The organism is Streptomyces sp. NPDC055815, assembly GCF_053616475.1.
Window position 1 is genome coordinate 1 of sequence record NZ_JBSHDU010000054.1, and the last position, 56837, is coordinate 56837.

46 protein-coding genes are annotated in these 56837 nt (G+C 72.7%); 20 read left to right on the plus strand and 26 right to left on the minus strand.

Going from position 1 to position 56837, the window contains the following annotated elements; translation table 11 throughout:
* Nucleotides 1-195: 195 nt before the first annotated feature.
* Both ACWGN5_RS28830 and ACWGN5_RS28835 read right to left on the minus strand, forming a co-directional pair.
* Nucleotides 196-1446 (minus strand): zf-HC2 domain-containing protein, encoded by a 1251-nt coding sequence (locus ACWGN5_RS28830; protein ID WP_453520430.1) that lies wholly within the window; start codon nucleotides 1444-1446, stop codon nucleotides 196-198.
* Nucleotides 1443-2024, minus strand: a complete 582-nt coding sequence (locus ACWGN5_RS28835; protein ID WP_351185086.1) for a sigma-70 family RNA polymerase sigma factor — start codon at nucleotides 2022-2024, stop codon at nucleotides 1443-1445. Before ACWGN5_RS28835 ends, ACWGN5_RS28830 begins: the two co-directional genes overlap by 4 nt.
* Nucleotides 2025-2183: 159 nt before the next feature.
* Between ACWGN5_RS28835 and ACWGN5_RS28840 the strand changes: the two genes are divergently transcribed.
* A complete protein-coding gene (locus ACWGN5_RS28840; RefSeq protein ID WP_453520433.1) occupies nucleotides 2184-2573 on the plus strand; it encodes an STAS domain-containing protein in 390 nt (129 codons plus the stop codon).
* Here ACWGN5_RS28840 and ACWGN5_RS28845 read toward each other — a convergent pair.
* Nucleotides 2542-4053 carry a class I adenylate-forming enzyme family protein gene (locus tag ACWGN5_RS28845; RefSeq protein WP_453520435.1) on the minus strand — a complete coding sequence of 504 codons (1512 nt, stop codon included), beginning with the start codon at nucleotides 4051-4053 and terminating at the stop codon, nucleotides 2542-2544. The genes ACWGN5_RS28840 and ACWGN5_RS28845 overlap by 32 nt on opposite strands.
* A 245-nt stretch (nucleotides 4054-4298) precedes the next feature.
* Between ACWGN5_RS28845 and ACWGN5_RS28850 the strand changes: the two genes are divergently transcribed.
* From ACWGN5_RS28850 to ACWGN5_RS28865, 4 genes are all read left to right on the plus strand, one after another.
* Nucleotides 4299-5489 (plus strand): amidohydrolase family protein, encoded by a 1191-nt coding sequence (locus tag ACWGN5_RS28850; RefSeq protein WP_453520438.1) that lies wholly within the window; start codon nucleotides 4299-4301, stop codon nucleotides 5487-5489.
* Complete coding sequence (locus ACWGN5_RS28855; RefSeq protein ID WP_453520441.1) at nucleotides 5489-6625, plus strand: acyl-CoA dehydrogenase; 1137 nt, start codon at nucleotides 5489-5491, stop codon at nucleotides 6623-6625. The genes ACWGN5_RS28850 and ACWGN5_RS28855 overlap by 1 nt, the downstream gene beginning before the upstream one ends.
* 7 nt (nucleotides 6626-6632) lie before the next feature.
* On the plus strand, nucleotides 6633-7562 hold the full coding sequence (locus ACWGN5_RS28860; RefSeq protein ID WP_453520443.1) for an acyl-CoA dehydrogenase family protein: 930 nt from the start codon (nucleotides 6633-6635) through the stop codon (nucleotides 7560-7562).
* A gap of 352 nt (nucleotides 7563-7914) precedes the next feature.
* Entirely contained in the window at nucleotides 7915-8358 is a 444-nt protein-coding gene (locus ACWGN5_RS28865) for an ATP-binding protein (RefSeq protein ID WP_453520445.1), read from the plus strand.
* A 188-nt stretch (nucleotides 8359-8546) separates the two neighbouring features.
* On the opposite strand, the gene ACWGN5_RS28870 is transcribed toward ACWGN5_RS28865, so the two are convergent.
* A complete protein-coding gene (locus ACWGN5_RS28870; RefSeq protein ID WP_453520447.1) occupies nucleotides 8547-9473 on the minus strand; it encodes a cyclase family protein in 927 nt (308 codons plus the stop codon).
* Between the two features lie 101 nt (nucleotides 9474-9574).
* Between ACWGN5_RS28870 and ACWGN5_RS28875 the strand changes: the two genes are divergently transcribed.
* From ACWGN5_RS28875 to ACWGN5_RS28885, 3 genes are all read left to right on the plus strand, one after another.
* Nucleotides 9575-10507, plus strand: coding sequence for an SDR family NAD(P)-dependent oxidoreductase (locus ACWGN5_RS28875; protein WP_453520450.1), 933 nt, complete (start codon nucleotides 9575-9577; stop codon nucleotides 10505-10507).
* The gene (locus ACWGN5_RS28880; RefSeq protein WP_453520452.1) at nucleotides 10504-11559 is read left to right on the plus strand and encodes a Zn-dependent alcohol dehydrogenase; all 1056 of its coding nucleotides are present in this window, start codon (nucleotides 10504-10506) and stop codon (nucleotides 11557-11559) included. The genes ACWGN5_RS28875 and ACWGN5_RS28880 overlap by 4 nt, the downstream gene beginning before the upstream one ends.
* A 543-nt stretch (nucleotides 11560-12102) precedes the next feature.
* The gene (locus ACWGN5_RS28885; RefSeq protein WP_453520454.1) at nucleotides 12103-13323 is read left to right on the plus strand and encodes an MFS transporter; all 1221 of its coding nucleotides are present in this window, start codon (nucleotides 12103-12105) and stop codon (nucleotides 13321-13323) included.
* Here ACWGN5_RS28885 and ACWGN5_RS28890 read toward each other — a convergent pair.
* On the minus strand, nucleotides 13275-14270 hold the full coding sequence (locus tag ACWGN5_RS28890; RefSeq protein WP_453520457.1) for a GlxA family transcriptional regulator: 996 nt from the start codon (nucleotides 14268-14270) through the stop codon (nucleotides 13275-13277). The genes ACWGN5_RS28885 and ACWGN5_RS28890 overlap by 49 nt on opposite strands.
* Nucleotides 14271-14328: 58 nt before the next feature.
* Between ACWGN5_RS28890 and ACWGN5_RS28895 the strand changes: the two genes are divergently transcribed.
* The 3 genes from ACWGN5_RS28895 to ACWGN5_RS28905 all read left to right on the plus strand — a co-directional run bounded on the left by ACWGN5_RS28895 (nucleotide 14329) and on the right by ACWGN5_RS28905 (nucleotide 17577).
* Nucleotides 14329-15660 carry an MFS transporter gene (locus tag ACWGN5_RS28895; protein ID WP_453520459.1) on the plus strand — a complete coding sequence of 444 codons (1332 nt, stop codon included), beginning with the start codon at nucleotides 14329-14331 and terminating at the stop codon, nucleotides 15658-15660.
* 79 nt (nucleotides 15661-15739) lie between these two features.
* A complete protein-coding gene (locus tag ACWGN5_RS28900; protein WP_453520461.1) occupies nucleotides 15740-17044 on the plus strand; it encodes an MFS transporter in 1305 nt (434 codons plus the stop codon).
* 59 nt (nucleotides 17045-17103) lie between these two features.
* Entirely contained in the window at nucleotides 17104-17577 is a 474-nt protein-coding gene (locus tag ACWGN5_RS28905; protein WP_453520463.1) for a hypothetical protein, read from the plus strand.
* An 18-nt stretch (nucleotides 17578-17595) separates the two neighbouring features.
* Here the strand turns inward: ACWGN5_RS28905 and ACWGN5_RS28910 are convergent, their stop codons facing one another.
* On the minus strand, nucleotides 17596-18621 hold the full coding sequence (locus ACWGN5_RS28910; protein ID WP_453520466.1) for a hypothetical protein: 1026 nt from the start codon (nucleotides 18619-18621) through the stop codon (nucleotides 17596-17598).
* 63 nt (nucleotides 18622-18684) lie between these two features.
* On the opposite strand from ACWGN5_RS28910, the gene ACWGN5_RS28915 reads away from it, so the two are divergent.
* Nucleotides 18685-19392: a TetR/AcrR family transcriptional regulator gene (locus tag ACWGN5_RS28915; protein WP_453520468.1), complete on the plus strand. Its 708-nt coding sequence runs from the start codon at nucleotides 18685-18687 to the stop codon at nucleotides 19390-19392.
* 36 nt (nucleotides 19393-19428) lie between these two features.
* Here ACWGN5_RS28915 and ACWGN5_RS28920 read toward each other — a convergent pair whose 3' ends face one another.
* From ACWGN5_RS28920 to ACWGN5_RS28945, 6 genes are all read right to left on the minus strand, one after another.
* Nucleotides 19429-20037 (minus strand): flavin reductase family protein, encoded by a 609-nt coding sequence (locus tag ACWGN5_RS28920; protein WP_453520469.1) that lies wholly within the window; start codon nucleotides 20035-20037, stop codon nucleotides 19429-19431.
* A 57-nt stretch (nucleotides 20038-20094) separates the two neighbouring features.
* Nucleotides 20095-23658 (minus strand): hypothetical protein, encoded by a 3564-nt coding sequence (locus ACWGN5_RS28925; protein WP_453520470.1) that lies wholly within the window; start codon nucleotides 23656-23658, stop codon nucleotides 20095-20097.
* A 183-nt stretch (nucleotides 23659-23841) separates the two neighbouring features.
* Nucleotides 23842-24561, minus strand: coding sequence for an enoyl-CoA hydratase/isomerase family protein (locus ACWGN5_RS28930; protein WP_453520528.1), 720 nt, complete (start codon nucleotides 24559-24561; stop codon nucleotides 23842-23844).
* 75 nt (nucleotides 24562-24636) lie between these two features.
* A complete protein-coding gene (locus ACWGN5_RS28935) occupies nucleotides 24637-26859 on the minus strand; it encodes an acetate--CoA ligase family protein (RefSeq protein ID WP_453520471.1) in 2223 nt (740 codons plus the stop codon).
* A 159-nt stretch (nucleotides 26860-27018) separates the two neighbouring features.
* A complete protein-coding gene (locus tag ACWGN5_RS28940; RefSeq protein WP_453520474.1) occupies nucleotides 27019-29166 on the minus strand; it encodes an FG-GAP-like repeat-containing protein in 2148 nt (715 codons plus the stop codon).
* Between the two features lie 80 nt (nucleotides 29167-29246).
* Nucleotides 29247-29783 (minus strand): hypothetical protein, encoded by a 537-nt coding sequence (locus ACWGN5_RS28945; protein ID WP_453520476.1) that lies wholly within the window; start codon nucleotides 29781-29783, stop codon nucleotides 29247-29249.
* Between the two features lie 417 nt (nucleotides 29784-30200).
* On the opposite strand from ACWGN5_RS28945, the gene ACWGN5_RS28950 reads away from it, so the two are divergent.
* Entirely contained in the window at nucleotides 30201-33608 is a 3408-nt protein-coding gene (locus tag ACWGN5_RS28950; protein ID WP_453520479.1) for an ALF repeat-containing protein, read from the plus strand.
* A 52-nt stretch (nucleotides 33609-33660) separates the two neighbouring features.
* Here the strand turns inward: ACWGN5_RS28950 and ACWGN5_RS28955 are convergent, their stop codons facing one another.
* Complete coding sequence (locus ACWGN5_RS28955; RefSeq protein ID WP_453520481.1) at nucleotides 33661-34815, minus strand: flavin-containing monooxygenase; 1155 nt, start codon at nucleotides 34813-34815, stop codon at nucleotides 33661-33663.
* Nucleotides 34816-34997: 182 nt separating this feature from the next.
* Between ACWGN5_RS28955 and ACWGN5_RS28960 the strand changes: the two genes are divergently transcribed.
* Complete coding sequence (locus ACWGN5_RS28960) at nucleotides 34998-35447, plus strand: DoxX family membrane protein (protein ID WP_453520483.1); 450 nt, start codon at nucleotides 34998-35000, stop codon at nucleotides 35445-35447.
* Nucleotides 35447-35848 (plus strand): Zn-ribbon domain-containing OB-fold protein, encoded by a 402-nt coding sequence (locus tag ACWGN5_RS28965; RefSeq protein WP_453520485.1) that lies wholly within the window; start codon nucleotides 35447-35449, stop codon nucleotides 35846-35848. The genes ACWGN5_RS28960 and ACWGN5_RS28965 overlap by 1 nt, the downstream gene beginning before the upstream one ends.
* Here the strand turns inward: ACWGN5_RS28965 and ACWGN5_RS28970 are convergent.
* The 4 genes from ACWGN5_RS28970 to ACWGN5_RS28985 all read right to left on the minus strand — a co-directional run bounded on the left by ACWGN5_RS28970 (nucleotide 35845) and on the right by ACWGN5_RS28985 (nucleotide 43169).
* Nucleotides 35845-37833 (minus strand): protein kinase domain-containing protein, encoded by a 1989-nt coding sequence (locus tag ACWGN5_RS28970; protein WP_453520488.1) that lies wholly within the window; start codon nucleotides 37831-37833, stop codon nucleotides 35845-35847. The two genes, ACWGN5_RS28965 and ACWGN5_RS28970, sit on opposite strands and share 4 nt — an antisense overlap.
* Before the next feature lie 138 nt (nucleotides 37834-37971).
* Complete coding sequence (locus tag ACWGN5_RS28975; protein ID WP_453520490.1) at nucleotides 37972-40260, minus strand: FG-GAP repeat domain-containing protein; 2289 nt, start codon at nucleotides 40258-40260, stop codon at nucleotides 37972-37974.
* A gap of 70 nt (nucleotides 40261-40330) precedes the next feature.
* Nucleotides 40331-42484 carry an FG-GAP repeat domain-containing protein gene (locus ACWGN5_RS28980; RefSeq protein ID WP_453520493.1) on the minus strand — a complete coding sequence of 718 codons (2154 nt, stop codon included), beginning with the start codon at nucleotides 42482-42484 and terminating at the stop codon, nucleotides 40331-40333.
* Nucleotides 42485-42605: 121 nt separating this feature from the next.
* Nucleotides 42606-43169: a nitroreductase family protein gene (locus ACWGN5_RS28985; protein ID WP_453520496.1), complete on the minus strand. Its 564-nt coding sequence runs from the start codon at nucleotides 43167-43169 to the stop codon at nucleotides 42606-42608.
* Between the two features lie 225 nt (nucleotides 43170-43394).
* Here ACWGN5_RS28985 and ACWGN5_RS28990 point away from each other — a divergent pair, with 225 nt between their 5' ends.
* Entirely contained in the window at nucleotides 43395-44345 is a 951-nt protein-coding gene (locus tag ACWGN5_RS28990) for an SDR family NAD(P)-dependent oxidoreductase (protein WP_453520498.1), read from the plus strand.
* Between the two features lie 66 nt (nucleotides 44346-44411).
* On the opposite strand, the gene ACWGN5_RS28995 is transcribed toward ACWGN5_RS28990, so the two are convergent.
* Nucleotides 44412-45476, minus strand: coding sequence for an LUD domain-containing protein (locus ACWGN5_RS28995; protein WP_453520501.1), 1065 nt, complete (start codon nucleotides 45474-45476; stop codon nucleotides 44412-44414).
* Between the two features lie 150 nt (nucleotides 45477-45626).
* On the opposite strand from ACWGN5_RS28995, the gene sigJ reads away from it, so the two are divergent.
* On the plus strand, nucleotides 45627-46511 hold the full coding sequence (gene sigJ / locus ACWGN5_RS29000) for an RNA polymerase sigma factor SigJ (RefSeq protein WP_453520503.1): 885 nt from the start codon (nucleotides 45627-45629) through the stop codon (nucleotides 46509-46511).
* Here the strand turns inward: sigJ and ACWGN5_RS29005 are convergent.
* The 3 genes from ACWGN5_RS29005 to ACWGN5_RS29015 are packed head-to-tail and all read right to left on the minus strand — an operon-like array spanning nucleotide 46504 to nucleotide 48229.
* Nucleotides 46504-47127 (minus strand): HAD family hydrolase, encoded by a 624-nt coding sequence (locus tag ACWGN5_RS29005; protein ID WP_453520505.1) that lies wholly within the window; start codon nucleotides 47125-47127, stop codon nucleotides 46504-46506. The two genes, sigJ and ACWGN5_RS29005, sit on opposite strands and share 8 nt — an antisense overlap.
* Nucleotides 47124-47369, minus strand: a complete 246-nt coding sequence (locus ACWGN5_RS29010) for a DUF397 domain-containing protein (protein WP_453520507.1) — start codon at nucleotides 47367-47369, stop codon at nucleotides 47124-47126. The genes ACWGN5_RS29005 and ACWGN5_RS29010 overlap by 4 nt, the downstream gene beginning before the upstream one ends.
* Nucleotides 47366-48229 (minus strand): helix-turn-helix domain-containing protein, encoded by an 864-nt coding sequence (locus tag ACWGN5_RS29015; protein WP_453520510.1) that lies wholly within the window; start codon nucleotides 48227-48229, stop codon nucleotides 47366-47368. Before ACWGN5_RS29015 ends, ACWGN5_RS29010 begins: the two co-directional genes overlap by 4 nt.
* Before the next feature lie 91 nt (nucleotides 48230-48320).
* Between ACWGN5_RS29015 and ACWGN5_RS29020 the strand changes: the two genes are divergently transcribed.
* Nucleotides 48321-48731 carry an ATP-binding protein gene (locus ACWGN5_RS29020; RefSeq protein WP_453520512.1) on the plus strand — a complete coding sequence of 137 codons (411 nt, stop codon included), beginning with the start codon at nucleotides 48321-48323 and terminating at the stop codon, nucleotides 48729-48731.
* Between the two features lie 7 nt (nucleotides 48732-48738).
* Here the strand turns inward: ACWGN5_RS29020 and ACWGN5_RS29025 are convergent, their stop codons facing one another.
* From ACWGN5_RS29025 to ACWGN5_RS29040, 4 genes are all read right to left on the minus strand, one after another.
* Nucleotides 48739-51012, minus strand: coding sequence for an FG-GAP repeat domain-containing protein (locus tag ACWGN5_RS29025; RefSeq protein WP_453520515.1), 2274 nt, complete (start codon nucleotides 51010-51012; stop codon nucleotides 48739-48741).
* Between the two features lie 92 nt (nucleotides 51013-51104).
* Entirely contained in the window at nucleotides 51105-53342 is a 2238-nt protein-coding gene (locus tag ACWGN5_RS29030; protein WP_453520518.1) for an FG-GAP repeat domain-containing protein, read from the minus strand.
* 121 nt (nucleotides 53343-53463) lie between these two features.
* Nucleotides 53464-53973 carry a mycothiol transferase gene (locus ACWGN5_RS29035; RefSeq protein WP_453520519.1) on the minus strand — a complete coding sequence of 170 codons (510 nt, stop codon included), beginning with the start codon at nucleotides 53971-53973 and terminating at the stop codon, nucleotides 53464-53466.
* A 36-nt stretch (nucleotides 53974-54009) separates the two neighbouring features.
* Nucleotides 54010-54408, minus strand: coding sequence for a DnaJ family domain-containing protein (locus ACWGN5_RS29040; RefSeq protein WP_453520521.1), 399 nt, complete (start codon nucleotides 54406-54408; stop codon nucleotides 54010-54012).
* 131 nt (nucleotides 54409-54539) lie between these two features.
* Here ACWGN5_RS29040 and ACWGN5_RS29045 point away from each other — a divergent pair, with 131 nt between their 5' ends.
* Nucleotides 54540-55376 carry a M23 family metallopeptidase gene (locus tag ACWGN5_RS29045; RefSeq protein WP_453520524.1) on the plus strand — a complete coding sequence of 279 codons (837 nt, stop codon included), beginning with the start codon at nucleotides 54540-54542 and terminating at the stop codon, nucleotides 55374-55376.
* An 88-nt stretch (nucleotides 55377-55464) separates the two neighbouring features.
* Here ACWGN5_RS29045 and ACWGN5_RS29050 read toward each other — a convergent pair whose 3' ends face one another.
* Nucleotides 55465-55668 (minus strand): cold-shock protein, encoded by a 204-nt coding sequence (locus tag ACWGN5_RS29050; RefSeq protein WP_030208785.1) that lies wholly within the window; start codon nucleotides 55666-55668, stop codon nucleotides 55465-55467.
* A 261-nt stretch (nucleotides 55669-55929) separates the two neighbouring features.
* Between ACWGN5_RS29050 and ACWGN5_RS29055 the strand changes: the two genes are divergently transcribed.
* Nucleotides 55930-56793, plus strand: a complete 864-nt coding sequence (locus tag ACWGN5_RS29055) for a menaquinone biosynthetic enzyme MqnA/MqnD family protein (RefSeq protein WP_453520526.1) — start codon at nucleotides 55930-55932, stop codon at nucleotides 56791-56793.
* Nucleotides 56794-56837: the final 44 nt, after the last annotated feature.

The following is a 56837-nucleotide window of genomic DNA, read 5'->3' on the forward strand; positions in this document are numbered from 1 at the left end:
CTCCGCGTTCCGCGCCTGGACCCGCACCACGACCGCGCTGCACCCTGGGGTGCGGGTTCCGGCTCAGGAGCCTCTGGCGCCGGCAAGGGCGCCGTCCCGTGTGCCCACCCGTCCCGCCCCAGCGGGACGATTGCCCACACGGGGGTGGGCCGGGGCACCGCCCAGCCCCGGCGCGGGCCCACAACGGGGGTGGCCCTACAGGCGGCTCAAGGAGGCTGCTGCTGAGAGGACGTCGCGGATCGCCTCCCGGTCCCCGTCCTGCCCCGCCGCCGCCTCCTCCGGCGTGATGTGCCCCGCCACCAACTGGCAGAACTCCACCCCGTCCATCGCCACCTGCGCCACCGCCCGCTCCGGGGAGCCGAGGGCCGCCGGGGAGTCCAGGGAGATGTACCAGTGGCCGCCGCCCGCGCCCTCCACCTCCAGGTGGAGCGAGCGGCCGGGTGCGCCCGCCGCGACGAGTTCCTTGGCGGGGCCGGCCAGGCCCGTGCGGCGGCGGTTCGCGAGGGCCGCCGGGAGCTGCCGGGCCGCGAGGTCGATCATGCCGTGCAGGTGCGCCCCGCTGGGCGGCGCGTACGGGTAGGCGACGGCCGTCGCGATGTCGTCCGCGTGCAGCCAGCACTCGAAGGCCCGCTCCAGGAGCGAGTCACGGAGGGGGAGGGCGAAGTCCTTGTAGGTGACGGTGAGGTCCGCCACGCCCCGGCCGGCGAAGGAGACGGTGCGGATCAGGTGGTGCGACTGGTCCCGCCACGGTCCCCGCACGGACCGGTTCGGCGGCCGGTCGAGCGCCGACCAGAACGCCTCCGTCCGTTCGGTGGGGGACAGCTCCGGGATCCCGGCGCCGAGCGGGTCGTCGAGGCCGAGGGCGGCCGACACGAGGCCGTCCACCGCCAGGAGGTGCCCGATGACCGCCGCGACGGTCGCCTTGCGCCGCACCACGTGGTCCTCCTCGTACCACTTGAGCCGTACCGGCGCGTGCCACTCGGACTCGCCGATGTCCCGGAGGAGCGCGTCGAGCCGGGCGGTCTCCGCGTCGTAGGGCGTGACCCAGTCGGGGACGGGGATGCGGGCGGGGCGGCGGCCCAGGCAGTTCTCCAGGACCCGGGAGCGGAGCAGCGGGTCGAGGTCGAGGTCGCGGTCCTCGTGGAGGAGCGCGACGGCGTCGCGGAGCCGGAGGGCCTCGTCGGCGCAGGGCGCGCATCCGGTGAGGTGGTTCTCGACGGCCTTGGTCTCGCCGGCGGAGCACGCCGAGAGCGCCCAGGCCCCGAGCAGGGACTTGAGCACGTTGTGGCTGAGGTCCGGTACCTCGGGCTCCTCCACGTCCACGTCCGGTTCCTCCACCTCCGGCAGCGGTGCCGTCAGGTCCGCGTGGTCGTCGGCGGACCGGCGCGGTCCCGGTATCCAGGGGGCGCGTGCGACGTCGTCGGCGTCGCCGTTCGCCCCGGTCACGGCGTCCGTCCGTAGCCGGGCGGCGAGGACCCTTCGAGCGGCCGGGTGTTCGCGGAGGAGAGCAGCTGGAGGCCGAGGCGGAGGCGCCGGCGGGCCTCGTCCTCGGTGACGCCGAGGTCGGCGGCGGTCTGCCGGTAGTCGCGCCGCTGGAAGTACGCCAGTTCGAGTGCGGCCCGCAGCGGGGCGGGCATGGAGGTCACGATGTAGTCGGCGCGGGCGGCGACGGAGGCCCGGTGGACCTTCTGCTCCAGCTCCTCGGCGGAGCCGAGTCCCGTCTCGGCGTAGGCCAGGGTCTCGGCCTGCCGCAGCCGGTGCACGGCCTGCCGCTGGGTCAGCTTGGCGACCCAGGAGCGCATGTTGCCCTGCTTCGGGTCGTACGAGTCGGGGTTCTCCCAGATGTAGCCGAAGACCTCGCGGGTGACCTGGTCGGCCGCCGCGTCGTCGTCGAGGACCCGGTGGGCGAGGCTGTGCACGAGGGCGGCGAACCGGTCGTAGAACTCGCCGAGGGCGGCGGCTTCTCCGCGCGCCAGCCGCTGCTGCATCCTGCGGTCCCAGCGCGGTGGTGTGTCCATCGCCATGAGGGCCTCCGTCCCGGTTCTCCTCCAAAGTAATGCGCCGCTCGGACAACGCACTCCTGTTTGCCGCAAGTACGCCCTTGACGCCGACGCGGATGGTAAGGAAAGCGTCATCCCGCACGGCGGGGGTTTCGCCGCCTGCTCGTGGGGCAGGCGGCGTCCGTGACGACGATCGATGTCGACGAGGACGAGCACGGCCCCTGGACGGTTTTCCGCGTCCAGGGGGAACTGGACCTGGTCACCTCCCCCCAGATACGCCGCCGTGTCCACGACGCCGTCGCGGGCGGCCGCCACGATCTGGTGATCGACCTGTCGGCCGTGCGGTTCTGCGATTCCAGCGGTGTGGGGGTGCTGATCGCGTCCCGCCGGCTGCTCCGGTCCTGCGGCGGCCGGCTGCGGCTGATCCTGCCCGCGGACGCGGGCGGCCGGGACGGCGGCCACGTCGGCCGGGTGCTGTCCGCGCTCGGCGTGCGGCGCCTGTTCGACGTGTACGAGGACGTCCCGGAGGCCCTCGCGGAGGTCACCGGGGCGCCGGGCCGAAGCGCTCCCTGAGCTTGTACTTCAGGACCTTCCGCAGGGTCTCGTTGCGGGGCAGGGCGTCCAACACCTCCAGCTGTTCCGGCAGCTTGTGGACGGAGAGTCCGGCCTCCCGCAGAAAGGACGTGAGCTGCGGAAGGGCGAGCGGGGCGGCGCCCGGGGGCTGTTCGACGACGGCGCAGACGCGTTCGCCGCGCTCGGCGTCCGGGAGGCCTATGACGGCGGCGTCGCCGACGTCCGGGTGCCGGTGGAGGAGGTCCTCGATCTCCTTGGCCGATATGTTCTCTCCCTTTCGGATGATGATGTCCTTGATGCGGCCGGTGAGGACGAGGTGGCCGCCGGCCGTGAGGTGCCCGACGTCGCCGGTGATGAGGAAGCCGTCCTCGTCGAAGGCGGCTTCCGTCTGCGCCGGGTCGAGATAGCCCCGGCAGACGGCCTCGCCGCGGAGCCGGACCTCGCCGTCGCCGGTGATCCGGATCTCCATGCCGGCGGGCGGGCGGCCCTCGGTGGAGGCGAGGTTCTCGTCGGTGTCCTCGGGGTCGCCCATCGTGATCATGGGGACCTCGGTCATCCCGTACCCGTGGGTGAGCCGGCAGCCCAGCTCCTTCCGTACGGCGTGGTAGATCTCGGGCGGCTTGGGCGCCCCGCCGCCCGCGAGCAGGCGGAGGGTGGGGATGACGGGCTTCCCGGGCTGTCTGCGCTGCTCGGCGAGGAACATCGAGTAGAAGGCGGTGGAGCCGCCGGCGACGGTGACGCCGTGCCGGTTGTACTCGTCGAGGGCCTCCGGCAGCGCGAACTGCTCGAACATCACGGCGGGGAAGCCGTACAGCAGGAGCATCACCGTGTAGTCGGGCCCGGCGATGTGCGCGTACGGGAAGGCCATCGAGCCGACGTCCTCGGCCGTCAGCCGGAGGGCGTGGGCGAGGCAGGAGCCGCCGGCGAGGAGTGAGCGATCGGTGTGCAGGACGCCCTTGGGGTCGGAGGTGGTGCCGGAGGTCCAGTAGATCCAGCGGACGTCGGTGCCGGACGCGGGCGGGGGAGGCAGCACGGCCGGGTCGCCGTCCGGAAGGTCCTCGTACGCCTCGAAGATCCCGCGCGCGCCGAGCCTCCGTGCCATCTCCGCATGGTCGAATCCACGCCAAGTTCCGGGGATGGCGAAGAACTCGGCCTTGGACTCGCGCAGCGCGAAGCCGACTTCCTTGTCGCGGTAGAAGGGGATCACCGGGGACTGCACGGCGCCGATGCGGGCGAGTGCGAAGGAGAGCACGGCGGTCTCGATGCGGGTGGGCAGCTGCCAGGCGACGACGGTGCCGGGACGCACGCCCCTCCCGTACAGGCCGGCGGCGCAGCGCTCGGCGCGCTCGCGCAGTCCGCCGAAGGTGAGGACGCGGTCGCCCTGGAGGAGGACGGGCCGGTCGGGGGTGAGGGCGGCGCGCCGCTCGACGAGCTCCCAGAGCGTCCGGGACGCGCCGAGTGCGTGCGCGGTCTCGTTCATGACCGACTCCTCTCGTCCGTACTCCGCATGGCTGACGTTCCGTCAGATCGTGCGGTGAGCGTAGAGGTCGGGCGCTTGTCGGTCCAGGGGTGCGCGGCTAGCCTGATCCCATCAGATCTGACGGGTCATCAGAAACGGGCCGGAAGTGGTCCGCCGTATCGGGCCGCGAGAGGTCCGCCGAAACGGGCCGCGAGAGGTCCGCCGTAACGGGCCGCGAACGGTCCGCCGAATCCGGGAGAGGCTCCATGACGGAACTGCCCCGCATCATCAGCGTCGACGACCACGTGATCGAGCCCGCCCACCTCTTCGAGACCTGGCTCCCGAAGAAGTACCGCGACCGCGGGCCGCGGCCCCTCACGGCCGGCATCGGCGAGCTCGCCTACGTCGCCGGCAAGTACCAGATCACGATGGACCCCGACGGCCCGCCCACCGACTGGTGGATCTACGAGGACCTCAAGTTCCCGTACAAGCGCAACATCGCCGCCGTCGGCTTCGACCGCGACGACATGACCCTGGAGGGGATCACCCGGGAGGAGATGCGCCGCGGCTGCTGGGACCCGGCCGCCCGCCTCAAGGACATGGACCTCAACCACGTCGAGGCCTCCCTCTGCTTCCCGACCTTCCCCCGCTTCTGCGGGCAGACCTTCGCCGAGGCCCACGACAAGGAGGTCGCCCTCGCCTGCGTCCGCGCCTACAACGACTGGATGGTCGAGGAGTGGTGCGGGGACAGCGGGGGCCGGCTGATCCCGCTCTGCATCATCCCGCTCTGGGACATCGACCTCGCCGTCGCCGAGATCCGGCGCAACGCCGCGCGGGGGGTGAAGGCCGTGACCTTCTCCGAGATCCCCACCCATCTGGGGCTCCCGTCGATCCACTCCGGGTACTGGGATCCCTTCTTCGCCGTCTGCCAGGAGACCGGGACGGTGGTGAATATGCACATTGGATCCAGTAGCCAGATGCCGGCCGCGTCCCCCGACGCCCCGCCCGCCGTCCAGGCCTCGCTCAGCTTCAACAACGCGATGGCCTCGATGATGGACTTCCTCTTCAGCGGGGTGCTGGTGAAGTTCCCCCGGCTCAAGCTCGCCTACAGCGAAGGCCAGATGGGCTGGATCCCGTACGCCCTCGAACGCGCCGACGACGTCTGGGAGGAGCACCGGGCCTGGGGCGGAGTGCGCGACCTCATCCCCGAGCCCCCGTCCACGTACTACTACCGGCAGATCTTCTGCTGCTTCTTCCGCGACAAGCACGGCATCGCCTCGCTCGACGTGGTGGGACGCGACAACGCCACCTTCGAGACCGACTACCCGCACGTCGACTCGACCTTCCCGCACACCAAGGAGGTCGCCCTCGACCACGTCCAGGGCCTCGACGACGAGACGATCTACAAACTCATGCGCGGCAACGCCATCCGCATGCTCGACCTGGGCATCGTCTGATGGACCTCTCCTGCACGGACGAAGAGGAGGCCTACCGCGCCCGCCTGCGCGAATGGCTCGCCGCCACCCTGCCCGGCCTCCCCGAACGGCCCGACCCGCTCGACTGGCCGGCCCGGCGCGCCTACGACTGCGGCTGGCAGCGCCGCCTGTACGACGCCGGGTACGCCGACACCCACTGGGACGCCTCCCCGACCCAGCGCCTCATCTTCCTGGAGGAGACCGAACGCGCCGGCGCGCCCTACGTCGGCGCCAACTTCGTCGGCCTCCTCCACGCGGGCCCCACCATCGCCGCCGAGGGCACGGAGGAGCAGCGCGCACGGTGGCTGCCGCCGATCCTGCGCGGCGACGAGGTCTGGTGCCAGGGCTTCAGCGAGCCCGACGCCGGCTCGGACCTCGCCTCGCTCCGTACCCGCGCGGTACGGGACGGGGACGCGTACGTCGTCACCGGCCAGAAGATCTGGACCTCGCACGCCGAGGTCGCCGACTGGTGCGAACTGCTCGTACGCACCGACCCCGAGGCGCCGTCCAAGCACCGGGGCATCACCTGGCTCGCCCTGCCCATGGACGCCCCCGGCATCACGGTACGGCCGCTGCGCACCCTCGCCGGGTCCACCGAGTTCGCCGAGGTCTTCCTCGACGAGGTGCGGGTGCCGGTGTCCCACCGGGTCGGCGAGGAGAACGACGGCTGGCGGGTCACCATGGTCACCCTCTCCTTCGAACGCGGCACCGCGTTCGTCGGCGAAGTCGTCGCCTGCCGCCGCCTCCTCGGCGAACTCGCCCGGTACGCCCGCGAGAACGGCACCTGGGACGACCCCGTCCTGCGCCGCCGGCTCGGCAGGCTCTCCGCCGAGTTCCAGGCGCTGTGGCGGATCGTCCAGGCCAACGTCAGCGAGGCCCAGGCGACGGGCGGCGTGCCGGGGGCGGGCGGCTCCGTCTTCAAGCTCCACTACTCGCACGCCCGCCAGGAGCTGTACGACGCGGCCGCCGCCGTCCTCGGGCCCGACGCGCTCGACCTCGGCCGCGACTGGACCCTCGACCGGCTGTCCTCGCTCTCGTACACGATCGCGGCCGGCACCTCCCAGATCCAGCGCAACATCGTCGCCGAGCGCATCCTCGGCCTGCCGAAGGGGCGGTGATCCGGTCATGGACTTCCGGCTCACGGAGGACCAGCGGGCCTTGCGGAAGGGGGTACGGGAGCTGCTCGCGCGGCTCTTCGACCGCGAGGCGCTGCGGGGCGCCGTCTCCGCCGGGCGGCTCGACCGGGACCTCTGGCGGGAGCTCGGCGACGCCGGGTTCTTCTCGCTGCGGCTCCCGGAGGCGGAGGGGGGCGTCGGGCTCGGGCTGCCCGAGGCGGTCCTCGTCTTCGAGGAGGCGGGGAGGGTGCTGCTGCCGGGGCCGGTGGTGGCGACGCATGTCGCGGCGGGGGCCGTGCCGGGGGCGGCGGAGGGGGCCGTCGTGGTGACCTCCGTGGACGAGGGGCTGGTCCCTTGGCTGGACGAGGCCGATGTGGTGCTCGGTGACGTGTCGGGCGCCGTGCCCGTGCGGTCGGTCGATCCGCTCACGCCGCTCCATCGGGTGCCCGGCACCGGGGGTTGTGCCCACCCTTATCCTCCCCCTAGGACTTCGTCCTGGGGGGACCCCCAAGCGGAACGCCTGCCCACGACGGGGGCGGCGGAGGCCACTCTCCTCACCGCCGCCGAGCAGGTGGGCAGCGCGCGGGCCACCACCGAGCTCGCCGTTTCCTACGCTCGGACTCGGGTGCAGTTCGGGCAGGTCATTGGGGGGTTTCAGGCCGTCAAGCATCTCTGTGCCGGGATGCTCGTGCGGGTCGAGCTCGCTCGGGCCGCCGTGTGGGCCGCCGCCGTCACCGGTGATCCCGTCGAGATCGCCGGGGCCAAGCTGCTCGCCGACGACGCGGCGGTCCGCAACGCGCGGGACTGTCTTCAGGTGCACGGGGGGATGGGGTTCACCTGGGAGGCCGACGTCCACCTGCATCTGAAGCGGGCCTGGGTGCGGGCCGAGCTGGGGATGACCGCCGCCCGGGCCGAGGAGACGGTGGCCGCCGCGCTGTAGCGCAGCGCGTGCGAGGCGTCACGGAATGTTGATATCGGGTTGTGTCCTTCGGCGGGGCCGTCACGGCCCGGAGTCGGCCTCCGCCTCCGGTACGCTCCGTGGGATGCGAGTGCTCGTTGGCCCGGATCGTCCCGGTGTCGCCCCTGCGGTGGCTCCGCGGCCGGGAATGCCCGCCGCTCGCGCCCGGCGTTCGACTACCCGCAGCGTGCGTCGCACAGTATGGACCATGCGTACTCCTTCGCGCTGGAATATGCCCGAAGCGCTTGTTGCGGTGACTGTACGTCAACCATGCTGTCCCACAAGGGAATCACGTTCCGTAAAGGTGTGTCCGCCGGTTCGGATGGTGTGAGCGGTGCAGGTGCTTCAGGTTCAGTTGGAGGTCGGGCCGGACCCGGCAGAGGTGGGACGAGCCCGGAAGTGGGCCCGGTCGCGGCTCGCCGGGTCGGGCATAGGGGATGACGAGCCGCTCGCCGAGACGCTGGTGCTGCTCATCTCCGAGCTCGTGACCAACGCCGTGGTGCACACGGGCTGCCCGGCCGTGCTGCGGATGCTGTTCGCCGCGGAGGGCAGCGGGGTGCGGGTCGAGGTCGCCGACGCGAGCGACCGCCCGCCGCAGCCCCGGCACGCGGACGGTGACGACACCAACGGGCGCGGTCTGGAGCTCGTGGACGGTCTCGCGGACCGGTGGGGCTGGCAGCTGGAGGGCGCCGGCAAGAGCATCTGGTGCGAGGTGGACCGGGTCGCGCCGGTGTCGACGGCGATGTCGACGCTGTCGCCCGGTCGGGTGCGCTGTTGACGATTCGTTCCGTTTTGCCCACTCTGTTGTGAGCGATTCGTGGCGAGGGGAGCCGAGGGCCGTGGCCCTCGGCGTGTGCGGGTCGCGGCCGGGTGGCGGCGGGCCGTGCCGTGCTCGGGGCGCGTGCGAGCGCGCCGCCGCCCGAGGGAGTTCGACGGGGTTCGCGTGCGAGTGTGCCGCCTCCGCTTCTACAGGACGGCCACCGGGGCCACGGGTGTGCCCGTGCCGCCGACGAAGGGCTCGGGCATCGCGGAGAGCAGGAAGGCGTAGCGCCCTTCTTGTGCACAGGCTGTGGACAGAGCCTCCAGATTCCAGTTCTGCCCCTGGAGCATCCCCATCTCGACCAGGTCGAGGGCGTGCACGGGCAGCCAGAGGTCCTCGATCTCCGGCGGGAAGATCTCGAAGGTGAGCGTGTCGTTGGCGACGGCCGCGACGTCATGGGCGTGGAACCACTCCGGCGTACGGACCGAGAGGCCCGGTGACGGGAACGCGTACCCGTGCTTGTCCCCGGCCAGGTACGCCTGGATCTGCCCGGTCCGTACGAGGACGATGTCCCCGGACCGTACGGTCACCCCGCCGAATTCCGCCGCCTCGTCGAGGTCCTCGGGCGTCACGGCGTGGTCGCCCGGCAGCCGGTCCACCCCCTTCGCGGCGGCCACGTCCAGGAGCACCCCGCGGCTGACGATGTGGCGGGCCGTGTGGATGCCGCTGAACTCGGAGCGGCCGTGCGGGGTGATCGAGGCGGCGGGGCGGCCGTTGTAGATGCGGCCCGAGTGGGAGACGTGCGTCAGGGCGTCCCAGTGGGTGCCGGCCTGGAGGCCGAGGGTCACGGCGTCGTCGCTGGTGGCGACCGTGCCGGGGCCGAAGAGCTCCTGGTTGACCTGGACCATGACGTGGAGCGGGTTGACCCGGCCCGGGATCATGCCGGTCTGCACGCCGTCCTGCTTGAGGTCGAGGGCGAGCGGGACGCGGTGGCCGGTGCGGACGGTGGCGACTGCCTCGCGGACGACCTCGTCGGTGACGAGGTTGAGCGTGCCGATCTCGTCGTCCTGGCCCCAACGGCCCCAGTTGTTGACGCGCTTGGCGATCTCGTGGAAGGCGGCGGGAAGAGACATCGGGGCCTCCGGGGTCTTGTTTTCCGGTATCTGACGGACCGTAGAATCCTGACGACGAACGAATCTAACGGACCGTCAGAAAGTGCGGGAAGGGGCCGGGCGTGGGGAACTTCTTGGCTGGCAAGGTCGTCGCCGTGACGGGAGCGGGGCGCGGCATCGGCCGCGCCGTCGCCCTCGCCTGCGCGGCGGAGGGCGCGAAGGTCGTCGTCAACGACTACGGGGTGTCGATCGAGGGCGGCGAGCCGACCTCGGAGGTCGCGGCCTCGGTCGTGAAGGAGATCGAGGCCGCGGGCGGAGCGGCGGTGGCCGTCGCCGACGACATCTCCACGATGGCCGGCGGACAGCGGATCGTCGACGTCGCCCTCGCCGAGTACGGGCGGATCGACGGGGTCGTGTGCGTCGCCGGCATCCTGCGCGAGCGGATGCTCTTCAACATGTCCGAGGAGGAGTGGGACCGCGTCGTCGCCACCCACCTCAAGGGCACCTTCACCGTCTTCCGGGCCGCGTCCGCCGTCATGCGCAAGCAGGGCACGGGCACGCTCATCGGCTTCACCAGCGGCAACCACCAGGGCTCCGTCGCCCAGGCCAACTACTCGGCGGCGAAGGGCGGGATCATCTCGCTCGTACGGTCGGCGGCGCTCGGCCTCCACAAGTACGGCGTCACCGCGAACGCCGTCGCGCCGGTGGCCCGCACCCGGATGTCCGCGAACGTCCCCATGGAGCTCAAGGAGATCGGGGAGCCGGAGGACGTGGCGGCGCTCGTCGTCTACCTGCTGTCCGAGCGGGCCCGCGAGGAGAAGATCACCGGCCAGGTGTACACGATCGCCGGACCCAAGATCGCGGTCTGGGCGCAACCGAGGGAGCTGCGCGCCGGGTACGCGGAGGGCGGCGGCTGGACCCCCGAACGCATCGCGGACTTCCTGCCCGGGACGGTCGGGACGGACCCCATGCCGATGCTGGCGATGCTGGAGGAGATGGCGAGGGCGGCGGCCGCCGGCGATCGCCCCAACACGGGCCGGGGGAGCGGATCATGAGAGGCGTCGTCTTCGACGGGAAGCAGGTCCAGGTCGTCGACGACCTGGAGGTACGGGACCCGGGGCCCGGGGAGGTGCTCGTCGGCATAGCCGCCGCCGGGCTCTGCCACAGCGACCTGTCGGTCATCGACGGGACCATCCCCTTCCCGCCGCCCGTCGTCCTCGGCCACGAGGGCGCCGGAGTCGTCGAGGCGGTGGGCCCGGGCGTCACGCACGTCGTCCCCGGCGACCACGTCGCGCTGTCCACGCTCGCGAACTGCGGCGCCTGCGCCGACTGCGACCGGGGGCGGCCGACGATGTGCCGGAAGGCGATCGGTATGCCGGGCCGGCCGTTCTCACGAGCGTCGACCGGCCAGCCGTTGTTCCAGTTCGCCTCGAACTCGTCGTTCGCCGAGCGGACCGTCGTCAAGGCCGTCCAGGCCGTGAAGATCCCGCGGGACATCCCGCTGACCTCCGCCGCCCTCATGGGCTGCGGTGTCCTCACCGGCGTCGGAGCCGTACTCAACCGGGCGAAGGTCGGGCGCGGCGAGACCGTCGTCGTCATCGGTACGGGCGGCATCGGCCTCAACGTCCTGCAGGGCGCCAGGATCGCGGGCGCGCTGACGATCGTCGCGGTCGACACGAACCCGGAGAAGGAGGCGGTGGCCCGGCAGTTCGGGGCGACGCACTTCCTCGCCTCCGCCGACGGGGTACGGGACATCCTGCCCACCGGCGCCGACCACGTCTTCGAGTGCGTCGGCCACACGGGGCTCGTCCGGACCGCGATCGACCTCCTCGACCGGCACGGCCAGGCGATCCTGCTCGGCATGACCGCGCCGAAGGCGGAAGCGAGCTTCCTGCCGGCCGCGATGTTCCTGGACAAGTCGATCCTGGGCTGCCGGTACGGCTCCTCACGGCCGCAGAAGGACATCGCCCTGTACGCGGAGCTGTACCGCACGGGGGCGCTGCTGCTCGACGAACTGGTGACGGCGACGTATCCGGTGGAGGACTTCGCGCGGGCGACGGGAGACGCGGAGGCGGGGAGGGTGGCGCGGGGGGTGCTCACGTTCTGACCCGCGCGGAGGTGTGCCCGGCGCCTGGGCGGGCGTTGCCCACCGCCGTGCGGGCGGCGCGCCGTCCGGGGCGGCGCCCGGGCCCACCGCCCGTGTGGGCCCGCGCCTCGGCTGGGCGGCGCCCCGGCCCACCCCCGTGTGGGCAATCGTCCCGCAGGGCGGGACGGGTGGGCACACGGGACGGCGCGCCCAGCGGCGCCTCCGCGTTCCGAGCCTGACCCGCACCCCGATGCGCGGCGCACGTCCGGTGCGGGTTCAGGCGAGGAACGCCTAGGCCCGGCTCGGGGCACCGTCCGTTGTGCCCACCCGTTCCGCCCCAGCGGAACGATTGCCCACAACGGGGGCGGCACGGGGCGCCCACGACGGGGTGGGCACCGCCCCAGCGGAACGATTGCCCACAACGGGGCGGCACGGGGCGCCCACGACGGGGCGGAAGCGCGCCCACGACGGGGGCGGCACGGGTGCCCGCAACGGGCGGAAGGGCGCCCACAACGGCGGAAGCGCGCTCACAACGGCGGAAGCGCGGCGCGTTAGCGTCCCCGCATGTCCTACCGCGAGCTCGTCACCCGTCCCGTCCTCGTCTGGTCCGCTGTCATGGTCACCGGCCGGCTCCCCGTCGCCATGGCGCCGCTCGCGCTCGTGTTCCTCGTGCGGGAGCGGCCCGGGGGCTACACGCTCGGGGCCGTCCTCGCCGCCGCGTACGTCCTCGGGGAGATCGTCGCCGCCCCCGTCCTCGGCATGCGGCTCGACCCCGAACGGGCCCGCCCGCAGCTCGTCGTCGGGCTCGCGGCCGGTGTCGTCGGGTTCGCCGGGCTCGGGCTCGCGCCCGGCGCCCACCCCGTCGTCCTGGCCGCCCTCGCGCTGGTCGCGGGCGCCGGACCGGCCGCCGTGCCCGGCGCGCTGCGGGCGCTGCTCACCAGCCTCGTGCCGGAGCGGGCCGTCACCCAGGCGATGAGCATGGAGTCGATGCTGACCTTCGGGCTCTGGGCGGCCGCGCCCGCGCTCACCACGGGTCTGGCGCTCGGCGTCGCCCCCGCCGTACCGCTGCTCCTCCAGGGCTTCCTGATGGGGCTTTCCGTGGCCGGGCTGTGGCTGCTGCCGGCCGGCTGGTCGGCAGCGGCGCGGGAGGAGGGGGCCTCGATGCGGCGGGCGCTGCTGCGGGCCTGGCCGGTGTACGTCCTGGGCGCGGCCGGGCTCACCCTCCTCGCGCTCGCCGAGCTGATCCTGCCCGCGCTCCTCGAACAGCGCGGGATCGACATCCGCTGGGCGGGTCCGCTGCTCGCCGGGTTCTCGATCGGCTCGGCGGTCGGCGCGTTCGTGTACGGCCTCCGGGACCGCTGGCCCGGCCCGCTGGCCGTGCAGTCGCTGGGCCTGGTCCTCGCGGTGGCCGCGGGCGTCGCCCTGGTGGCCGTACTGCCCTGGACGGCGGCCATCGCGGTCGCGCTCGTGGCCGCCGGGCTGCTCCAGGCGCCCGCGAGCCTCACCCGGAACCTGGCCCTGCGGCAGGTGCTCCCGGCGGGCGCGCTGGCCGCCGGGTACTCGGTCATGTACGCGGCCGTGGGCGCCGGTTACGCGGCCAGCGGCACCCTCGCGGGCGGGCTCCTGAAGGTGGTGGCGCCGTCGACGGCCATCCTCTGCGGGGTGGGGCTGACCGTGCTGCTCACGGCGGTCGGTGCGGTGGGGGAGTGGCGGCTCGCCGGGCGTGCCCCGTCGGCTCAGACGGACGAGGCCGCGCCCGTCGACGTGCGGAAGGTCCGCCGGTAGGACGTCGGCGTCACCCCGATCGCCGTCATCAGGTGCACCCGCAACGACTGGGCCGTGCCGAAGCCCGCGTCCTGGGCGACCCGGTCGACGGGCAGGCCGGTGGACTCCAGGAGGTGCCGGGCGCGTGCGACGCGCTGCTGCGTGAGCCACTGGCCGGGGCTGGTGCCGACCTCGTCGCGGAAGCGGCGCGTGAACGTCCGTACGCTCATGGCCTCCTTCTCCGCCAGGTCCCGCAGCTGGATCGGCTCGTGGAGGTGGGCGAGTGCCCAGGCCCGCGCGGCGGTCGTGGTGTGCGTGCCGGCCTCCGGCAGGGGCCGCTCGATGTACTGGGCCTGCCCGCCGTCCCGGTGCGGCGGTACGACGGTCCTGCGGGCGACGTCGTTGGCGACGGCCGTGCCGTGGTCGCGGCGCACGATGTGCAGGCACAGGTCGATCCCGGCGGCCACGCCGGCCGAGGTGAGGACGTCGCCGTCGTCGATGAACAGGACGTCCGCGTCGACCCGCACGCTCGGGAAGAGCCGCTGGAAGTGCTCGGCGGACGACCAGTGGGTGGTGGCCGGGCGCCCGTCGAGGAAGCCTGCGGCGGCGAGTACGTACCCGCCGGTGCAGATGGAGACGAGACGGGTGCCGGGCCGGATCCGTGAGAGTGCCGCGGCCAGTTCGTCCGGGAGTCTGCCCTCGTCGTAGACCGGGCCGAGCTCGTACGAGGCGGGTACGACGACCGTGTCGGCGGTGGCGAGCGCCTCCGGGCCGTGCTCGACGTGGATCGAGAAGTCGGCGTCCGTCCGCACGGGTCCGGCCACCGGGGCGCAGGTCACGATCTCGTACAGCGGCCTGCCCTCGGGGTCCTTCGCACGGCCGAAGATGCGGTGCGGGATGCCCAGCTCGAAGGGGAGGATGCCGGGCAGGGCGAGAACGGCGACGCGGTGCGGCGACGGCGACGGCACGGGCGGTGCTCCCCTCGAAATCGGGTGGTGGTCCAGACCATAGGGCTGGTACGAGTACGTGTCCGTGACGGACAACACGTACAAGTCTGAGGCCACCGGGCGGATTCCCGCCCCGGTCGAGCCGCCCGCACAGCAACCGCCGACGCCAACCGCCCCGGTCGAGCCGCCCGCACCGGTCGAACCGCACCCCCCGGTCGAGCCGCCCGCACTCTGGAGCCGTAACTTCCGGCTCTTCTTCGTCGCCCGGGGCGTCGCCGTCTTCGGCGAGGGCATGGTCCCGGTCGCCTTCGCCGCCGGACTCCTCGGAGCGGGCCACCCCGGCTCCACCGTCGGCTACGCGCTCGGTGGCTGGACCGCCGCCTTCGCGCTCTTCGTGCTCTTCGGCGGCGTCCTCGCCGACCGGTTCACCGCCCGCCGCATGATGGTCCTCGCCGACCTGCTGCGGCTGCCCGGCGCGGCCGTCCTCGCCGTCTCCTTCACGCTCGGCAGCCCGCCGCTCTGGGCCGTGTACGCCCTGTCCGTGCTCAGCGGGATCGGCGCCGCCCTCTTCCAGCCGGGCGTCGCCTCCACCATCCCGCGCATCGCCCCCGACGTGCAGCGCGCCAACGCCGTCCTGCGGGTCGTCGAGGCCCTCATGACCATGGCGGGACCGGCCGCCGCGGGCCTGCTGGTCGCCGTGTGGAACGCGGGCGCGGCCTTCGCCGTCAACGGCGTCACCTTCGCCGTCAGCGCCGTCTGCTTCCTGCTCATACGTCTCACCCCGATTCCGTCCGACACCGCCCGGCGCGACTCCCTCGGTGCCGAACTCGTCGGCGGCTGGCGGGAGTTCCGCTCGCGGAACTGGCTGTGGGGCGTCATCTCCATCTGGACGGTGTACGGGCTGACCGTCGCAGGACCGATGGTGCCGCTCACCGCGAGCCTGGTCACCGAGGACCACGGCTCGGCGGCGTACGGCGTGCTCATGGCCGTCAACGGCGCCGGCAGCGCGGTCGGCGGCCTCCTGGCGATCCGGCTGCGCCCGAGCCGCCCCCTCGCGTCGGGCGCGGTGGCGCTCCTCGGCCTCCCGGTGAACCTGGCCCTGCTCGGCCTGGGCGCGCCGGTGGTCCTGCTGGGGGCGGGCCAGTTCGTCGGCGGGGCGGCCTTCGCCTTCTGGCTGGTGATGTGGTCCACCTCGGTCCAGACGCACGTGCCGCAGGAGGCGCTGAACCGGATGCACGCGTACGACGTGGCCGGTTCTCTCCTGATGATGGGCGTCGGCCGGACCCTGTCGGGGCCGGTGGCGGCGGTGGTCGGTACGGAGGAGGTGCTGCTGACGGGGGCGGGGATCGCGGTGCTCGTGGTGACGGCGCTGCTCGTGGTGAGGCCGATCAGAACGCTGCCCCGCGTGTGAGTCCTGTGTCCCGATCCGTTGGAAACTTGTCATTCGGGCCAATGGCAGGGGGAGGGGCCGGCCCGGGATGCTCGATGGCATGGCCCAGACAACCGAGACGGTTACCCGTACACCCGCAGGACAGCCCCGTGCCCCCCGCGTCCACCGCGCGTGGTTCGTCGCGGCGGTCACCTTCGTCACGATCATCGGCGCCGCGGCCTTCGCCTCCCTGCCGGGCCTGCTGATCGAGCCGCTGCACGAGGAGTTCCACTGGTCGCGGGGGACGATCGGCTTCGCCGTCTCGGTGAACCTCGCCCTGTACGGCCTGACGGCGCCGTTCGCCGCGGCGCTGATGGACCGCTTCGGCATCCGGAAGGTCGTGGCGGTCGCCCTGACGATCATCTCGGTGGGCTCGCTCCTCACCGTCTGGATGACGGCGGCCTGGCAGCTGGTCCTCTACTGGGGCCTCTTCGTCGGCCTCGGCAGCGGCTCCATGGCCCTCGCCTTCGCGGCGACCGTCACGAACCGCTGGTTCGTCGCCCGGCGAGGCCTGGTCACCGGCATCCTCACGGCGGCCGGCGCCTCGGGCCAGCTGATCTTCCTCCCGCTGCTCTCCTGGCTGGTGGAACACCACGGCTGGCGCCCGGCCGCCGTCACGGTGGCCCTCGCGGCCCTCGCGGTGGTGCCCTTCGTCTGGCTGCTGCTCCGGGACCACCCGGCGGACGTCCGGCTCGCCCCGTACGGCGGGGAGTACGTCGAGAAGCCGGCCCCGGTGACGGGCGCGGCGCGGCGCGCGGTCACGGTCCTCTTCAAGGCGGCGCGGACGGGCCCGTTCTGGCTGCTCGCCGGCTCGTTCGCGATCTGCGGGGCCTCCACGAACGGACTGGTCAAGACGCACTTCGTGCCGGCGGCGCACGACCACGGCATGCCGGTCACGGCGGCGGCGGGCCTCCTGGCGGTGATCGGCGTCTTCGACGTCGTCGGCACGGTCGCCTCGGGCTGGTTCACGGACCGCTTCTCGCCGCGGCGCCTGCTGGCGGTCTACTACGCGCTGAGGGGAGTCTCGCTGTTGTTCCTCCCCATGCTCCTGGCCCCCTCGGTCCACCCCCCGATGCTCTTCTTCATCGTCTTCTACGGCCTGGACTGGGTGGCGACCGTGCCGCCGACGATCGCCCTGTGCCGCGAGCACTACGGCGAGGACTCGGCGATCGTCTTCGGCTGGGTCCTCGCCTCCCACCAGGTCGGCGCGGCGGCCGTCGCCTTCGCGGGCGGCGTGGCGCGTGACGTCTTCGGTACGTACGACGTCGTCTGGTACGCCTCGGGCGCCCTGTGCGCGGCGGCGGCGCTGATGGCCCTGGTCATCAGCCGACCCCGGACGGAGCCGGTCTCCCTGGCAGGAGCATGATGACCAGCAGGGGGTGATCGCCGATGAGCGGTCCTGACGGCGGGCGGAGCTTTGCCCGGATGCTGAGGGTCTCGACGCTGGCCCTGTGCCTGGAGGCCGGGGTGGGCCTGGCGGCGCTCATGACGGTCGGTCTGAGCATGGAGCCGGACCCCGGGGAGGACACCGGCGGCGGGGGCTTGTTCCTGATCGCGCTGCCGTTCGTGGCGGTGGCCTGGGTGCTCGTGGCCATCGCGGCGTCGGCCCTCCTCGTCGTGCCGGTGGTGCTGCTCGGCGAGGACCTGGGGCGCAGGGTCGGCGGCCGCCCCCTGTGGTGGCAGCTGTCCCTGGCGGCCGTCGCCGGGACCCTCCTCGCGCCGCTCGGCGGCGTGTGGGGGTGGGCGGTGGCCGGTGCGGGACTGGCCGTGGCGGCGGTCCTCACCCGGGCGGCGAGGCGGGGCTCCTTCGTGCGGCTGCTCCTGTGGGGCACACTCGCGGTGCTGACGGCCTTCCTGGTGGGCGGCGCGATCCTGGAACTGGACCTCATCGCCGACTGAGCCGCCGGGGCGGCCCGGTCACCTCCGGTACCGCTGCGCCACTGCCGCGAAGGCGGCCTTGGGTTCCCACTCCATGTCGGGATAGGTCCGTCCCCGGCGTCCTTCGAGGAGTTTGACGATGCCCAGGCCGGCCCGGTCCAGGTCGTCCCGGGGGTCGCCGTCCAGGCGGTGCGGGTAGCCGGGCAGGGCGAACAGGAACACGAACGCGCTGTCCACGCCCTCGGTCTCGAAGATCTCCAGGAGTTCGCTCAGGTACGCGGCCTGGCCGGCCTCGTCCCGCTCGTACACGCCGTTCAGCCGTACCGGGGCCTTGGTCTCCGGGTCGTGCTCGACCACCTCCAGTACGCGCCCGCCGCGGTCGCCCGCGCCGCGGTAGGCCGCGGTGCCGAAGCCGGTGATGGCGAGCGGCTTCGGGCCCTGGGCCAGGGTGCGCACCGCGTCCCGGAACCGGTCGGCGACCTCGGCGGAGCGGAGCAGCTCGAACGTCACGAGGTCGAAGGGGGTCCAGTCGACCTGCTCGAACTGGATGGCCGCGTAGGTCAGTCGGCCCTGGAAGCGCTCGCGGACGGTGGCCGCGGCCTCGCGGAGGAACGCGTTGACGCGCTCGCCGAGTTCGCGCATCGCTTCGGCCCGCCGCTCGGGCCGGCCCATCAGTCGCCCGACCCGTTCCTCGGGGCTCTCCCCGGGCAGGAACCCGCGGTTCATCACGCTCAGTTCGACCCCTGCGACGAACACGACCTCGGCCCCCCGCTGCCGGAGCCGTTCCGCCCGCTCGGCGCAGTCGCGGAAGAGCGCGAGGATCCGCTCCGGATCCAGCTCCAGCGGATAGGGCGAGAACCAGACCTCCAGGCCGAGTTCGGCGGCGGCGCCGGCGGCCAGCTCCAGCCGGTCCGGGTCGCCGCCGATGATCTGGACCGCGTTGCAGTGCAGGTCGTCGCGGATGATCGCGAGCTCGCGCCGGACCACGGCGGGGTCGAAGTGCTCGCGGGACGTCCGGCCGTGCACGACGAATCCGGTGTCGTAGGTCATTCCTCTTGCTCGCATGGCGACGTCCCCTCTGTCGGTCTCGGACGGGTCGAGGCTGACAGAAAAGATGCGTGCACGCAAATGTACGTGCACGCATCTTTGCGTGGGCGCAGTCCTCTGTGGAACGCTGGCGCCGTGACGACGACACCACGACCGGGGCTGCGGGAGCGGAAGAAGCAGGCCACGCGCGAGGCGCTGCGCGAGGCGGCCCTGCGCCTGGCCATGGAGTGCGGGCCGGAACAGGTGCGGGTCGAGGACATCGCCGAAGCGGCCGGGGTCTCGCCGCGCACCTACAACAACTACTTCGCCAGCCGCGAGCAGGCGATCGTCTCGGCCGTCACCGCGGACCGCGAGGCGCGCATCGCGGCGGCGGTCGCGGCCCGGCCCGCAGGGGTGGGCCTGGCCGATGCCGTCACCCGGGCGGTGGTCGAGCAGTACACGCATGCCGGCGAGCGCGAACAGCGGGCGCTGCTGCTGATCACCACCCGGACCGCGCTGCGCGAGGCGTTCCTCGACGCCACCGCCGATATCGAGCCCCCGCTCACGGCGGTGATCGCCGAAGGTCTGGGGGGCACCGGAGGGCCCACGGCCCGCGTTCTCGCGGCGAGCGTGGCCGCGGCGGTGCGCATCGCGCTGGAAGGCTGGCTCCGGCCGGCCGGGAACGCGGGCGCCGCCGAGAGTCCGGGCGCCGGAGGGCTCGTCGTGCCGTCCGGCTCGCTGCCCGAGCAGCTCCGCGCGGCACTGGCCCCGCTCGCGCCCGCGTTCGACGCCACCGAGCGGGGCAGCTAGCGGGGCGCAGGCCCCTCACGGGACTGAGGCGCGCGGCTACGCGCTGAAGCGGCCGAAGCGGCCCCGGTGGAACAGCAGCGGCTCGGACTCCTCCTCCGCCCCCAGGCTCTCCACCCGCCCCACCACGATCAGATGGTCGCCCCCGGTGTGCACCGCCGTGATCGCGCAGTCGATCCAGGCGGGCGCGCCCGCCAGGCGCGGGGAGCCCGTCGACGGGGCCGGATCCCACTCCACGCCCGCGAACTTGTCGGCGCCGCTCACCGCGAACGACCGGCACAGTTCGCCCTGCCCCGCCCCGAGGACGTTGACGCAGAAGGAGCCCGCCGCCGCGATCCGGGGCCAGGTGGTCGACGTCCGGGCGACCATGAAGGCGACCAGGGGCGGGTCGAGGGAGAGGGAGGCGAAGGACTGGCAGGCGAAGCCCGCGGGGCCGTCCGCGTCGAGGGCGGTCACGATCGTGACGCCGCTGGCGAAGTGCCCGAGGACGCGGCGGAACTCGGCCGCGTCGACGGGCGGCCGTTCGTCCTCCCGTACCGCGCGCAGCACCGGTCGGGGCAGTGGTTCCACGGCCGTCGGCGAACCGGCCGCTCTCAGGTGTCGGACGACGGTGGCCGCCATCCCCGCGTGTCCCATCACACCGTCCATTGAAACTGACGGTGCGTCAGATGGGAAGCCCTCGGGGACGACGGCCACGTCCTTGCCTTATCCGGCGACCGCCACCGTGGCCCGGGTCCAGGCGACACCCGCCGTGTGCCCGGTCCGGTAGGCCGTCACCCGGACGGTGATCTTCAGCCCGCGCTGGGCCTTCGTCAGCAGGAACGTCGTCTTCGTCGCCCCGCTGATCGCCCGCCCGTTCGCGTACCACTGGTACGCGTACGAGGTCGGCGCCGGCGTCCACGCACCCCGGTTCACGGTGAGCGTCCGCCCGACCCGGACCGTGCCCGTGACGTACGGAGCGGTCGTCGCCTTCGGCGCGAGACCCACGCCGACGGTGTACGCGCCCGTCGTGTACGCCCCGTTCAGGTGCCCGGTCCGCAGCGCCGTCACGGTCACCGTCAGCTTCTTGCCGAGGACGGACGCGGCGGGCACGTACGAGGCCCCCGTCGCCCCCGCGATCGCGACACCGTTCGCCCGCCACTGGTAGGCGTACGAGGTCGGCGCCGGCGACCAGGTCCCGACGACGGCCGTCACCTTGCTCCCGACCCGCACGGTCCCCGAGACGGACGGCAGCGTGGTCGGCCTGGGCGCGACGCCCTTCACCACCACGGCGGCACTCGCCGCCGTGATGACGGGATGCCCGGCCTTCCGCGCGGTCACGGCCACGGACAGCTGCTTGCCGAAGAGCGTCGACGGCAGCGTGTACGTGGAGGCGGTGGCCCCGGCGATGGCGACGCCGTTCGCCCGCCACTGGTACGCGAGCGAGTCCACCGGCAGCGACCACGTCCCGGCCGAAGCCGTCACCTTCCCGCCGACGACGGCGGTGCCGGTGACGGAGGGGGCGGCGGTGCTGCGGAGAGGAGCGACGACCGTCACCGACGGCTTCGACTGCTCCATGCCGAACGCGAAGACACTGACGCCCAGCGAGCCGAGCGGCGCGTTCGTCAGATCCAGGCCCACCGTCATGCTGCGCCGGTCGGGCGCGACGGACAGGGTGGTGGACTCGGCCCGGAACGCCCCGCTCGTCACGACGACCTTGGCGGAGTCGGGCAGCGCCGAGCCGGTGACCGTCATCGCGATCTTCCCCCGGCCGACCGCGGCCGGGCCGACGGTGCCGATGGAGCGCTCCTCGGGGCCGCAGAGGTACTGGGCGCAGGTGATGCCGGCGTTCACGGCCGTGGACGCCTGCGCCGGCGCCTCCGGAAGACCGATCACGAGGATGCTCGGCCTGGCTTCCTTCGGGTAGGCGTTCGGCAGGGCGCACTCGTAGTTCTGGCCCTCGCTGGAGTAGGACCCGAAGCAGCCGTTCTTCCACGTCGACCGGTCGTACAGCCACGGGGTCGGCTGCTGCTCGAAGGTCCCCGCGGGCGTGAACCGCACGCCGAAGCGGTCGCCCGACGCGGACGGGACCGCCGCGCAGAGCGCGGTCTTCTGCTCGCTCAGGGTGCCGACGAGCGGGCCGAAGCCGTAGCTGGCGTTCGGGACCTTGACGCACTCGGGCGCGGGTCCCGCCGGGGTGGCGATGCGCAGGGCGTCGAGGCGGTAGCCGGCGGGCGCGGTGCTGCCGGCCGGGACCTGGACGAGCACCTGGTACGCGGCCGAGCCGGTGACGGCGCAGCCCCGGGCGAAGTAGTCGCAGCCGTTGGTGCCGGCCGCGTCGAAGGCCATCAGCCGGACGGTGTTCTTGGGGTCGCGCACGTTGAGGTGCAGGGTGTCCCCGGCCGCGGCCGTGGTCACCCGGTGGCACAGGAAGGTGCCGGGCGCGGCCGGGACACCGCCGGTCGACGGGCCGCCGACGGCCGCCGCGGGGGTGGTGACACAGCCGCGCGCGGTGGCGGTGACGTCCCGGCGGGTCAGCGCGATCTCGCCGGGGAGGTCGCGGCCCTGGACGAGGACCGTGTGGGCGACACCCGGGGTCAGGGCGCAGACCGTGAAGGTGCCGTAGTACGAGCGGATCTCGCAGATCCGCTGGCCGTTCGCGTCGACGACGACGATCTCGGCCGCCGCGTCGCCCGAGGTCTTCTCGACCTGGAAGAGCTCGCGGGCGGAGTGCCCGTCGGCGGGGATGGTCAGGCAGTCGGCGAAGACGCCGTCGCCGGTCTTCACGCTCATCCGGGTCGGGTGCGCGGTGAAGTCGCCGGCGAGGAAGGTCCGGCAGGTCTCGGGGGCGTCGGTGCGGTGCACGAAGAGGCCGTAGCCGTCGCCGCCCTCGGTCGCGTCGCCGTCGGTGACGATCGCCCGGTACGGGGCGGTGCCGCCGAGTTCGCAGGTGCCGTCCCACAGGCTGTTGACGTAGAGGCACTGCTTGGCGCCGTTCGCGTCGAAGACCGTGATGTCCGTGCTGTGGTCCGACAGCACGGCGAGGTGCGCGCCCTGGGGCACCGGCAGGTTCAGGCAGTCCGCCTCGCCGGGACCGGAGAACGTGCCCCGGTAGGTGCTCGCGAGCGTGACGCCGTCCGTGCAGCCCTCGGTGGAGGTCCGGCCGAGGACCCGCAGGGTCCCGCCCGTGAGCACGGTGTACGTCGTGCCCGCGGTGAGCGTGCAGATCTCGTCGTAACCCCGGCAGGCGAACGTGCCGTCCTTCGCGTACACGGACACGCTGCCGGCGGAGCCGGAGGCGCTGATGGTCCTGACGTCGTAGCGGCCGGTCGCGGTGGGCGTGAAGGTCTTGCAGCCGGTCGGCGACGAGACCGGGGACGGCGCGGTGCCGTAGGTGGTGACGGGCACGGTGGCGCAGCCGGCCGGGTCCGAAAGACGCCGGACCTTCAGCGAGTACGCGGCGGGGAAGCCGCCCTCGACGTATCCGAGGGTGCCGAGGACGCGGTAGCCGCCGGTCCCCTCGGGCAGGACGCAGCCCTCGCTGCCGTCCGCGTTGCCGCGCGGGCAGAGCCGCTTGCCGGTGTCGTCGGCGATCCAGGCGTACGACTCGCTGTACTTCTCCGGCCGGAAGTCCGTGGTGATCCGGTCGCCCGGGGCGGCGGTGAAGGAGTGGCAGACCACGCTCAGCTCGCCGGGCACCTGGCCGGCGACCGGGGCGGTGTCGTAACCGGTGCCGGGGACGGCGGGGCAGTCGCCCTGGGCGGTCGCCATCAGCGGGACGAGGGCGACCCGGTTTTGGGCGGCGCTCCAGTCGGTGTTGACGAGCTTGAGCGCGTACTGACCGGCGGCCAGGTCGCACCAGGCGGCCTTGTAGCCCCAGTCCTCGCACGTGACCCGGTCCTCACCCGCGTACAGCTCCGGGTAGGTGTCGTGGCTGCCCGCGACGAGGATGCGGTGCGTGCCGGGCTTGTCGACGGTGACCGTGAAGCAGGCGGTGCCCTTCGCCTCGATGTCGACCTGCCTGACCGCGTCGCCCGGGTCGCCGAGCGGCGCGAGCGGCAGGGCCGGACAAGGGGCGGCGGTGGGCGTCGGTGTCGGCTCGGGCGTCGGGTCGGTGGTGGCCGTCGGGTCGGGCGTCGGCGTCGGATCGACCGTCGGCGTCGGCTCGGGCGTCGGGTCCGTGGTGGCCGACGGCTCGGGCGTGGGCTCGTTCGGAGCCTGGGCGATCCGGGCCGACGCCGACGCGGTCGGCGCGGGCGTCGCCGCGGCCGCCGTGCTCGTCGGGAGCATCGGCCCCACGAGGGCCGTCAGCAGGGCAGGGACGAGCAGGAGCGTTCTCGCGGATCGTCTGGATCTCACGCGAGAGCGCGCGAAGTTCGGCATGGTTCCGTTCCCCCCGGAGCGGTGTGTCAGACACGCGATGTGTCATATGCGCGTCACACCCTACGGGTCGCCCCGGACACCGTCGCGCGACTATTTCCCCTCGTACCGTGCCTCCCGCCGTTCCACGAAGCTCGCCACCCCCTCCTGCGCGTCCCGCGTCGTCATGTTGATCTCCTGGGCCGTCGCCTCGGCCGCGAAGGCGACGGAACGGTCCACGTCCAGGGACGTGTTGACCAGCTGTTTCGTGAGGGTCAGGGCGCGGGTCGGGCCCTGGGCGAGGCGTTCGGCCCATTCCCGGGCCGTCTTCTCCAAGGCGTCGGAAGGGACCACCCGGTTCACCAGGCCCATCCCGAGCGCCTCCGCCGCCGGCACCGCGTCGCCGAAGAACATCAGCTCCTTCGCCCGCTGCGGCCCGATCAGCCGGGGGAGCAGGTACGCGCCGCCGCCGTCGGGCACGAGCCCCCGGCGGACGAACACCTCGATGAAGCGGGCCGAGTCCGCCGCGAGCACCAGGTCGCAGGCGAACGCGAGGTGCGCCCCGATCCCGGCCGCCGTGCCGTTCACCGCCGCGATCACCGGCTTCTCGCAGTCCAGTACGGCGGAGATGAACCGTTGCGCGCCGAGCCGGATCATTCGCGCCACGTCCCCCGCCACCCGGTCACCGGCCGGCGGCGCGCCCCGCAGGTCCGCGCCCGCGCAGAAGCCGCGCCCGGTGGCCGTCACCACCACGCAGCGCACCTCGGGGTCCGCGGAGGCCTCCGCGAGCAGGGCGATGATCCGTTCCCGCTGGTCCCAGGTGACCGCGTTCATCGCCTCGGGGCGGTTGAGGGTGATCCACGAGACGCCGTTCTCGACGGTGTGCAGGACGTCGGACACAGGGGGCTCCTATCGGCAGACCGCGAGCGCGTCCAGGGCCACCGCCCCCTGCCCGCGCGGCAGCACCATCAGCGGGTTGATGTCCAGTTCGGCGAGGTCGCCGTCGAGTTCGAGGGCCATCCGCTGGACCCGGAGCACGACCTCGACGAGCGCGTCGACGTCGGCCGGCGGGGCGCCGCGCACGCCGTCGAGCAGGGCCCGGCCGCGCAGTTCGCCGAGCATCGAGCGGGCTTCGTGTTCCCCGAAGGGCGGGACGCGGACGGCGGTGTCGTTCAGGACCTCGACGAGGACGCCGCCCAGGCCCACCGTGACCGTCGGGCCGAAGAGTTCGTCGTGGGTCACGCCCACCACCATCTCGACCCCGCGCCCGACCATCTGGCAGACGAGGATGCCGTCGAGGTCCACCGACTCGAACCGGGCGATGTCCGTCAGCTCGCGGTAGGCGTCCCGGACCTGGCTCGCCGAGGTCAGGCCGACCTTCACCAGGCCCAGTTCCGTCTTGTGCGCGAGCTGCGCGCCCGAGGCCTTCATCACGACCGGGTAGCCGACGAGCCCCGCGGCCCGGACGGCCGCCGCCGCGCTCGTCACGAGCTGCTCGCGCGGCACCCGTATCCCGTACGCCCGCAGCAGCTGCTTCGCCGCGTGCTCGCTGAGCCGCCGGCCGGGCCGCAGGAGGGCCTGGGCCTTGCGGAGGGACGGGGAGGGGGTGCGGGGGGCCTCGTCGAAGGGGGAGCGGTAGGCGGCGGTGAAGCGGTGGTGGTCGAGGTAGGCCTTCACGGCCCCGATGCAGTTGGAGAACGTACGGAAGGTGGCGACGCGCGAGGAGCCGAGGAGGGTCGTGCGGTACGCCTCCTCGGTGCCGACCGGGGAGCCCCAGACCACGCACACCAGCTTGTCGGTGGCCTCGGCGGCGTCGACGAGGTCCTGGGCGAGCTTGTCGCTCATCGGGGGGAAGGGGCCGGTGATGGGACAGATCAGGACGCCGACCAAGGGGTCGGCGAGGATCGCGTCGATGATCTTCCGGCCGCGCCAGTCGCCCACCGGGTGCCCGCCGTTGTCGACGGGGTTGGCGACGTTCAGGTACGCGGGGATCCACTGGTGGAGTTCGTCCTGCTTGGCCTGCGGGAGCGTCGGCAGGGAGAGGCCCGCCGCCGTGGCCAGGTCGGCGAAGTGGGCTCCCGTACCGCCGGAGATGGAGTAGACGACGACGCCGTCCGCCTGCGGCCGGCGGGCGCGGGCGAGGAGGGCGGAGGTGTCCTGGAGCTGGTCGAGTCCGTCGACCCGGATCACTCCGTACTGCCGCATGGCCGCGTCGACGACCCGGTCGGCGCCGGTGAGCTTGCCGGTGTGGGAGGCGGCGGTGCGGGCGCCGGTCTCGGTGCGGCCGACCTTCACGGCGACGACGGGGACGCCCTGGCGCGCGGCCCGGTCGGCGGCGAGGAGGAAGGAGCGGCCGTCCTTGAGCCCCTCGACGTAGCAGGCGATGGCCCCGACCTCGGGCCGTCCGGCGAAGTACGAGAGGAAGTCGGCGGTCTCCAGGTCGGCCTCGTTGCCGGTGGGCGCCCAGTGGGAGAGGCGGATGCCGAGCTCCTGGAGGGTGAAGACGGGCCGTCCCTGGTGGCCGGACTGGGTGATGAGGGCGACGGCGGGGCCTTCGAGGTCGTCGCGGAAGCGCTCGAAGGCGTTGAGGTTGGTGTTGGGGCCGAGCAGGCGGAGCCCGGAGCGGCGTACGGCGGCGGCGAGGCGCTCCTGCGCGGCGGCGCCGGTCTCCCCGGTCTCGGCGAAGCCGGAGGCGAAGGCGACGGCGAACTTCACCTTGGTCTCGGCGAGTTCCTCGATGACGGGGAGCGGGTCGGCGACGAGGAGGACGGCGAGGTCGACGGGTTCGGCGAGCGCGCCGACGGAGGGTACGCAGTCGATCCCGAAGACGCTCGTACGGGTCGGGTGCACGGGCACGAGCCGGGCGCCGACCCGCTCGGCCCAGGCGAGCAGCTGCCGGGTGATGCCGGTGTTGGGCCGTCCCTCGGTGTCGGAGGCGCCGATCACCGCGACGGACTCGGGCCGGAAGAACCGGTCGAGGTCGGGGACGGGCAGGTGCAGCGGCCGCCCGCTGACGTCCAGGTCGCCGGCGACGGCGGTGACGCCGTGCACGGCGTCCCTGGGTGTCTCTCCGCAGGCGACCACGCGGGCGCGGAGATCGGTGGTGAAGGTGCCGTGAGTCGATCCGAGCATCGTTCCGCTCCACCCTTCCGCCCAAGACAGATGAACTGACGTTCAGTCAGATTACAGAACTGACGGGTAGTCAGGAATAGGCGCGCGCGGAGGGGATTCACTCGCACGCGAGCCGGGGCCCGCCGGACGTCCGGCGGGCCCCGGTCGGGGTGGGGTGGATCAGCCGTTGTCGTACCGGTTCACGAAGGCCGTCCGGGCGAAGGCCCAGGAGCCCGCCGAGGGGCTCGTCCAGCCGGTCGTCGCGGTCGAGGCGAGCGTGCCGTTCGCCTGGGCGAGCCAGGTGAACATCTTGTCGTCACCGCTGGCGTAGCCGTACAGGGCGCCGACGTCGTCCCGGCCGTCGCCGTTGTAGTCGGCGACGACGACCTTCATCTCCGCCAGGTTCAGGTCGCCGGCCTTGGCGTTCAGAGCGAGCTGCGGGGCAGTCAGGGTGGCGTCCTTGTTGCCCTTGAGGACGTAGAAGACGTCATGGCCGTCGGAGTGGTCGTACCAGAGTCCGAGGTCGTCGCGGCCGTCGCCGTCGAAGTCGCCCGCGTGGACCGTCGTCCGGTCCAGGGAGCCCCAGGTGGTGGAGGACCAGGCGAGCTTCGCGGTGCTGAACAGGCCGTGCCTGCTCCCCGTGTACACGTACGCCTTCACGTTCGGGGCGCCCGCGTTGTAGAGGGCGAGGACGTCGTCGCGCCCGTCACCGTTGAAGTCGCCGGTGGCGTACTCGGCGTTGTCCGCAGTCCAGGTGCCGGCCGGCACGCTCCAGCCGGTGACCGGGGCGGCGAACCCGCCGCGCTCGTCGGACAGCAGGGTGAACATGCTGTCGCGGCCGTCGAAGTGGTCGTACCAGGCCACGAGGTCATCGCGGCCGTCGCCGTCGAAGTCGCCGCTGTGCAGCCGGACCTGGGAGAAGGACCAGGTGCCGGCGGGCGCCGACCAGGAGGAGAACGGCGCGGCGAACGTGCCGTCCTTGCGGCCGAGGAACGTCCAGAACTTCACCGAGCCGTCGGTGTAGCCGTAGAGCACGCCGACGTCGGTGGTCCCGTCGCCGTTGTAGTCGCCGGACGCCCGCTTCATGAGCGAGGCCTCCCAGTTGTCCGCCGTCGTCGCGAAGGCGGTACGGGGAGTGCCGAGCGCGCCGGTGGCGGAGCCGGCGAAGAGGTGCAGGGCGTCGTGGCCGTCGGAGTAGTCGTACCAGTCGGCCATGTCGGACCGGCCGCTGCCGTCGAAGTCGTTGCGCACGGCGGTTCCGGTCGTCCACATGGTGCCGCCCAGATTGTCGCGGACGACCAGGTTGCCGCGCTCCTGGAGGACGAGCGAGCCGCCGGTGACCGCGGTGCCGGACTGCCACAGCGTGGCGGTGTCGGCGGCGTTGCGGACGACCAGGTTGCCGTCGGTGCCGAAGAGCGCGGTCGCGCCCGGGTTGCCCGCGGTGTTCGTCTGCCAGAGCACGTTGCCGGCCTTGGCGGTGACGACCAGGTTGCCGTCGGCGCGCATGACGACCGTCGCGGCGGCGGAGGCGAGCGCGTCGCCGGACGCGAGCCGCTGCCCCGGGAGCAGGCGGCTGCCGCCGGTGAGGCCGTCGGCCCGCGCGGCCACGGCTCCGTTACGGGTCTCGGTGGCGCTCACCCCGTAGCAACCGCCCTGCCAGGAACGGCTGCTGACACCGACCAGCTCAGGGACGCCGTCCCGCTCGCGCAGCACCGGGCCGCCGCTGTCGCCCTGGCAGATCACGTCGGCGGCGGACGCACCGGTGATGCCGAGGGTCGTCGCGTCGGCCGTGTCCGTGCCGAAGGAGGCGACGTGCAGCCGGTCCGGCACCCACTGCGTCCTCGTCCGGCCGTAGCCGGCGACCTTGAGGGCGTTGCCCGCCACGGCCGGGGTGGTGGCGACGGCCACCGGCTGGATCCCGGTGGCGGGCGTCGCGAGCCGCGCCAGGACCAGGTCCCGCCCGGCCCTCGGCACCACGTCGGTCACCTCGGTGACGTGCCCGCCGGTGGTCGCGGTCAGATCGGCGCGGCCGATGGTCGCCACGGTCTTCAGGGCCGGGGGACCGGGGGTGACCTCAAGGCTCACGGCCGGGTTCGCGGCGAAGCAGCTCGCGGCGGTGACGATCCACCTCGGGTCGACGAGCGCCCCGGTGCAGCTGCGCATCTGCTCGCCCTCACCGACCCGGATCTGTGCGGTGAAGGCGTACGAGGCGTCCGTGACGGGCGTGCCGGAGAGGGCCTGCGCCGGGGCGGCGGCCAGGACGACGGGGAGGGCGACCAGGGCGGCCGCGGCCAGCGCGGCGAGCCGCGCGGGTCTGGTGTGTCGCATCAGTGGGTTCCTCGCTGGGGTGGTGTCGGGCGGGTCCGAGGGACCGGCCGTACGTCCGATGGGGGGGCGTGCGGGGCGGGCTACTTGGTGGTCCGGATCTCCACGAGCATGTGGGGGCGGCCCTCGGGGTCCGCGGTCTCGCCCACCGGCTGCCAGGAGTTGGCGGGCACGTCGAAGCTCTTCTCCTCGGTGCCGACGGTCATGTCGACCTCGGTCGTGAAGTCGGCGGCCTTGACCCCGTAGACCGAGGGGATCTCCAGCGTCAGCCAGCCGCCGTTGCCGGTGGCCCGGAAGCAGACCCGCTGCTTCTCGCGCGACCAGACCTCCATCAGGCCGGTCCCGGAGGCGCAGTCGGCGAGGAGGATGTGGCCGTCGCCGCGCTTCAGGGTGATGCCCTGCTCGGCCAGGATCTTGTCCGCGTACGGGTAGGCGTGGTCCTCGACCGCGAAGCCGGGCGCCTCCCCGGCGACGGGCCGGGCGTCCCCCGCGTCGGCGGCGGGCCCTGTCGGGCCGCTGGTCACCACGAGCCAGGCGAGGGCGCCCGCGGCGGCGGCCGCGCCCAGAGCGCGCGCGAAACGGCGCCCGGTTCTCGACGTGATGGTGCTCTTTCTCTTCATCCGGAACCTCGTCGTTCTTGAAACGGGTGGGTGTTTTCTATCGCCAATCCCGCAGGGCGGAAAGAGGCCCTCGTGCGGAGCTCCTTGCGAAGATCTCCTTCACGACCACCCGTATGTAAGTCCTCTCTCTGCGTGTCTGTCCATCGCGCAAGCCGGTCGAAAAGGGGCTTATTGAAGGGCGGCTGTGTGACCTGAATCACTGCAGCGGAACCCCAGAGAATTGCTTGTGAGGGCCTGATGGAGAAGCGGAGAGGGTTCAGAGTCCGCGTACAACCTTTTTCCGGAATGTCATAACGGACGTTCGCGTCTGAAAAGCACCCGCTTCGCCAAAGGGGCTTGATAAACGATTTGGGCGGGGTAGTCTGCGCGGCTGTAATGCCAGAATTCCGCGCATCCCTTTCGGGAAGGACGTTTCTCTTGTCCGCATCTCTCTGGAGCCGGCGCCGCATACTCACGACCGTCGCCGCGACGGCCGCCGTCCCCGCTCTGCCGTCGATCCTCACCCTGACCGCGACCCCCGCCCGAGCCGCCGGCACGGCGGACGGCGGCACCGGTACGGGTCTGCCCGACACCGACCGGGGCAGAGCCGTCTGGGCCTTCAAGACCGGAGGCCGGGCCGTCCGCGAGGCCGCCGCGGCCGCCCTCGTCGGATCGCCGGCCAACGTGTCCGCGTTCCTCGCCGGCGAACTCCCGGTGGCCAGGGCGGAGGACAACCGCTTCGCCGTCCTCAGGAGCCTCCCCTACGCGGGCGCCTCGGTGCGCACGGCAGCCGAGACGGCGCTGTCGGCGGGTGACGCCGCCGTGACCGCCTTCCTGGGCGACGGGTTCGCCCAGCCCCTCGTCACCGACCTGCGGGCCGCGGTCCTCACGGTCCTGAACAACGGCGGCACCGCCGTGCGCCGTGAGGCCACGAAGGCCCTCGACACCGGCACGCAGGAGGCGCTCAAGACCTTCCTCGGCACCACCCAGTACTCCGCGCGGGAGGAGGACCAGCGGGTCCAGGTGTTCACCATCCTGGCCGGGGCCTCACCCGAGGTCAGGAAGTACGCGGAGCGGGCCCTCAACGACGGTTCGGCGGTGGCGATCCAGAGGTTCCTCCTCTCCGGCCAGTACATCGCCCGCGCCCGCGACGAGGAGGCCGCCACCATCGGCCAGCTCGTCACCATCGTGGAGCGGGAGGGCGAGCGCGCCCGGCTGAAGACCGACCAGGCCATCGCCACCGCCAACCAGGCCAAGGCCGCAGCCGAGAAGGCCAAGGCCGCCGCGCTCAAGGCCGCCGAGGAGGCCCGGCTCGCCCAGCAGGACGTCCGCAAGTCGGCGGTCGCAGCCAACAACGCCGCCGACGCGGCGCGCGGCGCCGCCTCCGCCGCCGCCACCGCGATCTCCGCCGCCCGCACCGCCCAGGCCGCCGCCGGCCGTGCCTCGCTCGCCGCACAGGCCGCGGCCGCGGCCGCCGCCTCCGCCGGCCATGCCGCCTCCCGCGCCTACAGCGCCGCCATCGCCGCCTCCAAGGACGCCACCAAGGCCCAGGCCGCGAGGGACGCCGCCGTGTTCGCCCGTAACGCGGCCGCTCGCGCGAACGCGACCGCAGATGCCGCCGACCGGGCGGCCCGAGCCTCCCGGGGTTCTGCCGACGAGGCGAGCGATGCCGCCAGGAGCGCCGCCGGAAACGCGGCCGCCGCGGCCGCCGCCGCCGCCGACGCCGCCAACAGCGCGGGCGTCGCCAAGTCGCAGGCGGACAAGGCCAGGGCCGCCGCCGCCGAAGCCGACGCGGCGGCCGCCCGCGCGAACCGTGCGGCCGACACCGCCTACAAGCTGGCGGACCGGGCGGCCAAGGCCGCCGGAGTCGCCCGCGACGCGGCCCGGAGCGCCGCCGCCCACGCCATCAAGGCGGCCGACGCGGCCGACGAGGCCGCCGCGAACGCGGGCAAGGCCATCGAGTACGCCACGCGCTCCACCGCGTACGCCAACGCGGCCGTCGAAGCGGCCAAGGCCGCCACCACCGCGGTCACGGAGGCGCAGGCGGTCGAGCAGGCGGCCCGCGACGCGGAGACCGCCCGGATCGCCGAGGACACCGAAATCGGCGTCGAGGAGGCCCGTCTGCAGGCCCAGGCCGAGATCGCCGACACCAAGCGGGCCCAACTGGAGCGCACGGAGGCGGACAAGACCGCCTCCGACATCAAGGACCTCGTCGCCGCCGCCGAGGCGGCGTTCCGGTCCGGGGACACCGCGGCCGCAGTCACGGCCGGCCGGAAGGCCGCCGTCCGCTTCCTCGACGCATCCGGTACGTGGACCAGGGAGGCCGCCGAGTACGCCCTTGCCGGCACCGACGAGGCGGTCCTCAACTGGATCGACGTCGACCGTGTCCTCGCCCAGCGGACCGACGACCGCGAGACGGTCCTGGCCGTCGCCGAGATCGGGACGGCCGCGGTCGCCGGGGCCGCCCACGCCGCGTTGGCGAGCACCGACCCGGACGCCGCCCGCGCCTTCCTCGACCAGGGCGTCATCGAGGCCTCGGCCACCGACAACCGGGTGGCCGTCCTGGCCGTCCTCGGCGACAACCCGGGCACGGCCGTCCGGACCAAGGCCGAGGCGGCCCTGAACGACGGGCGGGCGATCGCCCTGCACCGTTTCCTCCACGTGGAACTCGGGGAGGCGGTGAAGGAGGACGACCACGTCGAGGTGTTCCGGCTCCTCGGCACCGGCGGCGCCTACATGAAGTCCGCGGCCACGATCGCGATCGAGGGCCCGGCCCGCATGCGGCGCTACTTCCTCGTGCACGACCAGCACGAGATCGCCCGGCTCGACCACGACCAGGCCTCCCACGTCTCCGCGATCCGGGCCGCCATCGCCCACGCCGCCAGGATCGCCGCCAAGGCCAACGAGGACGCCGCACTCGCCTCCAAGGTGGCCGCCGAGGCACGCCAGGCCGCCACGGAGGCGGCCGCCTGGGCCACGAAGGCGCAGGGCTACGCCCAGGACGCCGCGAACTCGGCGGCACAGGCGAAGGCGAACGCCGACGCCGCCGACCGGTCCGCCGCGTCCGCCGCAGCGTCGGCGGCGACCGCGAAGGCCGCGGCCACCGTGGCGAACCGGGCCGCGGCCTCGGCCAACTACTCGATGACCCGGGCACTCGGCTCCGCGCGGCAGGCGGTGGCCTCGGCCGGCTCCGCGCGGCAGTCCGCGCTCGACGCGCAGCTCTCCGCGGAGGCGGCCGGCAAGTCGGAGGCGGAGGCCGAGAACGCCGCCAGCGCGGCCCGCAGGATTGCGACGGACAAGCGCACCGCGGAGCTCGTCGCGGCCGCCCAGGCGGCGGCGCTGGAGGCCGGGACCCATCAGGCGAACGGCACGACGCCGATCGACCACGAGGACCCGGACCACACCAAGTACTGGGGTCTGTGGCCCGAGAACATCAAGAGCGACAAGGACTGGGCGGAGGCGTTCGCCCATTACAGCACCGTCGCCGGCACGGTCTCGGTCGTGTTCGGCGCCGCTTCCATGGTCGCGGCGGGCTTTGGCTTCCTGCCTGCGGCGGGGGCTCTGCTCAAGGTGGCCGAAGTCGCGAGCAACGTCGGCTGGGCGCTCCAGGGGGTCTCCGCCATCCTGACCGGGAGCGCGTACGGCTGGACAAGCCACGAGTTCGAGAAGTCACTCGGTCACTTCCTCCTCCACGGTGTGATGTTCTACGGCAAGGGGAAGCTCATCGAGAAGTTCGGCCTCCGCGGGGAGGCCGCCGAGCAAATTGCCGGCAGGGCCGCCATAGGCGTCGTGACCGACACGACGGTCACGGTGCTCGGCTGGATCCACTGGCTGTCCGGCCACTGATCCGCCGGCCCTCCGGCTCCCCTCGGGGCGCCGGAGGGCCGGTCGCTCACCGTCAGCCGGTGCTGGTCCGCGCGATCCGTCGTGCGATCCGCTCCGCATCCCGCGCCATCTCCCGGAACATCCCGCTGATCGGGTTCGTGAAGCCCGTGAAGTACAGGCCGGGGGTCTCGCGCGGGCTCCGGGCCCCGTGCGTCACCGGCAGCCCCCGCCCGTCGAGGACGTCCAGGTGCCCGAGGAGCGGTTCCAGGGCGCGCCGGTAGCCGGTCGCCGCGATCACCGCGTCCGGGGTGATCCGGCTGCCGTCCGCCAGGACCACCTCGCCGTCCTCGAAGGCCTCCACCGCGGCGACGATCTCGACCTTCCCCGCCCGCACGGCGTCGATCAGGCCGACGTCCTGCACCGGGATCGCGCCCTCCCGCTGCCGGGTGGCGAGCCCCTTGTCGGGCCGGGGCAGCCCGTACGCCGTGAGGTCCGGCACGGCGAACCGGGCGGACAGCGCGCCCAGCCGGTCGACCAGCGCCACCGGCAGCCGCCGCACCAGGATCCCGGAGCGCTGGGCCGGCCAGCCGAGGGTGGTGCGGCGCACGATGTGCGGGACCGTCCGCACGGCGAGCCGCACCCGGGCCGCGCCGCCCCCGGCGAGGTCGGCGGCGATCTCGGCGCCGGTGTTGCCGATGCCCACGACGAGGACGTCCTTCCCGGCGTACGGCTCCGGGTTGCGGTAGGTCCGGGCGTGGCTCAGCTCGCCGGCGTACGCGTCGCGGCCGGGCCAGTCGGGGAGCCGCGGGGTGTGGTTGTACCCGGTGGCCACCACGACCGCGCGCCCGGTGAGCCGGCGCCCGCCGGTGGCGTGCAGGGTCCAGTCCTCGCCGGTGCGCTCGATCCGGTGGACCTCGACGCCGGTCACGACCTCCAGTTCGTGCTTCTCCGTGTACGTCTCCAGGTACCGCACGACGTCGGCGCGGGCGACCCAGCGGCCGAAGGAGCGGGGCATCTTCAGGCCGGGGAGGGCGGAGAGCCGCCGGGTGGTGTGCAGCCGCAGCCGGTCGTAGTGCGCGCGCCAGGAGGCGCCGACGGCGTCGGACTTCTCCAGGACGACGGCCCGCACGCCCCGCGCGCCCAGGGCGGCGGCGACGGCGAGGCCGCCGGGTCCGCCGCCGATGACGTACACGGGATGGACGGGAGGTGCGGGGGGTGTGAGGGACATGAATGCTGAGCGTAATGACGTGTACACGCAATGGGTCTCGGTCAAGAGGGGATTTCGGTTGCGAATCGGTCACGCGGAGGGGGCGCCGCCGACCGCCCGTGCGCCCGCCCCTTGCGCTCGCCCGCCCCCTGCGCTGAACTGACGTACCGTCAGATACGCCTCGACGAGATCGCGAGGGCCCCATGCAGACCGTCTGGCTCACCGGCGCCGAATGGCTCGCCGTCCTCCGCATCGGCCTCGGCCTGTGGTGGCTGGAGAGCTGGCGCCACAAGGACAAGAAGGGCTGGTTCGAACGCGGCACCGGCATCGCCTGGGCCGCGGACGTGGCCGGCAAGCACAGGTGGCCGGCCGTGAAGAACGGCTTCGACACCGTCGTCGCCCCGCGCCCCAAGCTCATGGCGTACGTCGTCGTTTACGCCGAACTCGCCCTCGGCCTCGGCCTGATCACCGGCTTCCTCACCCCGGTCGCCCTCGTCGGCGGCCTCCTCCTCAACCTCCTCTACCTCGTCCTGATGATCCACGACTGGGCCGAGCAGGGGCAGAACGCGATGATGGCGCTCATCTCCCTCGTCGCCCTCCTCGCCATGTCCTGGCAGACCTGGTCCCTCGACTCCGCGATCGGACTCTTCTGATGACCGCAGCCGACCCCGACATCGACGCCTTCACCCGCCCCTACTGGGACGCCGCCGCCGAGGGCCGGCTGCTGCTGCGCCACTGCGCCGCCTGCGACCGCGCCCACCACTACCCGCGCGAGTTCTGCCCGTACTGCTGGAGCGAGGACGTCCGCTGGGAGCCGGCGAGCGGCCGCGCGACCCTCTACACCTGGTCCGTCGTCCACCGGAACGACCTCCCGCCCTTCGGCGAGCGCGTCCCGTACGTCGCGGCCGTCGTCGACCTCGCCGAGGGGCCGCGGATGATGACGGAGGTCGTGGGGGTGGCGGAGGGCGACCTGCGGATCGGGATGGAGCTGACGGTCACCTTCCGCGCGGAAGGTGACGCGACAGTTCCCGTCTTCGGGGCCTCCGGGGTCTAGAGCGGGGAGATGTTCTTCCAGAGCTGACGGAGGTCGCCCGGGTTGCAGTCGGCCGACATCGTGAACGGGGGCCCGGCCACCAGGCACTGGCCGTTGCCCACGTTCTTGAGCGTCCGACCGTTGGCAGTCGTGGCCTGGATGCGCCACGACTGCCCGCTGGAGCCGTCGCAGGGGGCAGTGGTGGCGCCGGGGTTCCCGTTCGGCTGGAGGCAGCGGCCGCTCTGCCGGTTGACCAGCCGGAAGGTGCCGTTCGCGCCGGGCGAGTACGTCCAGCTGTACCAGATGGGCCGGCCGGAGTTGTCCTTGGAGCCGCAGTCGTAGGCGTTGGCGAAGATGCCGAAGCCCGCGTTGTACTCGCCCAGACATTTTCCCTCGGACGCGTTCTTCAGGGAGTACGTCCCCGAGGGCGTCGAGCTCGACGGCGGGGGCGGGGCGGGCGCGTTCGTCGTCGGCTTCGGGGCCGGCCGGGTCGTGGTGCCGCCGGAGGAACCGGAGCCGGAGCCGGAGCCGCCCGAGGACGTGGAGGAACCCGATCCGCCACCCGTCACGGAGCCGCCACCCGTCGAGGACCCGCCCCCACCGGTGACGGACCCGCCCGCGACGGACCCACCGCCGGTGACGGAACCGCCGCCGCCCGTGGTCGCCGGGGGCGGGGCGCCCGGGGACGGCTTCCCCGACGGCTTGGCGGACGGCTTCGCCGAGGGGTGCGCCGACGGCGTCCCCGTCCCCGTCGACGGCGGTACGGAAGCGGGCTGCGAGGCCACCGTGGACGGCGACGCCTCCGGGGTCGCGCCGAGACGGCCGACGTACGGGCTGAGGGCGACGGTCAGCGTGGTGCCGGTCGCCACGACGACGGGCACGGCGAACACGACGAACTTGTTGCGCCGCCACCGGGGCGTGCTCCCGGCCGCCTGACCGGTGACGGCCAGCGGGTCGGGAGAGCCCGTCGCGGGCTCCTTGGAGTGCGGGGCCTGCGGGGTCAGCGAGGCCGTCGCCACGTCCTGGGTCGGGTCGGTCCGCTCCAGCTCCGCCAGCTGCTCGGCGGTGGGCGCCCCCGCGGCGAAGACGGCCCGCTCGGCGATCCGCTCGGCGACGGCCGCCGGCCAGACGGCGCCCGCCGCCTGCTCCTCGGCGAGCGTCACGAGCTCGTCGGCCGTCGGCCGCTCCGCCGGATCCTTGGCGAGACACTTCCGTACGAGCTCCGCGAGCTCGGGGTCGCCCTCGGTGAGGCGCCCGAAGTCGGGCTCGCCGTGGACGACCCGGTAGAGCAGGTCGGGACCGGAACCGTCGCCGAAGGGAGGCCGCCCGTTCGCCGCGTACAGCAGGAGGCTGCCGAGGCCGAACACATCGGCGGCGCCGGTCAGATCGCGGTCGGCGACGGCCTGCTCGGGCGCCATGTAGGCGGGGGTGCCGATGACCATGCCGGTCTTCGTCAGCCGGCTCTGGTCGGCCGCGCGGGCCACGCCGAAGTCGATGAGGGAGAGACCGCCGCCGGTCAGCATCACGTTCGACGGCTTGAGGTCGCGGTGCACCATGTCGGCGCCGTGCACCACCCGCAGCCCGGCGGCCGCCTCCCGGAGGAGCCGCCACAGGGCGCCGCCGGAGAGCGGACCGCCGTTGAGGCGGATGGCCTCGTTGAGGGTGATCCCGGGGATGAACTCGGTCGCGAACCACGGCGGCTTCGCCGTGCGGTCGCTCGCGAGGAGCTTGGTGTTGGCGCCGGCGGGCAGCCGGGCCAGGTTGTCGAGCTCGTGCCCGAAGTGGTTCAGGAAGTCGGCGTCCTCGGCGAGCACGGGCAGGACCCGCTTGACCGCCGCGAACTTCCCGGGCACGGCGCCGAGATAGACCCGGCCCATGCCGCCGGACCCGAGCACGCCGAGGAGCCTGAACGCCCCGATCTGCCGTGGGTCGCCCGTTTCGAGCGGCATCGCCCCGCTGCCGCTCAAACTGTCCGAAGTGGAGTGGTCCTCCGGTTCCCCCTGCATGGGCCACACAGTAGCCGAGCCCCCTGCATATCTGAACGTTGCTCAGGTTGCGGGGGCCCGGCGGTAACTCGACTGTGACGTTGCCCTGTTGGGGCGTGGCCGCAAGCGCCGACCGGGCGTCTCCGGAAGTGCCGGCCGTCAGAAGACGGCGATGTCCGTGGTGGTTTCGAAGGAGTACATCGCCTTGCGGGGCCGGAAGGGGGCGCTTGCGTCACCGGTGCCCTCGTACAGATAAGCCCCCATGCCCTGGTACTGGTTCGCGTCGGGGTAGGAGACCAGCAGGTCGGGGCGGCCGTCGCGGGTGATGTCGCCGAAGCTCACCAGCCGGGTGTAGCCGTTCCAGCCGCCGCCGATGCGCACGCGCGGGCCGTAGGTGCCGTTGCCCTTGCCGGGGTACATCCACAGGACACCGGCGGCGTCACGGGCGACGAGGTCTGCCGCCGAGCCGCCGCCGAGGTCGCCCGGCGCGACGATCTGGTTGTAGATGCCCCAGCCGGCGCCGATCTGCTTGCGGGCGCCGAGCGGGGCGTTGAGGTTGCCCGTGCCGGGGTACAGCCAGAAGCCGCCGGACTTGTCGACGGCCAGGACGTCGGGCCTGCCGTCGCCGGTCACGTCGGCGGTGCCGTTGATCTTGTTGTAGATCTGCCAGCCGCTGCCGATCTTGATCCGGGGGCCGAGGCCGCGCTCGGCGCCGGGGTAGAGCCACAGGCCGCCGCTCTTGTCCCGCGCGACGACCTCGGGCTTGACGGTGCCGCCGAGATCGCCGGGGACCGTGAACCTGTCGTAGACGTTCCAGTTGGTCCCCGAGACCCCGGCGACCGAGTCCGTCCAGCCGATGCTTCCGCGGGAGGGGGAGTAGTCGCTGTCCCACGACTCCAGTCGGCCCGTGGCGCTCACGCGGAGCATGTCCGGGGAGCCGTTGTCGCTGAAGTCGTGCGGCTGGGGCTTGCGGGTGATGGTGAACGTGCCGCGCTGCGACCACCCGGGCCCGACGTGGTCCTGCGGGCTGGCGGTGGCACACCACGTCCAGACGCCGTTCGCCGCCGGGCCGTACGAGTAGGGCTCCCCGTAGCCGTCGTTGCGGCTGCCCTCCCAGGTGAGGGTGACGCTTCCGGGTCCGGACGGGGCGTTCTCCGTGGACGTGTGGCCCCACCAGTCGTAGTACCCCGCGATCGAGTCGCAGTCCCGGTCACCGCGTGCGAGCCGGATGTCGACCCACACCGGGTTCCGGCTCACGTCGAACGTGAAGGGGACCACGCCCCGGTTCTTGTCGAGGTCGAGCACCTCCGGTATGTGCGGCGTCACCACGAGCTGCGTCGGCTCGCCGGTCGCGGCGACGAGCTGCCGGGTGAGGGCGCCCTCGACGCCGGGGGCGACCCGGTACAGCCCCTCCTCGCCCACGCCCTCCGTCAGGGAGCCGCCGCGCACCAGGAGGGCGCCGTCGGGGGCGGTGGCCAGACTGGTCGCGTGGGCGAGGAGCTGCTTCGCGGGCTCATCGTGCAGGGACTTGGCGTCGAAGGCCGTCTCGCCGTTCCGGATGGTCTCGTGGACCAGCCACGAGCCCGTCAGGCCGAGCTCGACGTCCTTGTAGGAGCCGACGGGGAACTTGTGGGTCGCACCGGTCTTCCGGTCGGTGACGACCGCCACCCCGACGTCCTGGTTCCAGGCGTCCTTCGTGTACTCGGTCCACGCGACGTGCGTGGCGGAGAGGGCGGCGAAGGGCGAGTCGGCGGCCGGATTCTTGTTCTCGTACGTCTTGGCGACCACCTCCGAGCCGGCCATGTCGACCACGGCGAAGAGGGTCTTGCCGGCGGCCTGGAAGCCCACCAGGGCGGTGCCGGAGATGGCCGACCTGACCGTGAACGAACCGGCCCCGGCGGGCAGTCCACCGACGGTGCGGTTGGTGATCGCGCCGCTGACCGAGGCGCTGACCAGGTGGAGTTCGGTGACGCCGGCGGGGGTCTGCACGCTGGTGAGGACGGTGGATCCGACCGCGCCGAAGGCGGTGTGGGTGCCGTCGGTCAGGGTCTTGAGGTCGATGTCGACCGGGGCCGCGCTTCCGGTCATGTCCTGGACGCGCAGGACGCGGTCGCCGACGGTGCTGACGAGGACGTCGGAGGCCGCGCCGAGGACGGGGGCCCGGGAGGCGATGACCGTCGAGGCGCCGCCTTCGTTCCGGGTCCAGCGGTACTCGCCGGAGGTGTTCCTGCTGAGGAAGCCCGTGGTGCCCGCGCTGACGATCTCGGAGGCGAGCGGGAACGGGGTCACCTCCCCGGCGGTGGCAGGCGCGGCGGGCGCGGAGACGGCGGCGGTGGCGGCGAGCGCGGTGGGCGCCGCGGCCAGGGTGCCGGCGGTGACGGCGAGGGCGGCGGTGATCGCCGCGGTCAGGCGCCGGGACCGGGACGTCACGCGAGAGGCGTGGGACAAGGTCGGTTCCTTCCGAGGAGCCCGGCGGTGCGAGGCCGCCGGGCCGGTCTGCTGCGAATGAACAGGAGGGTCAGGAGTAGTCGTTGAACGCGGCGGTCTCCCCCGCGTACAGCGTGGAGCGCAGCGGCGGCGTGAACGGCAGCTGCCAGTCGCCTCGGGAGCTGTAGAGGTACGAGCCGGTCGGGCCGATCGCGAGGAGGTCGGGACGGCCGTCGCGGTCCGCGCTCCCGAGGGGGACGAGGCGCTGGTAGGCGTTCCAGCCGCCGCCGACCCGGATGCGCGGCGCGAAGGTGCCGTCGCCCTTGCCGAGGTACAGCCACAGCACCCCGGCCCTGTCCCGGGCGAAGAGGTCCCCGGCCGGACCGCCTGCGGTGTTCCCCGTGGCGACGACCAGGTTGTAGACGCCCCAGCCGGTGCCGATCCTCTTGCGGGCGCCGAGCGGGGCGTTGACGTTCCCGGTGGCGGGGTAGAGCCAGAGGCCGCCGGACGTGTCGGTGGCGAGCACGTCGGCCCTGCCGTCGCCGGTCAGGTCACTGCCGGCGGCGATCTTGTCGTAGATCTGCCAGTTGGTTCCGATCTTCACGCGGGGCGTGAACCCGCCGTCGCCCTTGCCCTGGTAGAGCCAGAGGCCGCCGGTCCGGTCCCGGGCGAGGAGGTCGTCCGTGGCGGAGCCGCCGAGGTTCCCGGCCGCCTCGATCCGGTCGTACGCCTGCCAGCCGCCGCCCAGCGAGGTGCGTCCGGTCGAACGGAGCACGTAGTCGGGGTAGCTGGTGTCGTCGCGCCACAGGCGGCCGGCCGCGTCACGGGCGAGGACGTCGGGCGTGCCGTTGTCCGTGTAGTCGTGCGCCGCGGCCGTGCGGGTCACCGTGAGCGCCCCCGTGGAGTGGACGGTCTCACCGATGCCGTTGACCGGAGTGGCCGTGAACTCCCACGTGTAGGCGCCCGCGGGGATGGCCCTGTCGTCGTACAGGCCGTTCATGTCGTGGTAGACGATCAGGCTGTTCGAGCCGCCGTCGAACGTGTCGGTCAGGGTCTTTCCGGTGGCGGTGTGGCGCAGGCTGATCCGGCACCGCACATTGGTCCGGGAGAGGCCCCAGACGAAGTAGATGTCCTTGACCTGCGCGCTGAGGGTGACGGCCTCCGGCACCCTCGGCACCGGCACCCCGAGCTCGGCGGACTCGCCGCTGCCCGCCAGGAACTCGGCGGTCGGGGTGCCGTCGGCGGCCAGGGAGATCCGGTAGAGGCCCTCGCCGTGCTCCTTCGTACCGCCGCGTGCGAGGAGGGTGCCGTCGGGGGCGACGGCCGAGGACGAGCGGTGGTCGAGCAGCCGCACGGTCCGGCCGTCCACGTGGTGCGCGGTCAGCGGGACCAGGTCCGGGTACATCGCCTTCTGCAGTCCCTGCGGGTCGGCGGTGAGGAACCAGTCCCCGAGCGCCTCCACCGTCGCCTGCCGGCCCGTGCCCAGGGGCGTGACCGTGGTCTTGCCGGTGGCGCGGTCGAGCACGGTCAGGCGAGGGGTGTAGGCGGGGTAGTCGCCCCATTCGAAGTCGACCGAGGCGAGGTGGGACTTCGTGGCGGCGAAGTGGGGTGTCGGCATGGCGTAGGAGCTACCGGTGACGGTGCCCGTGGCGATGTCCACGAAGGCCAGGGTCGAGTTCCCGTCCTTCGCGTACTGCACCGCGAACTCGCCGGAGAGCGTGGGCACGACCTTGTGCCACGGCGAGCGCCCGACCACGCCGGGGACCGGACGGTCGCTGATCCGGTCGCCCGTCCTGCTCACCAGGTGCAGCTCGCCCTCGACCCACACGGCGAGCGTCGTGCCGCTGACCGCGGCGGGCTCGAACGTGAAGCCCCGGCCGCTCAGGTCGATCGTCACGGGCTCGGCGCCGGTGGCCATGTCGTAGAGCCGGAAGACGTTCGGCGCGGTCGTCACGCCGACGACGTCCGACCGGATCTCGCCGATCGGGGTCCCCGGAAGCTCGGTCGTCGAGCCGTCGGAGAAGCGGGTCCAGAGGAGCTTCTCGCCCTTGCTGAGGAAGCCGGTCGCTCCGGCGCCGACGACCTCGCTCTTGGCGGGGAAGGACAGCGCGGCCTGCTGCCCGGTGGCCGCGGCCGCGGCGCCGGCCGTGGCGGCGGCGGTCGCCGGGACGGCGGCGAGCGCACCGCCGGTCAGCGCGAGCACGGTGGCCACGCCGACGGCCCATGTGCGGGATGCGCGAATCATGGTGATATCCCCCCGGACAAAGCATTGAGGACGCTTCGTGCGCCCTCACCTCATGAGACCCACGAGTCGCCGGAGGGGTTGTACGGCAATCAACTTGAGTTCGAAGAAGGGGTGAACAGGCCTACGCCGACGGCGCCCAGGGGTCCGACAGCAGCTCCTCGACACTGCGCCGGCCGCGCCCCTCCGGCGGCTCCTCGGCCGCCCTCCCCAGGGCGACCATCGAGACGATCGCCCACCCCGGGTTCGGGTCCAGCTCCTTGGTGAGGCCCTCCATGTCGAAGGCCCGGAACTGGTGCGACGCCAGACCCAGCGCCTCCGCCTGGAGGGTCATGTGGGCGATGGCCTGCCCCAGGTCGTAGTCCGCGAACTCCGAGTAGAGCACCTCCGAGTCCTCCACGTGACGGCGCGTCAGCGTGACGACCAGCAGCCCCGCGTCCACCGCCCACCGCGCCGAGCTGGGCGCCAGGTACCGGACCACCCGCTCGTGGTCCGGCTCGCCCGGCCGGCTCACGAAGAAGCCCCAGGGCTGGGAGTTCCCGGCGGACGGCGCCCACCGCGCCGCTTCGAGCAGCAGCCGCAGGGACGCGTCGTCGACGACCGCCGACGGGTCGAACCGGTACGGGCTGAACCGCCCGGCCAGCAGGGGATGTATGCCGCCGCCGGACGGTTCCCGATCACGTCGCATGCTCCGCTGCAACCGGCGCCCGCACAGGGCTATTCCGGTCGCTCTCGGTTCCGCGCCGGTCGTGGGCGTAGCGGCCCTTTTGCTCTCTGCGGTCGTCCGGAGGGGTGTCGGAAATCTGTCGGCGGTGAGCGTGATCTGTCGGCGGTGTGTCGGTGGCGGTTGCGACCTTGGGCGGTCGGCGCTCTCCATGAGCACGCTGCCCCGGAGCGCAAGGAGCCTGTCATCGTGTCACCCGCATCCCAGAGCCAACCGTGGGACGTTCACCGGCTGCCGTCCGCCGAGGGCAGGACCTTCCTGGTCACCGGGGGTAACGCCGGGATCGGCTACTTTGCCGCAGAGCAGCTCGCCGCCACCGGCGCCGTCGTCATACTCGGCAGCCGGGACCGCGCGAAGGCCGACTCCGCCATGGCCTCGATCCGCTCGCGTGTCCCCGGCGCGCACGTGCGCCACCTTCGACTGGACCTCGCCGACCTGTCGTCCCTGAAGACAGCCGTGGACAGGCTGGACGTCGATCGTCTCGACGCGGTGGTCCACAACGCAGGGGTCGCGCTCGACGACCCGCCGCGTCGAGAGACCAAGGACGGCCACGAGCTGATGTTCGGCACCAACCACCTCGGCCACTTCGCGCTGACCCGGTGGCTGGCCCCCCTGCTGTCCGCGGCGCCGGCGGGCCGCATCGTGACGGTGGGAAGCTTCGCGGCGCGGTCCGAGCGCCTGGACCTCGACGATCTGCAGTCGACCCAGGACTACCGGCCCAAGCGCGCCTACGGCCGATCGAAGCTGGCGCAGATGTGCTTCGGCTTCGAACTCGATCGCCGCCTGCGTGCCGTCGGCAGCACGGTGCTCAGTGTGGTGGCCCACCCCGGCGGCGCACTGGACTCCCTCACCCCGTCCCGCCCGCCGGTCAGCGTGACAACCCTCGGCGAGCGGCTGCGCGCCTTGCCCTCCGCGCTCCTGGTGCAGGGCAAGGACGCCGGAGCATGGCCCGTCGTCCGTGCCGTCCTCGACACGGAGGTGCGGGGAGGGCAGCTGTGGGGGCCGAGGGCCTTCGGCCTGCGTGGCCTACCGAGGCGTGAGCCCGTCCCCTCTCATATGGCCGCCCCGGCCGTCGCCGCTCGTCTGTGGGCCGTCAGCGGCGAGCTGGTCGGCACCGATGCGCACCTCGGCTTTCGGTAGGCGCGGAGCCGCGCCCAGGGCGGTCGTCCGGTGGCCGACTGCCATGTTCGGCCCGGCCAACCGGGCTCAGTACCCGACGGCCTCCCGGAGCAGCAGCACCGTGCCGCGCCCCGGGTACGGGTCCGCGTGGAGGACGAGGAGACGGTTGACCGCGCTGTCCTGCCCGTACACCGCCCGGCAGCGGGAGTTCTCCAGCGGCAGGACGTGCTCCTCGATGCGCCGCAGCGCCGCGCCCAGGTCCGGCACCACCTTCTGCGCGCCCACGATCCACACCGCCCGCGCGGCGCCGCCCGCGTTGGCGGGGAGCTGGCTGCCGCTGCCCGAGGCGAGGACGAGCGAGCCGGTCTCGGTGACGGCGGCGACGCTGTTCACGACGAAGTCGGGGCAGGCGGCCAGCCTCCGGATCTCGTCGGCGCCGGTCGCCCGGTCGATCGACGCGATCCGCGGCCTGACGGCGTCGTACGCGCCGCCGGCGTTGAGGTCCTCGTCGATGCCGGAGAGCCGGAGGGTCTCGCTGGCCCCGGTGAGCACGCTGGAGCCCGCGGGGATCAGCTCCTTGACGCGGGTACGCGCCTCGGCGACGTCGTCGAGGATCTCGACGGCGAAGTTGTGGGCCCGCAGCGCGGCCGCCACCCGTTCGAGACGCTCGTCCGTCGCGGGGTGGACGAAGGACGCGGCCGGGGCGGAACGGGCCGAGGCGGGTGCCGTGCCGGTCAGCGGGGAGGTGTCGAGATACCGCACCTCGTACACCCGCTCGGCGAACCGCCAGCCTTCCTCCGTCCGCCGGTAACGGTCGTGGTAGACCGCGTAGTTCTGGCCCTGGCGCCCGTCGAGGGTCTGCGCGAGCTCCTGGATGTACGCGCGGCCGGTCGCCGTGTCGCCGTCGAGCTCGATCGTGCCGGGGTGGGTGTTCTGCACGAAGAAGTCCCACTGGGCCTGCAGCCGCTCGCCCCCGGCGAGGATCTCCTCGGGGCCGATCTGCTCGACGGGGATGTTCGGCATGCGCAGGGCGCCGTCCGGGGTGAACAGCGCCGCGAGCCGGGGCCGGTCGCGCATCATGACCGCGTCGGTGAACTCGCCGCGCAGCGCCTCGATCTCGACGCGGTCCGCGATGGCCTGGAAGTCGTTCATCGGGGTGTCCTCTCGCTCCTGTTGCCGCCTTCACGGAGACGACAAGACAGCCCGCCGGAATGTGAGGTGACGCGGCGACCTCACATTCCGGGGCGCTGCGCTGTCATAACGGGGAGAGGCACACACACGAGCGAGGGAGACGGCCGGACCATGACCACGGGAGCCGAGATCATGAGCGAGCGGCGTCGGCTGACCAACCTCTGCTACCGGCTCCTCGGCTCCCTCGCGGACGCCGAGGACGTCGTGCAGGAGACGTACGCCCGCTGGTACGCCCTCTCCGCCCGCGAGCAGCAGGCCATCGAGCAGCCCGGCGCCTGGCTGATGACCGTCGCCGGCCGCGTCTGCCTCAACCTGCTCGGCTCGGCGCGGGCCCGGCGCGAGACGTACGTCGGCGACTGGATCCCGGAACCGCTGCCCGAACCCACGGAGGGCGACGGCGGGAACGACCCCGCCGACCGGATCACCCTCGACGAATCGGTGACGATGGCCTTCCTCGTCATCCTGGACGCGATGACCCCGGCGGAGCGCGTCGCGTTCGTCCTGCACGACGTCTTCCGCTACCCCTTCGGCGAGGTCGCCGAGATCGTCGGCCGCACCCCGGCGGCCTGCCGCCAGCTGGCCTCCTCGGCCCGCCGCCGCGTCCGCACGGCACAGAGCCCCGCGGGCCCGAGCGCGGGCCAGGCGGGCGTCGTGAGGCGGTTCAGGACCGCATGGGAGGCCAAGGACATCGAGGCCCTCGTCGGCCTGCTCGACCCCGCCGCCGTCGCCACCGCCGACGGCGGGGGACTCGCCGTCACCCATCTGCGCCCGCTCGTCGGCGCCGAGCGGATCGCGGAGGGCTATGCCGAGATCGCCCGCCTGTGGGACGGCCGGACGACGTTCCAGGAGCGCACGGTCAACGGCGTGCCCGGCCTGGTGGCCTGGCAGGACGGCGAGCTCGTCACCGTCTTCGCGTTCGAGATCGCGGACGACCGGATCCGGCACATCTGGGCGGTGCGGAACCCGGAGAAGCTCCGCCCCTGGAAGCTCAGCTGAGAGCGCCCAGAATGTGCGGCGCCGCCTCCGCGAGGGTCGGGAAGTGGCGGTGGGCGTCCGGGTGCGGGGCCGGGGTGTTGACCGTCCAGACCGTCATCCCGGCGTCGAGCCCGGAGCGGACCCCGGACGGTGCGTCCTCGATGACGAGACACTCCGCCGGGTCCGCGCCCAGCTTCTCGGCGGCGGTCAGGTACGGGACGGGCGACGGCTTCCCCTCGGCCACGGAGGCCGCGTCGACGATGAGCCCGGGGAAGCGGAGGCCGGTCCGCTCGAACCGCCCCCGCACCCGGTGCTCGTAGTTCGACGTGACGAGCGCCCACCGGTCGGCGGGCAGCGCGCCGAGCAGCTCGACGGCCCCGTCGAAGGCCGCGTAGTCGCCCGTACGGACGTCCTCGTCCTCCAGCGCGTGCAGAAGGGCGAGGCACTCGTCCGGGTCGGCGCCCGGCACGACGGCGGCGAAGGTCTCCACGGGCCGCGTCCGCAGGGCCGTTGCGTACACCTCGCCCCCGTCGAGCCCGTACCGCGCGGCCCACTCGTGCCAGACGCGCCGCTGGTTCTCGACGGCGTCCATGAGGGTGCCGTCGACGTCGAAGAGAACGAACTTTATGGAGGTCACGCCCGGGATGCTACGTCCAGGAACGCAGCCCAGGAGGCGGGGGAGACGGCGAGCTGGGGGCCGTGGGGGTTCTTGGAGTCGCGGATGTGGATGAGGGCGGGGTGGGTGGCGACCTCGACGCACTCGCCGCCTTCGCCGCTGCTGTAGCTGGACTTCTGCCAGTTGTAGGCGACTTCGATGCACTCGCCGCCCTCGGAGCTGCTGTAGCTGCTCTTGAACCAGGCCAGTTCCGTGGTGTTCATCGTTCTCCCAGCAGTTTTTCGATCCAGGCCAGGGACTCCTGAGGCGAGAGTGCCCGCGCCCGGATGATCCCATAGCGCTCGGCGTAGGTGCGTGCCTGTTCTGGCGCGGTGATGAGCCGGGCGTGCCCGTAGATCTCGGTGTACGCCACCTCTCGCCGCCCCGGAGGGGTCAGCAGCGTGAATGCGCCGTCCAGGTAAGGGTGTTCAGGATGGTCCTGCGGCATGATCTGGAGGTCGACGGTTCGTCGACGGGCTACGCCGAGGATGCGGCGGAGCTGTTCACGATGGACTTCCGGCCCGCCGAACGGGCGGAGCAGAACGGCTGCCTCCAGGACGAAACTGATGGTCGGCGCGGGCCACTTGTCCAGGATCACCTGGCGGGAGATACGGTCCGCGACTCGCTTGTCGACCGTCGCCTCGTCCAGCATGGGGCGGCGGTTCTCGAAGAGGTACCGCGCATACGCCTCGGTCTGCAGAATGCCCGGCACTGCCTGCACTGCGTAATAGTGCAGCGCCACCGCCTTCGCCTCAGCCTCCGCGAAGTCCTGGAACCAGTCCGGATGTCGGGTGCGCGCCCTGGCCAACGCGTCCCGCACGTCATCCACGGCCGCCGCCAGCACACCCCCCGCCTTCACCGCAGGGTCCGCCCGCAACAGGAAGTCCGGCTGTGGGGTCCGTACACCCCGCTCGATCGCGGAGACCAGGTCCTCGCTGCAATGTGTGATGTCCGCCAGGTCCGCCTGGCTGAGGCCCGCGTTCTTGCGCAGGACCTTGATGATCTTCCCGAGTGCACGGAACAGGTGCGCCGTGCCGTCCACCTCGGAGGGCCGTTCCGGCCGCTCCTCCTCGTTCCCCGACATCCGTACCGCCCTCTTGGCGTACCCGTACAGTTACCCAGCGTCGTCGATTCGCTGCTGGTCAGCGTACGGCCGGAGGGCCAGGCTCGGGGACATGAAATCCGAAACAGCCACCCCAACCGGTGAGTTCACGCTCCGGCTCTCGGCAACGCGCCGGGGCGCACGCCTGGCGCGGTTACTCGCTGTGCAGCAGCTCCGGGACTGGGGTCTGAGGGGCTCCGCCGCGGACACGGTGGAGCTGGTCGTCGCCGAGCTCGCGAACAACGCGGTCCAGCACGGCTGGGTGCCGGGGCGGGACTTCGAGGTGCGGATGGAGCGCGGCGGGGACCACGTACGGGTCGAGCTGTCCGACGCGCGCGGCGAGCGGCGGCCGGTGCCGGCCCGGGAGCCGGACGAGGGCGGCTACGGGCTGCTGCTCGTCGCCGCCCTCGCCACGGCGTGGGGGGTGAAGGACCGGTCCGTCGGCAAGACGGTCTGGGCGACCGTCCCGCTGACGTCTCGGTGAGGGGGCGTCAGGAGAAGAGGTTGTAACTGACGTCCGGGGAGGCGCTGTACCAGGAGATCTGGCTGCGCGTGCGGAACGGCGGCTGCCAGGAGCCGGTGCCCTCGTACAGGTAGGCCCGGCCGCCGCTGCCGCGGACGCCGGCGTACAGGTCGGGACGGCCGTCGCGGTTCGCGTCGCCGATGCCGAGCAGGTCGCCGTATCCGCCCCAGCCGGCGCCGACCTTCACGCGGGACGCGAAGGTGCCGTCGCCCTTGCCGAGGTAGAGCCAGAGGACGCCGGCGGTGTCGCGGGCGACGAGGTCACCGGCCGCGGCTCCGGCGAGGTTGCCGGTGGCGGTGAGGTCGTTGTAGACGCCCCAGCCGCTGCCGATCTTCTTCCGGGCGCCGTACGGGGCGGTGACGGAGCCGGTGCCCTTGTAGAGCCACAGGTCGCCGGCCTTGTCGGTGGCGACCAGGTCCGCCCGGCCGTCGCCGGTGAGGTCGCTGCCGCCGGTGATCTGCTGGTAGGCGTTCCAGCCGGAGCCGATCCGGACGCGGGTGGCCAGCGGGGCCTTGGCGACGCCGGTGCCCTGGTAGAGCCAGAGGACGCCGGACTTGTCACGGGCCAGCACGTCGCTCACGGCGGAGCCGGCGACGTTGCCGGCCGCCTCGATCCGGTCGTAGGCCTGCCAGCCCGAGCCGACGAGCAGCCCCGGGTTCTGCTCGGGGTAGCGGAACGTGGGGTTGAAGAACATGTCGTCGATCCACAGGCGGCCCGAGGTGTCCCGGACGAGCACGTCGGGCGAGCCGTCGGCGTCGTAGTCGTGGGCGCCGGGCTTCCGGGTGACGGTGAACGACCCGGAGGTCTTCAGCTCCGGGCCGATGCCGTTCAGCGGCTTGGCCGAGATCTCCCAGGTGTACGGCCCGGCCTGCGCCCCGGTCGACATGTCGGGGGTGTTGTTCCAGGCGAGCTGGCCGTTCCAGGTGTACGAGGCCTTGTGGGGGTCGTAGGGGCCGCTGAGCGGATAGACCCCGTCGGTCAGGGTCTCGCCCGTCCGCGTGTTGCGGATCTTGACGGTCATCTCCACCTCGTTCCGGCTGAGCTGCCAGACCAAGGTGAACTTGCCGCCGTTCTTGTCGAGGTCGACGACCGGCGGGATGGTGTGCGAGAGCAGCGTGACCTTGGTCGAGAGGCCGGAGGAGGCGATCTGGGTGACGGCCGGGACGCCGTCCGCGCCCGGGGCGATCCGGTAGAGGCCCTCGCCGTTCGCGACGGTGCCGCCCTGGACGTACAGGGCGCCGTCGGGTGCCACGGCCGCGGAGTCCATGTCGTCCATGAGCTTGCGGGTCGTGGTGCTCGTGAGGGACCGCGCGGTCAGGGCGTACGCCGGGGACGGGTTCCGCTCGTCGTACCCGTCGCTCTGCGCGTACGTCACCCAACCGCCGACCAGGCCGAGCGCGTCGGTCGAGCCCGCGACGGGGATCCGCTGGGTGCCGGTGGCCGGGCCGCGCTCGGTGACGACCAGGGTCGCCTTGTCGGCGGCGCTGCCGGGCTCCAGCCAGGCGACGTGCGTGCCCGAGAGGGCGACCGGCAGGTTCTCCCGGAACGGGTCGCCCGCGATGGGCGCGGTCTCGGTGACGGCGGCGGTGGCGAGGTCCACGGTGGCCCAGTGCCGCCGCACGGCGGCCGTCTCCCCGCCGGTGACGTAGGTCAGCAGGGCGGTGTCGGGGGTGGCGGCCAGGAGCTTCAAGACCTGCGCGTCGGCGGCCATGCCGGTCACGGGCCTGTCACCGATCTTGCCGTCGGCGTCCTTGGCGTGCAGGTGCACGGCCTGCCCGCCCGTGGCGTTGGCCTCCGTGGTGAGGAGGGTGCGGCCGACGGCGCCGAGGAAGGACGAGCCCGCGTGGACGGACAGGACGTCCTGGTCCGTCGCCATGTCCCGGAGGGTGACGTAGCCGGAGGACTGGACGCGTACGAGCACGTCGGACGCGAAGGACCGGGTGATCCAGTCCTGGTTCAGCGACCACGGCTCGACCGTCGTGCCGTCCAGGCGGGTCCAGACGGCGTGCGGGGCGTTGTCGCGCCAGGTCCAGGTGAAGAACCCGGTCGCGCCGGCCGAGACGAGCCGGGGCCGGTCGGTCCGGTCCGGGTAGGGCAGGACCGCCGAGGTGCCGGCCTCGGCCGCGACGGCGGACGGGGCGGCGGCCGCGGCGGGCACGGCGGCCGTCAGACCGCCTGCCGTGACGGCGAGAACGGCCGCGACGGCGGCGCCCAGCCGCACACGGGTGGTGCGTATGTGCATCAAGGTGCTTTTCTCCCCCAGGGATGCGGGTGTGGCGACCACTCGCCACACCCGCATGACTCCCCCGGAGACCGAATGGTTGTACGGGCAGGTCAGGCGACCGAGTTGAACTTGCTGCCCTCGCCCGCGTACAGCGACGTCGCCATCCGGGTGAACGGTGCCGTCGCCGAGCCCGTCGAGCGGTAGACGTACGTGCCGCCCGCTCCGTACGCGATCAGGTCCGGGCGGCCGTCGGTGTCGATGTCGCCCGCGCCGACCAGCTGGGAGAAGGCGCCCCAGCCGGAGCCGACCTTCACGCGGGTGCCGAAGCCGCCGGTGCCGTTGCCCTGGTAGAGCCAGAGGACGCCCGAGGTGTCGCGGGCGACGAGGTCGCCGGCGGACGAGCCCGCGATGTTGCCGACGGCCGTGATCTGGTTGTAGATCCCCCAGCCGCCGCCGACCTTCACGCGGGTCGCGTAGGGGGCGGTGGCGGAACCGGTGCCCTTGTAGAACCACAGCCCGCCCGCGGCGTCCGTGGCGAGGAGGTCGGAGCGGCCGTCCCCGTTCAGGTCCGAGCCTCCGGCGAGCTTGGTGTAACCGCCCCAGCCGGAGCCGACCTTCACGCGGGTCGCGAAGGTGCCGTCGCCCTTGCCCTGGTACTGCCACAGCACGCCCGTGCCGTCGAGGGCTATCAGGTCGCCGACGGGCGAGCCCGCGATGGTGCCGACGGCCTCGATCTGCCGGTAGATCCCCCAGCCGGTGCCGACCTTCGTCCGCTTCGCGGTGTCGGCCCGGCCGCCCGTCGGCCAGTCGAACAGGTCGTCCCGCCACAGCACGCCGGAGGCGTCCCGGGCGAGGACGTCGGTCGAGCCGTTGTCGTTGACGTCGTGCGGGTTGGCCTTACGGGTGACCGTGAAGCCGCCGGAGACGGTCGCCGGGGCGGTGCCGTCGCTCGGGGTCGCCTTCATGGACCAGGTGTAGGCGCCGTTCGGGGCGCTGATGCCCTCGAGGACGCCGTCCCAGGTCAGCCGGAAGGTGTTCCCGCTCACCGGGTTCACCAGGTGCGCGACGAACTTCCTGCCGGTCGCGGCGTGCCGGAGCGTGACCTCCACGTCGGCGTCACCGCGGGACAGGGACCACTCCATCGGGACCGCGGTCGCCTTCTCCAGGTTCACCGAGGCGGGGACCGACGAGCCGGTCACCTTGACGCCCAGTTGCCGGCCGGTCTCGACGACGGTCGCCACGGCCGGCCTCCCGGTCCCGTCCGCGCCGATCCGGAACAGCCCGTCCGCCGTGCTGCTCGTGCCGCGCACGAGCAGGCCGCCGTCGGGCGCGTGCGCGACCGAGGAGACGTTCTCCAGCACCTTGGACCCGACTCCACCCGTGGTCACGTTCACCGCGTACAGCGGCGTCAGCACCTCGGGACCGGCGTGCGGGTCGCGCCGGGCCGCGTACAGGACGGTGTCGCCGATGATCCCGGCGACGACCGGCTGCCCCGCGACGTCGCTGAGCACGAGGTCCTTGGAGAAGCCGCCGGAGCCGCGCACCCGGAGCTGCGGGGCGCCCGCCACGTTCGTGACCCACGCCCGGTACTTCTCGGTGAGCGCGCCCGTCGCCCCGGCGTCCCAGTCCCCGGCGCCGTGGGTCCACTCCTGCTGGATGGGGGTGCCGGTGCTCACCGGGACCAGGGCCTCCAGGGCGTACGGGGTCGGCTCCCCGACGCCGATGTCGCGCGTCCCCTTGATGAGGACGAGCACGGCCGGCCGGCCGTTCGGGTCCTTGCCCACGCCGACGACCTTGTGGGCGAGCTCGGTGTAGTCGAAGACGTCGTTGCTGACGGTGTTGGTGATCTTCGTCTTGCGGACGAAGCCGTTCACGCTCTCCAGCTGCCACAGCTCGCGGCCCGCCGCGCCGGCCGGGGCGGGCGCGCTGACGTACAGGACGGGTCCGGCCGCGCCGACCAGCTGGGCGTCATAGCCGAACACGCCCATGTTGAGGCCGGCGTAGTCCGAGGTCGTCGGGTTGTACGCGGTGAACATGCTGCCGTCGCCCGTCAGCATGTAGTCGGAGCTGGAGTCGTAGCCGTTCGGCCCGGACAGCGTCGACACCGTGCCATCGGTGTGGTGCCACTCAAGCGCGGTGGCGCCGTTCTCGTCCGTGCAGGTCGTGACGTAGCCGTACGCGCCGGTGGAGACGATCTCGGCGCCGACGGGCAGCAGCCCGGCGGCGGTCGGCGCGCACCGGCCCTCGGCGGTGGTGGCCGCGAAGGCCGGCGCGGAGACGAGGGTCCCGGTCACGGCCGTGACCGTGGACAGGGTGAGCAGAGCGGCGGCGAGCCGGCGCCCGGACATGCGGTGCTGCAACGAAACCCCCAGTGAAAGCGGGCACTTGGCATGCCCGTACCTGATTCAGACTCTTGATCGAATCAGGGGGTTGTGCCGTCCCGCAGGGGTTTTTCGCGAGGCGCGCGGCTCAGCCCCGCCGCTCCACCACGCCCCGTACGTACGCCGCCTGCCCCGCGTGCTGGAGGTCGTCCGCGATCACCGACACCAGGCGGACGCCGAGGGTGACCGGCGGGTCCCAGGAGGTGTCGACGACCCGGTCCAGATCGGCGTTGGTGACCGGGCGGATCAGCTCCTCCGTGCGGGCGTGCACGGCGTCGTGGTAGCCGAGCAGCAGCTCCGCGGGGGCGCGGACCGCATCGACCTGCGCCCTCGTCTGCCCGTAACCGGTGGCGCGCTTGGAGAACGGCAGGCCGAAGCGGTCGGCCCAGCCGTCCGAGGTCCACAGCTGGTCCGTGTCGAAGGCACCCGCGAGGTGGTCGTCCTGGATGCGGGTGAGGTGCCAGACGAGCCAGGCGACCGAGTTGGCGTCGGGATCGATCCGTACGGTGAGCTCCTCGTCCGTCAGACCCTCCACGGCTTCGTGGACGGCCTCACGGATCCGGCCGAACGAGTCGAGCAGCAGACCGGCGCTGTTCATGGGGGCTCCTCGGGGTCGGGGGACCTGCGCATCGGGCTACGGACGCTCCGCCCTCCACCGCTCCACGACGGCCTCCACGTCGAAGGGCTTCAGGTGCAGCGGGGGACCGGCCGGGGGCCGGGCGAGGGCTTCCGCGATCCGGGTGTTGATCTCGCCGAGGATGCGGCGGACCTGGTGCTCCGAGACGGCCGCGGCGACCGCCGCCTCCGCGTCCTCGGCCGCCTTGCGCAGCGCGAGGGAGGGCGGCAGGACGGGCGCGCCCTCGCGGTGCATCTTCCCCTTGATCCACCACAACTCGTCGTACGGGGCCGAGTCGTCGGGGAGGGGCTTTCCGAAGCCGGACAGGCCCCGGAACTCGCCGCGCTCCGCGGCCTCGCGGATCTGCTTGTCGACGAACGACTCGAAGCTGACTCCGGGCGGCTTGCGTTCGGTCATGTGTCCAGACTACGTAACCACCGCCGTACGGGTGTGGTTCTCGCGGGCTACTGCGACCCGCGATCTTCGGGCACTCTGTGGTCCGTTCAACGCGCGTCGACCCTTGTCCCCTCGCCCTCACCGGAGGACGTATGCGTGCACGGATCACCCCCCTCGGCACCCTCCTCGCGCTCGTCGCGGGCCTGCTCACCGCGCTCGTCACCGCCGGCCCCGCCCAGGCCGCGCCGCTCTTCAAGGCGCCGTTCCCCTGCGGGCAGACCTGGACCTACAGCCACCACTCGGCCGAGGTCCGCCAGGCGCTCGACTTCGTCCGCGCCGACGGCGGCACCACCGCCGGCACCCCGGTCCTCGCCTCGGCGTCCGGCACCGCCCACCGCTACTCCCAGCCGACCGGCGCCGGGAACTACATCGTGATCGACCACGGCGGCGGCTGGAAGACGTACTACTTCCACCTCAGCGCCTACTCCGTCGCCGACGGCGCCCAGGTCTCCCAGGGGCAGCAGATCGGCACCACCGGCTCGACCGGCAACAGCTCCGGCGCCCACATCCACTACGAACAGCTCTACAACGGCGTCGGCCAGACCATCGTGATCAACGGCGTCTCCCTCGCCCCCTACCCCTCCTCATACGGCTCCAAGTCCCTGACCAGCGACAACGGCTGCTCGGGCGGGGGAGGCGGAGAGTACTGGGTCGACACCTTCGCCAACGCCACCGGCTACGCCCAGGCGAACACGAACGACCCGCAGGGCGTCCTGAACGCGGGCACGAACTACGTGTACTGCAAGGTCTGGGGCGCGGAGGTCCGCGACGGCTCGGGGAACTACAACCACTGGTGGCTGCGGACCGACCTCGACACCGTCTACGCCGGCAAGAACGGCTACGGGGCGTACGTCTCCGCGTACTACCTGTCCCGCTGGGGCAACGACGAGGCCCGGGACAACAACGGGACCGTGATCCCCACCTGCTGAAAAGGGCAGGAGCCCCGCTCGTGCCGCGAGGCACGGAGCGGGGCTCCTTGGGTACTGCTCTAGTCGTGCGTTCGCCGACCCGGGCAACTTAGGCCGGGGTGACGTTCTCCGCCTGCGGGCCCTTCGGGCCCTGCGTGACGTCGAAGGTCACGAGCTGGTTCTCCTCGAGCGAGCGGAAGCCGTTCGCGTTGATCGCGGAGTAGTGGACGAAGACATCCGGGCCGCCGCCGTCCTGGGCGATGAAGCCGAAGCCCTTTTCAGCGTTGAACCACTTCACGGTTCCGGTAGCCATGAGCCCTCCTATGGGCCAAAGGGTCGCCCTGCTCCAGAACCTGCAAACAAGTCTGAAAACTACAAAAGCCTGCGGGTCACATGCTCCGCAGGCTCTGTACTGCAAGGGAAACCAAACTGCAACTTGCGTTGAGCGTAGCACGCAGGACGCTCCGCGCGGTAGAGGGAAAGATCACGTCACCCGCATGTTTGATTCCGCTCCGTGTGCTGACGCGCGTGCCCCGCCGATGCCCGCACTGCGAGACGGGTCTAGCCTCGCGATGTGGACAAAGCAACCGACGACCACCAGCGCAGCCGGCCCCGCGTCGGGCACATCCAGTTCCTGAACTGCCTTCCCCTCTACTGGGGCCTGGCCAGGACCGGGACGCTCCTCGATCTCGAGCTCACCAAGGACACCCCGGAGAAGCTCTCCGAGCGCCTCGTCCGCGGCGATCTCGACATCGGGCCCATCACCCTCGTCGAATACCTCCGCAACGCCGACCGGCTGGTCGCGCTCCCCGACATCGCCGTCGGCTGCGACGGGCCCGTCATGTCCTGCGTGATCGTCTCCCAGCGGCCCCTGGGGGAGCTCGACCGCGCGCGCGTGGCCCTCGGCTCCACCTCCCGCACCTCGGTACGCCTCGCCCAGCTGCTCCTCTCCGAGCAGTACGGGGTCGAGCCCGACTACTACACCTGCCCGCCGGACCTGGGCCTGATGATGCAGGAGGCGGAGGCCGCCGTCCTGATCGGCGACGCCGCGCTCCGGGCCTCCCTGCACGACGCGCCCCGGCTCGGCCTCCAGGTCCACGACCTGGGGCTGATGTGGAAGGACTGGACGGGCCTGCCGTTCGTCTTCGCCGTGTGGGCGGCCCGCAAGGACTTCCTGGCGCGCGAGCCGGAGACCGTCCACGAGGTCCACCAGGCCTTCCTCGCCTCGCGCGACCTCTCCCTCGAAGAGGTCGCCAAGGTCGCCGAACAGGCCGCCCGCTGGGAGACCTTCGACGCCGAACTCCTGGAGCGGTACTTCCGCACGCTCGACTTCCGATTCGGCCCCGAGCAGCTCGCCGGCGTACGGGAGTTCGCGCGCCGCACCGGCCCCACGACCGGCTTCCCGGCGGACGTCGCGGTGGAACTCCTGCCGCGATAAGCGGCGGAGCCGCCCGGATAAGACGCGGGAAAGAAATACCGGTG

Coding starts and splice junctions, on each gene's coding strand:
- ACWGN5_RS28835 (WP_351185086.1), bottom strand. CDS start 2,024: ATGGCGATGGACACACCACCGCGCTGGGACCGCAGGATGCAGCAGCGG.
- ACWGN5_RS28845 (WP_453520435.1), bottom strand. CDS start 4,053: ATGAACGAGACCGCGCACGCACTCGGCGCGTCCCGGACGCTCTGGGAG.
- ACWGN5_RS28850 (WP_453520438.1), top strand. CDS start 4,299: ATGACGGAACTGCCCCGCATCATCAGCGTCGACGACCACGTGATCGAG.
- ACWGN5_RS28855 (WP_453520441.1), top strand. CDS start 5,489: ATGGACCTCTCCTGCACGGACGAAGAGGAGGCCTACCGCGCCCGCCTG.
- ACWGN5_RS28860 (WP_453520443.1), top strand. CDS start 6,633: ATGGACTTCCGGCTCACGGAGGACCAGCGGGCCTTGCGGAAGGGGGTA.
- ACWGN5_RS28870 (WP_453520447.1), bottom strand. CDS start 9,473: ATGTCTCTTCCCGCCGCCTTCCACGAGATCGCCAAGCGCGTCAACAAC.
- ACWGN5_RS28880 (WP_453520452.1), top strand. CDS start 10,504: ATGAGAGGCGTCGTCTTCGACGGGAAGCAGGTCCAGGTCGTCGACGAC.
- ACWGN5_RS28885 (WP_453520454.1), top strand. CDS start 12,103: ATGTCCTACCGCGAGCTCGTCACCCGTCCCGTCCTCGTCTGGTCCGCT.
- ACWGN5_RS28900 (WP_453520461.1), top strand. CDS start 15,740: ATGGCCCAGACAACCGAGACGGTTACCCGTACACCCGCAGGACAGCCC.
- ACWGN5_RS28905 (WP_453520463.1), top strand. CDS start 17,104: ATGCTGAGGGTCTCGACGCTGGCCCTGTGCCTGGAGGCCGGGGTGGGC.
- ACWGN5_RS28910 (WP_453520466.1), bottom strand. CDS start 18,621: ATGCGAGCAAGAGGAATGACCTACGACACCGGATTCGTCGTGCACGGC.
- ACWGN5_RS28915 (WP_453520468.1), top strand. CDS start 18,685: ATGTACGTGCACGCATCTTTGCGTGGGCGCAGTCCTCTGTGGAACGCT.
- ACWGN5_RS28920 (WP_453520469.1), bottom strand. CDS start 20,037: ATGGACGGTGTGATGGGACACGCGGGGATGGCGGCCACCGTCGTCCGA.
- ACWGN5_RS28925 (WP_453520470.1), bottom strand. CDS start 23,658: ATGCTCCCGACGAGCACGGCGGCCGCGGCGACGCCCGCGCCGACCGCG.
- ACWGN5_RS28930 (WP_453520528.1), bottom strand. CDS start 24,561: ATGAACGCGGTCACCTGGGACCAGCGGGAACGGATCATCGCCCTGCTC.
- ACWGN5_RS28935 (WP_453520471.1), bottom strand. CDS start 26,859: ATGCTCGGATCGACTCACGGCACCTTCACCACCGATCTCCGCGCCCGC.
- ACWGN5_RS28940 (WP_453520474.1), bottom strand. CDS start 29,166: ATGCGACACACCAGACCCGCGCGGCTCGCCGCGCTGGCCGCGGCCGCC.
- ACWGN5_RS28945 (WP_453520476.1), bottom strand. CDS start 29,783: ATGAAGAGAAAGAGCACCATCACGTCGAGAACCGGGCGCCGTTTCGCG.
- ACWGN5_RS28955 (WP_453520481.1), bottom strand. CDS start 34,815: ATGTCCCTCACACCCCCCGCACCTCCCGTCCATCCCGTGTACGTCATC.
- ACWGN5_RS28960 (WP_453520483.1), top strand. CDS start 34,998: ATGCAGACCGTCTGGCTCACCGGCGCCGAATGGCTCGCCGTCCTCCGC.
- ACWGN5_RS28965 (WP_453520485.1), top strand. CDS start 35,447: ATGACCGCAGCCGACCCCGACATCGACGCCTTCACCCGCCCCTACTGG.
- ACWGN5_RS28970 (WP_453520488.1), bottom strand. CDS start 37,833: ATGCAGGGGGAACCGGAGGACCACTCCACTTCGGACAGTTTGAGCGGC.
- ACWGN5_RS28980 (WP_453520493.1), bottom strand. CDS start 42,484: ATGATTCGCGCATCCCGCACATGGGCCGTCGGCGTGGCCACCGTGCTC.
- ACWGN5_RS28985 (WP_453520496.1), bottom strand. CDS start 43,169: ATGCGACGTGATCGGGAACCGTCCGGCGGCGGCATACATCCCCTGCTG.
- ACWGN5_RS28995 (WP_453520501.1), bottom strand. CDS start 45,476: ATGAACGACTTCCAGGCCATCGCGGACCGCGTCGAGATCGAGGCGCTG.
- sigJ (WP_453520503.1), top strand. CDS start 45,627: ATGACCACGGGAGCCGAGATCATGAGCGAGCGGCGTCGGCTGACCAAC.
- ACWGN5_RS29010 (WP_453520507.1), bottom strand. CDS start 47,369: ATGAACACCACGGAACTGGCCTGGTTCAAGAGCAGCTACAGCAGCTCC.
- ACWGN5_RS29015 (WP_453520510.1), bottom strand. CDS start 48,229: ATGTCGGGGAACGAGGAGGAGCGGCCGGAACGGCCCTCCGAGGTGGAC.
- ACWGN5_RS29020 (WP_453520512.1), top strand. CDS start 48,321: ATGAAATCCGAAACAGCCACCCCAACCGGTGAGTTCACGCTCCGGCTC.
- ACWGN5_RS29025 (WP_453520515.1), bottom strand. CDS start 51,012: ATGCACATACGCACCACCCGTGTGCGGCTGGGCGCCGCCGTCGCGGCC.
- ACWGN5_RS29030 (WP_453520518.1), bottom strand. CDS start 53,342: ATGTCCGGGCGCCGGCTCGCCGCCGCTCTGCTCACCCTGTCCACGGTC.
- ACWGN5_RS29035 (WP_453520519.1), bottom strand. CDS start 53,973: ATGAACAGCGCCGGTCTGCTGCTCGACTCGTTCGGCCGGATCCGTGAG.
- ACWGN5_RS29040 (WP_453520521.1), bottom strand. CDS start 54,408: ATGACCGAACGCAAGCCGCCCGGAGTCAGCTTCGAGTCGTTCGTCGAC.
- ACWGN5_RS29045 (WP_453520524.1), top strand. CDS start 54,540: ATGCGTGCACGGATCACCCCCCTCGGCACCCTCCTCGCGCTCGTCGCG.
- ACWGN5_RS29050 (WP_030208785.1), bottom strand. CDS start 55,668: ATGGCTACCGGAACCGTGAAGTGGTTCAACGCTGAAAAGGGCTTCGGC.